A 55,878-nucleotide genomic window follows, 5' to 3' on the forward strand; every position below is an offset into this window, starting at 1 on the left:
CGGCATTTTCCGGCGTGCTCCTGATCGCGCTCGGTGGGTCCGGAGGCAGCAACAATGACCGGCTCGGGATCATCCTGGGGCTGATCACCGCAGTGCTCTACGCGATCGGCGTGCTCATGCAGAAAGTGGCGCTGCGGACAGTCGATGCCGTCACCGCGACCTGGGTGGGATGCGTCGCCGGGCTCCTGGCCACCCTGCCCTTCGCCCCGCAGGCCGTTTCCGAACTGTCGGAGGCCTCGACCGGGGCAATCGCGGGAGTGATCTTCCTCGGCGTGGGACCCACCGCCATCGCATTCCTCACCTGGGCGTATGCCCTCTCACGGACCGATGCCGGAAAGATGGCGGCCACCACGCTGGCGGTGCCCGCGATCGCGATCGTCCTGTCCTGGATCTTCCTGGGTGAGGTCCCGACGCTGCTCGGACTGGTCGGTGGCGCGATGGCGTTGGCCGGAGTGGCGATCAGCCGTCGCCGCGGCCGAGTCCGTCCACAATCGCCAGAACCAGCGGTGACCTCCTAATCTCAGGGGTATGGATCGAGATCGGATGGTCGACGTCGCCATCGCCGTCGTGGAGCGTTTCGGCTCCCGGGCGCTGAGCCTGACGTCTGTGGCGCGGCACGCCGGTGTCGGCCGAGCGACCGCCTACCGGATGTTCGGGGGCCGCGACGAGCTGGTTCAGGCGATCGTCGAACGTGAGGTCGAAAGCCTCGGTGACCTGATCTCGGGATGGATCGCCTCGGAGACCGACCCGGCCGCCAAGGTCTCCACGATGATCGTCAATGTCCTGGCGTACATCCGGGAACACGAAGCGCTGCAGTACGTTCTGCGCAACGAGCCGGAAGAGATCATCGCCACGATCGTCGCCCGTGGGCCCGATCGCGATGCGGCCACCACCATCGTCGACATCATCGTGGCGAACAGTGTCGGAAATTTCACCGCCGAGCCGGAGCTGGAGGCCGCACTCATCCCCGACGCGCGACGCGCAACGGAGTTCATGGTTCGGGTCGTGTACTCCTACATGCTGATTCCGGGCAGTGCGATGTCAGACGAAGACGTCGCGGAGATGGTTGTTCGCTCGACGGTCCGAGTGGCCGAGTAGCGTTCGGCCGTCGGGTCTAGGGTGGGCCCATGGGCGCTTCAACGTCGAACAGCATCTACCTGGCATCGCCGGAAGGCGACACGGGCAAGTCGACCGTAGCGCTCGGGGTCTTGCACCTGCTGGCGGCCTCGGGTGGTCGGGTGGGGGTGTTCCGTCCGATTTCCAGGACAAACACCGGTCAACGCGACTACATCCTGGAACTTCTGATCGAGCACGATTCCAGCGACCTGAGCTACGAGGACTGCATCGGAGTGACCTATGAACAGGTCCATGCCGATCCCGATGGGGCCCTGAGCGAGATCGTGACCAGATTCCATGCGGTGGAGGAGCGGTGCGATTCGGTTCTGGTCGTCGGATCCGACTACACCGATATCGCCAGCCCGTCGGAATTGAGCTTCAACGCACGTATCGCGGCCAACCTCCAGACACCGATGCTGTTGGCGCTCAAGGCGGCCGGCCGCACCGAGGACGAGGTGGTGTCGCTGGCGGAGTTGTGCCTGGCGGAGCTGGCCGTCAATCATGCCCAGGCCGTCGCGCTGATCGCGAACCGCTGCGCGCCCGATCGGTTGGCCGAGGTGAAGGCCGCTTTGGAGCGGGCCACCGGACTGCCCTCCTGGTCGCTGCCGGAGGATCCGCTGCTGGTCGCCCCCACCGTGGCGGAGCTGATGAACGAGCTCGACGGCGAAATGTACAGCGGCGATCCGGAACTACTGGGCCGGGAGGCCGTGAAGGTGATGGTCGGCGGGATGACCGTGGAGCACATCCTCGAGCGTCTCACCGACGGGATGGCCGTGATCACCCCGGCCGACCGCTCGGACGTGCTGCTCGCGTTGGTCGCAGCCAATGCCGCCGAGGGTTTCCCGAAGCTGTCCGGCATCATCCTGAACGGTGGCCTCAAGCCCCACCCCAAGATCGCCGCTCTGGTCGAGGGCCTCAACTCCGCGTTGCCCATCGTCTGCTGTGAACAGGGGACATACGAAACAGCGCGGGCCGCGGTACATGCCCGGGCCCGGATGAATGTCGATTCGGCGCGAAAGATCGACATCGCCCTCAATCTGATGGAAGCGCACGTCGATGCGGTCACGATGCTCGAGAAGCTCCAGCTGCCGATCCCCGAGGTCGTCACTCCGCAGATGTTCGAATACCAGCTGATCCAGCGCGCCCGGTCCATTCGCAAACGGATCGTCCTGCCCGAAGGTGGTGATGATCGGATCCTGCGGGCCGCCGGACGCCTGTTACGCAGGCAGGTGGCCGACCTGACCATCCTCGGTGACGAACGGGCTGTGCGTGACCGGGCGGCGGAGCTCGGGGTGGACCTGTCCGAGGCGGTGGTGGTCGATCCGGCGACATCCGATCTGCTCGACGAGTTCAGTGCGGTCTACACCGAGCTGCGCAAACACAAGGGGATGGACCTGCAACGGGCCCGCACCATCGTCCAGGATGTGTCATATTTCGGCACCCTGATGGTGCACCTCGGATACGCCGACGGCATGGTGTCCGGTGCGGCACACACCACCGCCCACACGATCCGGCCGGCGTTCGAGATCATCAAAACGGTGTCGGGTGTCTCGACGGTGTCGAGTGTGTTCTTCATGTGCCTCGCCGATCATGTTCTGGCATACGGTGATTGCGCGGTGGTTCCGGATCCGACCGCAGAACAGCTGGCTGACATCGCCATCTCGTCGGCGGCAACGGCAGCGCAGTTCGGAATCGATCCCCGGGTGGCGCTGTTGTCGTACTCCACGGGTGAGTCCGGCAGCGGCGCCGATGTGGAAAAGGTGCGCGAGGCTGCTCGACTGGCGCGGCAGCGAGCGCCAGAACTGTTGTTGGAGGGGCCGATCCAATACGATGCCGCGGTCGATCCGGCGGTCGCGAGTGCGAAGATGCCGCAATCAGATGTCGCGGGGCGGGCCACCGTGTTGGTATTCCCCGATCTCAATACGGGCAACAACACATACAAGGCCGTGCAGCGCAGCGCCGATGCCGTGGCTGTCGGTCCGGTACTGCAGGGGTTGAACAAGCCGATCAACGATTTGTCGCGAGGTGCACTGGTGTCGGACATCGTCAATACGGTCGCGATCACCGCGATCCAGGCGCAGGGGATCGCCGGTGAGTGAGATCGAGACCGTCCTGGTACTGAATGCGGGTTCCTCTTCGCTGAAATATCAGCTGGTGCAGCCTGGTTCGGGTCATGTGGTCGCACAGGGTGTGGTGGAGCGCATCGGCGAGTCGGAGGGCCGGGTGATGCTCGTCCGCGGCGATGTCGTCAACGAATACGTCGGTGAGATCGTCGACCACCAGGACGGGTTGTCGAAGGCGTTCGCCTTGTTCAAGGCCGCCGGGCACGACCTGGAATCAGAGGGCATCACCGCGGTGGGGCATCGGGTGGTTCATGGTGGTCCCGACCTCTTTCGGCCGACGGTCGTCGACGACGATCTGATCGAGGCCATCAAGGACCTGGAAGACATGGCCCCGCTACACAATCCGGTGAATCTGCTGGGGATCGAAGCGATCCGGAAGCTCTTGCCCGACGTGCCGTCGGTGGTGGTGTTCGACACGGCGTTCTTCCACGGACTCCCCGAGCACGTCGCCACATATGCGATCAATCGTGAGCTGGCGCTCGAGCACGACATTCGTCGCTACGGATTCCACGGCACATCGCACGAATACGTGTCGTCGCGCGCCGCAGAGTTCTTGGGCGTCGATGTGGAAAGCCTCAATCAGATTGTCCTGCATCTGGGTAACGGCGCATCGGCCTCTGCCATCGCGGGTGGCCGGCCGGTCGAGACGTCGATGGGATTGACCCCGCTCGAGGGTCTGGTGATGGGGACGCGAAGCGGTGACATCGACCCCGGGGTCGTGATGTACCTCAAGCGGGCGGCGGGTCTGGATGTCGGCGAGATCGACGCGGTGCTCAACCGTCGGTCGGGTCTCAAAGGGTTGTGCGGCGAGAACGACTTCCGTGCGATCACCCGGTCGATCGAGGAGGGTGACGCCGATGCGATACTGGCCTTCAACATCTACATCCACCGACTACGTAAATACATCGGCGCCTACATGGTGACGTTGGGTCGCACCGACACGATCGTGTTCACCGCGGGCGTGGGGGAGAACTCTGTCAAGGTTCGTGCGGATGCCATGGCCGGACTCGAAAACTTTGGCATCGTCCTCGATACCGAACGCAATGCTGCCAGAAGTCGTGAGCCGAGGATCATTTCAGCCGACGATTCCGCGGTGACCGTCCTGGTGGTCCCGACCAACGAAGAACTCGCGATCGCCCGGCAATCAGTGGAGGCACTCTCATGATCGTTGAAGGTACGCAGGTCTCGCCGGAGTCACCGTACGAGGTGACGCAGGCGGAGATCGACGAGGTGGTGGCGGTGATCGGTGGACCGCCCAGCCGCGGTGAAGCGCCGCCGAGTTTTGTCAACGTGGTCTTGGAGCCCGCGATCAAGTCGTTCCTGGATAACGGCGACGTGCCTCTCTCGGGCGTGGTCCACACTGCCGAAACAACGATCTACACAAGGCCTTTGAAGGCGGGAGATGTCGTGAACACCACTGTGACGGTGACCAGCGTGCGGGCGAGGGCGTCGGTCACACAATTCGAGATCATGTCGCTGGTGACCGATCTGGACGGGCAGGAGATCGTCCGGGTCAACTCGGCATTGATCTGCGAGACCGAGGCCGCCGAATGAGCGATCTCACGGTCGGGACCGAACTGTTCAACGTGTCCGAGACAATCGACCAGCAGAGAATCCGCGCCTACGCGAAGGCCGCGAAGGATGACAATCCGATTCACGTCGACGAAAAGGTCGCTGTTGCAGTAGGTCTGGCCGGACCGGTCGCGCACGGCATGTTGACGGTCGGGATCGGGGTCGGGCACGTGATGCGATGGCTCGACGGCCAACCGCGGAAATTCCTGCGATACGAGACCAGGTTCGTCAAACCCGTTGTCGTATTCGACGACGCCCCCGCGGAGCTGGCGGTGTCAGGTGTGGTGGGCGCGGTCTCGGACGAAGAGGTCCGCATCGACATCCAGATGAGACTCAAAGAGAGCGGCCAGTTGGTGCTGCGGCCGTTCCGAGTGTTTGTGGGCTGACCCCCACCGCAAACGAGCCGGAAATCCGAGGACGAGCCACATCTTTGTGGCTCGTCCTCGGATTTCCGGCTCGTTTGCGAAGGTCCGGACCCGCGGAGCCGGTTTCAGAACAATGTATGTGGCCGAACGAAGTTGGCGAGGTCGACCAGACGGAAACGTTGGGTGCGGTTGACAGTACTGCGGGCGAGTCTGCGGAGTGACTGTTCGCAACCGACACGGAGACCGTGGTCGTTGAACGGGTAGCCGAGGATGTCACCCCGCGCCGAGGCGTCGGTGGGGGATTGGTCGGGACGGCGGTGGATCCAGCCGAGTGCGATGCCCAGCACCAGGATCACCAGTCGTTGCTTCCGGGGCTCGGCGTCAGACATTATTTCCAGTCGTCTTGCGGCCTCGCGCAATTCGTCCTCGGAGACCGCAGCGGGGTCGCGGCCGTGGACGAGGGTGAGTACCGAGGTGCAGTTGGCGGCGTTGTAGTGGCGGCTGGTGGGGGGCACCTCGTCCAGTGCCTTGACCGCGCCCGATATGTCGCCCTTGGCGAAACGCATCCGCGCGAGACCGAACGCGGCGGTGATGATCGACCTGTCGGTCTGCCACAATGTCCGATAATGTTGCAGCGCAACATCGTGGTTGCCCATGAGTTCCGCGGTGGCGGCCACTGCGAGCTTGGGGGCCGTCTCACCGGGCATCGCGGAGAGGACGTCGTTGAAGCGCTCGTGTGCGGTGGGGACATCACCGATCAACAGGGTTCCGAGTCCGATGAACCAATCTGTGCGCCAAGACTTTCCGTGGTGTTCGGTGGCGTCGTTCAGGAGGTTGAGGGCGGTTTGCGCTTCACCTAGTTCGAGGTAGGCGCGCGCCTCGATCAGGTCGATCTCACGGGACGGGTGATCATCGGACGGGTCGGTGCCGATGACCGACGACAGACCACCCTCACGGGCGCTGCGGATCGAGTCGAGAGTCTGGGTCGGCTCGGACAGCACCGTCGAGTTGAGCAGACCGGCCGCCGGATCCGACTGGTCGACCAGTGGAACCGGAAGGGCCGCAACGATGTCGATCGTGTCGAGGCTTCGCCTGGTGCGCACCGGTTCGAGGATGCCGTCCACCGGGGCGAGCATCATCTCGGTACCGAAGGTCGTTCGCTGGGGACTGAACACCGTCGACAACCCGGGCCGGGGTATGCCGGTGCGGGCCGCCACGGTCTCCCGCAACACGTTGAGGAGCTGGCCCGCCATCTCGTCCGCGGAGGCGAAACGCTGGGCCGGATCGGGATTCGTGGCGCGCTGCAGCAGCCGGTAGAACGACGGATTCTCCTGGAACAACGGCACATCCGCCGGGTCCGGGAGTCCGTCGAGGTAGCGCCCCTTCTCCATCGGCATGTCGACGGTCAGCACCGCCAGCGTGCGCCCGAGACTATAGATGTCACTCGCGATCTGCGGTCCGGTCTGCACGATTTCGGGTGCCTGGAATCCGGGGGTCCCGTAGAGGTGGCCGTAACCGTTGATGCGCGAGACGGCGCCGAGGTCGATGAGTTTGACGTCTTCGCTGCCGATCATGATGTTCTCGGGCTTGATGTCGTTGTAGACCAGCCCGACCGAATGCAGATACGTGACAGCGGGCAGGACCTCGAGCAAGTAGGCGATCGCCTGTTCCGGCGGCAGTTGCTTTCGGTGCGAGCCGGATTCGTCCTCGTCGGACGTGAGGTCCTTGAGGGTGCTACCACCGATGTACTCCATCACGATGTAGCCGAAGGTGTTCTCGCCGACATCGGGATGCTCGACGAAGTTGTAGATCTTGACGATTCCGGGGTGTGAGACAGACGCCAGGAACTGACGCTCGGCCAGGGCAACGGCCTGCGCCTGAGCATCTTTCGAGTTCAGTAGCCCCTTGAGGACGACCGGTCGGTCGGAAACGTTGTGGTCGATCGCCAGATAGATCCAGCCCAGACCGCCATAGGCGATGGCGCCGACGATCTCGTACTGATCCGCGACCATCGTGCCCTTGCTCAAACCCGGGACGAACGAGTATCGGGCCCCGCAGTTGCCGCAGGTGCCGGTGAGCGGACCACTGCCTTCACCCGACGACCTGCCGACCGGCCGGCCGCATCTCCAGCACAACCGTTTCGCCTCGGGGATGACGGCGTCGTCCATCACGGCATCGAACGGCTCGATGTCGTGGATCCGTGGCACATCCACCAGACCGCCACCCATCCGGCGGCGACTACGTGAACTCCGGCTGGTGGGTACCAGGAGATTTGGCTGGCTCGCGGTGCCGACCGGCGCACGCAGCGTCGGCTCGGTGAAGGCCATATCGGCCGCCACCGCCTGCGTCTGGACGTCCGCGTCGTCGCCGGAGGGTTCCGTACCCACCTCGAGATCCCTGAGGGTGGCAGCTTGGGTGCCGACCTCAGGGGTCTTGTCGGAGGAAGGATGATCAGTCAACGGATCTGCGTCCTAATCCCGGTACTCGGCTTGTGGCGGATAGTATTTCGGACCCAGGATCGAGAGCCATTTGTTGTAGATCTCGAACCACGTCCCGTTGTTGCGGATCTGTTCGAGGACCCCGTTGGTGAATCGCACCATGTCCTCGTCGTCCTTGTTGATGCCGATCCCGTAGGGCTCCTCGCCCAGACTCTGGCCCACGACGTGGATGTACGGATCCTGCGCTGCCATCCCGGCGAGGATCGCGTCATCGGTCGAAACAGCGTCCACCTGACCTTGCTGCAGCATCACCAGGCAATCCGCCCACGTCGACACGGTGTCGACGATGGCGTCGGGAACGCGCTGCTGGATGCGGGCGATGGATGTGGTCCCGCGGGCGGCGCACACCCGTTTGCCGGCGAGGTCGGCCACACCGTTGATGCCCGAGCTCCGCATTGTCAGTATGCGCTGAGACGCTTCGTAGTACACCGTGGAGAAGGCGATCTCTTCGAGCCGGTCGCAGGTGATGCTCATGGTCTTGACCACGATGTCCACCGAACCGTCCTTGAGCGCGCTGATCCGGTCGTCGGAGTTGAGGATCCGGAACTCGATGCGTTCGGGATCGCCGAAGATGCCGCGGGCGATCTCCTTGGCGATGTCGACGTCGAATCCCTCGATGCTCCCGCTGACCGGATCGCGGAACGAGATCAGGTTCGAGCCGATGTCGAGACCGACCTTGAGCCACCCGCGTTTGTAGATGGCCTCCATGCTGCTGCCCGCCGGCATCTGTCCGGGCGTGGGAACCGGTCCGGGGGACAGGCTTGCGGTGGAGTCGCAGGATTCGGTGGCCGGTGGCGCTTCGACCGGAACATCGGTGCTGACACCGGCCGGGGTGGGCCAGGCCGCGGTGGCCGAGGGCGGATCATTCGGCGGCGCGGCGGCGTGTACACAACCCGCGAGCAGACTTGCGGTCACGGCGATGACGGCCGCCGCCGGGCGGAGGGTACGGCGCGTGGTCATCGATACTCCCGGATCCGTGGTGCGATGCCGATCGCCGACGCCAACGCCGCCCCGATACCCAGCAGCAGGATCCCGAGTCCGGCGTATCCGATCACAACGCGGGCGGTGTTGATGTCGTCGCGGAAGGTCTCCCGGGTGCGGGTGATGCCGTCGACGAGGGCGTCGTCGAGGGCGCTGTATGCGGCGGCCGAGCCGTCGGGATTGTCGCCGACCGCGATGGCGGTGGCGCCGTTGAAGTCGCCGGCATTGGTGCGTTCGAGCATCGCCGCGTGCGCGTCGCGCCACAGTGCCATCGCATCGAGCGCGTCGGTGACGGAGTCCTCCGCCACGTCCTTGCTCTCGTCGTCGAGGTAGTCGCCCAGCACCACATCGATCTCGTTGGTGGCCTCGGTCCAGCTCGCCTCGAAATCTTGCTGATCGCCGCGGCGGACGAGCGAGAGGGTTTCGTCCGATCGGGCCTGCTGGGTCAGGATCCGGGCAGAGGTGAGTTCCCCGAGGGGCGCCGCCCCGAGTTTTTCGGCATCGCTGGTCGCCTTGACCGAGAGCAACCCGCCGACCAGCAACCACACCAACCCGATCACCAGACACCCGATGGCCACGAGCAGTCCGACGTTGAAACGACGGCGGCTGCGGCGGGCGATGTAGAGGTGGGTGGCGATCACCGCGGCCAGGACCAGCGCGAGAGCGAAATAGACACCCCACGGTGGGCTGGTGAAGTTGGTCCGCGCATTGCCGATGGCCTCGAAACGTTCGGTGTAGAGGCGTTCCGCCGCGGGCAGGATCGTCTCCTGCATCATGTTCGACGCCTCACCCAGGTAGGCCGACCCGACCGGGTTGCCCAGACGATTGTTGATCCGCGCCGACTCGATGAGCCCCGTGTATACCGGCAACTGGGTCGACAGGGTGGTCAGGTCCTGCCGGACCTGCGCGTTGTCCATGGCAGTACCGCTGACGGACTCGATCATGGCGTTGGCGGCGGTGGCCACAGCGTTGTTGTAGCTGTCGCGAAGCGCGGCCGGTTCCAGTCCACCGGAGATGAACGCGGTGTTGGCCGCTGCGTCGGCGATCGACAGCGAGCTGTAGAGCACCTGCGATGCCTCGGCCAGCGGCTCGGTCACATCGATCATCTCTTCGAGCGTGCTGGTGCGCTGGTCGAGGGTTTCGGAGGCATACCAGCCGACGGTGACGCACGAAATGATCAGGACCGCCATGATGATCATCAGCTTGCCGGGGCTCGTCTTGGCGATCTCCCGCATGTTCGTGATCGGGTGTGGCGACCGTTCCCGGGTCAGATTCATCAGCTCGCGCCGGGTCAGCGGTGCCGGGCGGTCGGAGTAGGGCTTATCCGCACGCATGAACCGGGTACGCAAAGATGTTGCGTTGCCGCCGGTCACACGGTCCCTTCTTCCTGGAGTTCGCCGGGTCGTCTCAGGTCGTGTCCTGATCGGAGATTTTCTCGACTGACTGCGACATTACTTCGATTGATCACCGACTTGTGGCAGTGCGGCCCCGTGTCACCCGGTCAGTGCAAGTAGCGTGACTGTCAACGAACGCGGGCTGGCGAGGAGGTGTCGGGTGCGAGGCGACGGCGACGGATGGGTTTTCGACGCGGATGGATCGCGCTACTGGGGCCGTCACGGTGCTGCGGGGCTGTTGCTCTTCACACTTGGTGAAGCGAACCAGACGCTGATTCTGTTACAACACCGCGCCGTATGGAGCCATCAGGGCGGAACGTGGGCACTGCCGGGCGGAGCCCGCGATTCCCACGAGAGCGCAGTGGACACCGCGGTGCGTGAGGCCGATGAAGAGGCGGGGATCGCCGATGCGGCCCTGACCGTGCACACCGAATCGGTGACCCATCGAGCCCCCAGCGGTTGGACCTACACCACCGTGATCGCCGAGGTCGCGGCCCCGCTGGTCACCACGGCGAACGGCGAATCGGTGGAGTTGCGCTGGGTCAGCGCCGATCAGGTGGACGACCTGCCGCTGCACCCCGCGTTCGGGGCGAGCTGGCCAGACCTGAGGAACCGGCTCGGTTTGATCGTCGCCGCGGCCGACACCGGCACCGTCAGTTGAGCCGGTTCGCTGCCGCGATCAATGCCGCCAGCGCTGAACCCTCGCCGGTTGTACCCGAACCCATCGACCAGGTCCGACGGCCGTTGCGTTCGCAGTGAAGGAAGGTGGTGACGCCACCCGCCTGGGCGTACTGGTGCAGGTCGGAGATCTCGACTCCGGCACCGAGCTGATACAGCATGTCGCTGAGTGCGCCGATCGGTCCGGATGCGGTCGCGGCCAGCGCCGAGATCCGGTCACCGTCGGCGATGGTCGCCTGACAGAACAGCAGGTCGCCGGCGCCCCGGTCGGCAGACCACTTCCCCAGGCGCAGGGGACCCGAGGTGGGGGCATAGGTGCTGGTGAAGGTGGACCAGTTCATACCCGCTGCTTCGGCATGCAAGGCGCTGGGCAGCGGGCGTCCGAACCGCGCCGTGAAGTGGTCGCGATGGTGTTGTGAATCGTTGGTGCTCAGAGTGTTCATGAGGGCGGTCTTCCGGGAAAGAGGATGACCAGCGGATAGCTCAACGGCCCGCAGCGGGGGGCCGGTCGGATCAGACCCCGCTACGGCGGTGAACTACGAGAAGCTGTTTCATCATGATCTGCCCACCATAGCGCTCAGTTTTCGGCCGATGCAAGCAGATTGTCCTTCAAACGACGGGCAGCGGCTTCCGGGTCGGGCGCGGCCGTGATCGCCCGGACGACCACGATGCGCTGCGCGCCGGCGGCGATCACCTCGGGCAGTCGTTGCTCGTCGATTCCACCGATGGCGAACCAGGGACGGGACGGGGCGTGAGCGGCGGTGTCACGGACGAGATCGAGTCCGGGCGCACTGCGTCCCGGTTTGGTCGGCGTCGGCCAGCAGGGGCCGGTGCAGAAATAGTCGACGCCGGATTCTGTTGCGGCGCTGCGGGCCTCGCCGGACGAGTGGGTACTGCGGCCGATGATGACGTCGTCGCCGACGATTCGCCGGGCCGCCGAGACCGGGAGGTCGTCCTGGCCCAGGTGCAGGATGTCGGCACCGGCCAGCGCGGCGATGTCGGCGCGATCGTTGACCGAGAGCAGGGCGCCGTGGCGGGCGGTGATCTCGGCCAGTTCAGCGAGCAGGTCCAGCTCCTGGGCTGCCTCGAGCGGCCCGAACTCGCGCTCGCCGGGCGAACCCTTGTCCCGGAGTTGGATGATGTCGACACCGCCGGTGAGCGCACGGTCGGCAAACCGGGCGAGGTCGCCATGCTCGCGTCGGGCGTCGGTGCAGAGGTAGAGCCGGGCGGCACTCAAACGATTGCGGGCCGCACTCGAACGATTGTGGTCAGGGGCCGAACGGTCGTGGGCAGTCACAGTTCCCGAATGTACCGGCGTACTCTGTTCAGCAGTACACACACGGGTGCTCGAGGGAACCGCTCGGGCTGAGACCGCAGGACACGAACCGTCCGCGAGACCGTTACACCTGATCCGGATAATGCCGGCGAAGGAAGGACGTGGGATGAAGACCCTCGGAATTGTCGGTGGCGGAGTCATCGGGCTCTCGTGCGCTCTTCGCGCCGCCGAAAGCGGCTGGCAAGTAACCGTTTATGACCCCGGGCGGGGTGATGCGGCATCGGCGGTCGCCGCCGGGATGCTCGGTATCGCCGGCGAGAGCCGGGTCGGAGAAGATGCCCATCTCGCCTTTGCCGAACGAGCCATGGCCCGATGGCCGGCTTTCCTGGACAGACTCGGAGATCCCCGCGTGGTTGCTGCGCGCTCCAGCGTGATGGCCGGGGTGGACAGTGCCGACGTCGGCGAGCTCACGATGGCCGCCGATTGGCTCGGGCAGCGCGGTCATCCCGTGCAACCGTTGACCGGTAACGAGATTCGCGGACTCGAACCGGCGGTGTCGACGCGGGTGCGCAGTGGTTTTCTGGCGCGCAGTGAGATGGCGGTCGACAACCGTCGGTTGTTGTCGGTACTCACCGCCGCCGCGTCCGGCCTCGGCGTCCGGTTCGTCTCCGACGAGGTGAGCGACCTGAGCCGCCCACCGGAAGATCAGCTGTTGCTGACCGCGGGTGTGGGATCGACGAAGTTGTGGCCGGGTTTGCCGGTGTATCCCTCGAAGGGGGAGGTGCTCCGGCTCGGCTGGGCGCAGGGGGCGCTCTCGCCGCCCGAACATGTTGTCCGCGGGCTGATCAACGGCCGTGCCGTCTACGTTGTGCCCCGATCGGACGGGGTCGTGGTGGGCGCGACCCAGTACGACGGTGATGCGGATCTGCAACCGGTGGTCGGGGGTGTGGCCGACCTGCTGGCAGATGCCATCGAGCTGATGCCGTCGTTACGCGAATACCGGCTGCTCTCTGCCGATGCCGGTCTGCGTCCGTTGACGCCGGACGGGCTGCCGATCATCGGCAGACTCGACGAACGCACGTGTGCGGCAACCGGGCACGGCCGCAACGGCATCCTGATGAGCGCGATCACCGCCGATCTGGTGGCAGACCTGCTCGCAGGCAACAGTATTGACGAACCGGCCATCGATCCAGGGAGATTCTCATGACAACCGACGTGGTCGTCAACGGGGTTGCCACCGCGTTGCCGGAAGGGATGACCGTGGTCGAACTGCTCGACCACCTCGATCTGCCGCGCACCGGCGTGGCCATCGCGATCGACGGGGTGGTGCGTCCGAAGTCCACCTGGCACATCGCACTCGGATCGTGCAGCAGCGTCGAGATCCTGACGGCGGTGCAAGGTGGATGATCCGCTGATCATCGGTGATCGCACCCTGCATTCGCGCCTGATCACCGGTACCGGAGGCGCGGCGAATCTGGCTGTGCTCGAAGAGGCCCTGATCGCATCGGGGACCGAACTCACGACCGTGGCGATGCGGCGGGTCGACTCCGCGGGCCGGACCGGTGTGCTGGACCTGTTGCGTCGCTTGGGCATCGAAGTACTGCCCAACACCGCGGGCTGCCGCTCTGCCGCCGAAGCGGTGCTGACCGCCCAGCTGGCCCGCGAGGCCCTCGGGACGAACTGGGTGAAGGTCGAGGTCGTCGGCGACGACCGCACCTTGCTGCCCGACGGGCCGGAACTGGTCGCGGCGACCACCGCGCTGGTCGACGACGGGTTCGTGGTGTTGCCGTACAGCAACGACGATCCGATCCTGGCCCGGCGGCTCGAAGACGCGGGCGCCGCGGCCGTCATGCCGTTGGGATCGCCGATCGGTACCGGTCTGGGGATCATCAACCGGCACAACATCGAGATGATTGTGGCGGCGGCGCAGGTGCCGGTGATCCTCGACGCGGGTATCGGTACCGCCAGTGATGCCACGCTGGCAATGGAGCTCGGATGTGCGGGAGTGCTGCTGGCCTCGGCGGTCACCCGCGCGGCGGATCCGCCGCGGATGGCTGCGGCGATGCGCTCGGCCGTGATCGCCGGGCGCCTGGCCCACGGTGCGGGGCGGATCCCGAAGAGGTTCTGGGCGCAGGCGTCGTCGCCGCAGGTCGATCGCTGACCGCACCTGATCCGATGACGGTTTTGTCAGACTGAAGGATGATGCGGATGCCGACGGCTCGATGGCAGACTGTGAGCCATGATCAGTGTTCAGGGATTGACGAAGGTCTACGGCCAGAATCAGGTGGTCAGTGACCTCACGTTCGATGTGAAGCCCGGTCTGGTGACCGGATTCCTCGGTCCGAACGGTGCAGGCAAGTCGACGACGATGCGGATGATTCTCGGTCTGGACCGCCCGACCGCGGGAACGGCAACCATCAACGGGAAGCTGTACCGCGACCTGAAGAATCCGTTGACGCAGGTGGGGGCGCTTCTCGACGCAAAGTGGGTGCACCCGAACCGGTCGGCGCGCAACCACCTGCGGTGGATGGCGGCATCCAACGGGATTCCGCTGCACCGCGTCGACCAGGTCCTCGCCGACGTCGGCCTGACGGAGGTGGCGGGCAAGAAGGCAGGCGGCTTCTCGCTGGGTATGTCGCAGCGCCTCGGCCTTGCCGCCGCACTGCTCGGGGATCCCGGAGTCCTGCTCTTCGACGAACCGGTGAACGGACTCGATCCGGAGGGCATCGTCTGGATTCGAAAGTTCATGCGGGCCTTGGCCGAACAGGGCCGCACCGTTCTGGTCTCCAGTCACTTGCTCACCGAGATGGCGATGACGGCGGAGCATCTGATCGTCATCGGACGAGGACAGCTGATTGCGGATTCCTCGGTGAAGGACTTCACCGGCGGCGCTCAGATCACCGTGCGGGTCCGCAGTCCGCGGCTCGGCGAACTGCAATCGGCGTTGGCCGCCGCCGGGCTACGGTCCATCCCGATGGACGACGGTTCCGGCCCGGCACTGAGTCTGGAGAACGTGACCACCGAGCAGGTGGGTGACATCGCCGCTGCCAACGGCATCGGACTGCACGAGCTGTCCGGGAAGACCGCGTCGCTGGAAGAGGTCTTCATGTCGATGACATCTGGTGCGGTCGATTTCCACGGCAACGAATCCATGGCGGGCGCTCCCCACCAACCGCCCCCGGGCTGGGCAACGGCGCCGCCGCCACAGCAGGGTGTGGATCAGAAGGGCTGGAACCAGCAGGGAGGTGGCAACTGATGTTGGCACATGCGATTGAGGCCGAACGGATCAAACTGCTCACCACCAAGTCTGCGTACTGGTGCACCGGGATAGTGGTGGTGCTCGGTGTCGGGCTCGCGTTGCTGCTCGGTTGGGCGACCAACACCGACAGCGGCGACGGCAGCAGTATGTCCGTGAGCGATTTTCTGGTGGGCACCACCGCGTTCGGGGTGACGGTGCTGATGATCATGGCGGTGCTCGCGGTGACCAGTGAGTTCCGATTCGGGACCATCCGGACGTCGTTCCAAGCAGTTCCGCAGCGGTCCAATGTGCTGCTGGCCAAGGCTGCTGTCTACGGCGGACTGTCGGCGTTGCTGACCTTTGTGCTCACCGTGATCTCACTGCCACTGGCGAAAGCCGTCTCCGGCAGCGACATCGAACTCTTCGGATCGACTGCGGTCCGGATGTATTGGGGTGTACCGGTGTACACGCTCCTGTCGGTGTTGATCGGCCTGGGGCTGGGTGCGCTGATCCGGCAGACGGCAGGTGCCATCGTGATCCTGCTGGTCTGGAGTCTTGTGCTCGAAGGTGTGTTGTCGGTGATCCCGAAAGTGGGCGACGCAGTGGGACCGTTCCTTCCGTTCCTCAACGGCAGCCACTTCATCGACGACAGTGACCTGGGGATCGACTGGCACTGGAACGCGTACGGCTCGTTGATCTACTACCTCGTGTTCGCCGTCGTGATCTTCGGCGCCGGGGTGTTGGTCACCGACCGCCGCGACGCCTGAGTCTCACCCCTCCAGGCGCCACAGCGGATTCACCGGTCCGTGGCCTGCCCCCAGCGGGTAGGCCGCGGACAGTGAACGGGTGACCCAGGCTTTGGCGAAGCGGATCGCGGCCGGCACCGAATAGCCGTGGGCCAGCGCGCATGTGATGGCTGCGGCCAGCGTGTCACCGGCACCGTGGTCGTGGGTGGTGTCAACGCGTTTGGCGGTCAGTTCGATGAACTCCGACCCGTCGAAGAGCAGATCCGGGCTGTTCGGATCAGACCGTAGGTGGCCACCCTTGACCAGCGCCCACTGGGCGCCGAGTGCGTGTAGTTCGCGGGCGGCCGCCTCCTGGCCGGCTCGGTCGGTGACGTCGATCCCGGTGATCAGCCGGACCTCGTCGAGGTTGGGCGTGATCACCGTGGCGATGGGAATGAGCTTGCCGCGCAACGAGTGCATCGCCTCGTCGGCCAATAACTGATCACCGTGCATGGACGCACAGACCGGGTCGACAACGAGAGGGATGGACCGGCCACGGCCGATGTCGAGATCGCCCGCGACATCGACGATCGCGTTGATGATGTCGCCGGAGGCGAGCATGCCGGTCTTGGCCGCGCTGATCCCGATATCGGATACCACCGAACGGATCTGGCTCGCCACCACATCGGGGGGTATCGGGTGAAACCCGCTGACCCCAACACTGTTCTGAACCGTCACCGCGGCCACTGCCGCGGTGGCATGTAGGCCCAGCAACGCCATCGTGCGCAGGTCGGCGTTGATACCCGCGCCACCGCCGGAATCCGTGCCGGCGATGGTCATCACCCGAACCGGGCTCTGTCCCGGTTCGGCGAGGGGGAGCAGTGGAGTCCGATTCATGATCCGGAAACCGAATCCGCCTCGACCAGTGGCAGATACACGGCGCTTCCCTTGTCGCGGAACTCCTGGGACTTCGCCGCCATGTCGGCTGCCAATTTGCGGTCTATGTCGTCCTGGGTCACCAAATTGTGTTTCTCGGCGTATTCACGGACATCGGCGGAGATGCGCATCGAGCAGAACTTCGGGCCGCACATCGAGCAGAAATGGGCGGTCTTGGCAGGCTCCGCCGGCATCGTCTCGTCGTGATACTCCACTGCGGTGTCGGGATCGAGTGAGAGATTGAACTGATCGTTCCAGCGGAACTCGAAGCGCGCCTTCGACAGTGCGTTGTCCCGTTCCTGCGCGCGGGGATGTTCCTTCGCGAGGTCGGCGGCGTGGGCGGCGATCTTGTAGGTGATCACCCCGACCTTCACGTCGTCCCGGTTGGGCAGGCCCAAATGTTCTTTGGGCGTCACATAGCAGAGCATCGCGGTACCGGCCTGGGCGATCATCGCAGCGCCGATGGCGGAGGTGATGTGGTCGTATGCCGGTGCGATATCGGTGGCCAGTGGGCCGAGGGTGTAGAAGGGCGCTTCTTCGCAGAGTTCCTCTTCGAGCCGGACGTTCTCGACGATCTTGTGCATGGGAACGTGGCCGGGTCCTTCGATCATCACTTGCACGCCAAAAGATTTGGCGATCTTGGTCAGCTCGCCGAGCGTGCGCAGCTCGGCGAACTGGGCGGCGTCGTTCGCGTCGGCGATCGAGCCCGGACGCAGTCCGTCACCGAGTGAGAACGTGATGTCGTAGTGTGCGAAGATCCGGCAGAGGTCGTCGAAATGTGTGTAGAGGAACGATTCCTCGTGGTGGGCCAGACACCAGGCCGCCATGATCGAACCACCCCGCGAGACGATGCCGGTGACGCGGTTGGCGGCCAGCGGCACGTATCGCAACAACACGCCCGCGTGCACCGTCATGTAGTCCACGCCCTGCTCGGCCTGCTCGATCACGGTGTCGCGGTAGATCTCCCAGGTCAGCTTCGTGGGATCGCCATTCACCTTCTCCATGGCCTGGTAGATGGGTACGGTGCCCACCGGTACCGGCGAATTGCGCATGATCCATTCGCGGGTGGCGTGAATGTCCTTGCCGGTGGACAGATCCATGATGGTGTCGGCGCCCCACCGGGTTGCCCACACCATCTTCTCGACCTCCTCGGCGATGGACGAGGTGACGGCTGAGTTCCCGATGTTGGCGTTGACCTTCACGGTGAACGCCTTGCCGATGATCATCGGTTCCGATTCCGGATGTCGGTGATTGGCGGGTATGACGGCACGGCCGGCGGCCACCTCGTCGCGGACGAGTTCGGCGGGCAGTTGTTCCCGTGCGGCCACGTACCGCATCTCGTCGGTGATCAAACCTGCTCTTGCCCAAGCCAACTGAGTACTCGCTCCGTTGATGGCGGCCGGTCGTTGCCAGGTGTCGCGGGTCTTGGGGAGTCCGGCTTCGAGGTCGAGTCGCGGGTCGTTCTCGGTATAGGGACCGGACGTGTCATACAAGTCGTGATGCTCGCCGTTGGACAGGTGCACCCGCCTGCCGGGCACGCGCAGATGGTCGATCTGTTGGTAGGTCTTCGAGCTGCCACGAATGGGTCCGGTCGTGACGGAATGGACGGCGTTCGCCATGGTGTTCTCCCTACGCCGGCATTATCCGGTCAGGTTCATCCGGTCGACGGCCGCCTGCCGTCATCTCAGCCCTCGGATCGATGAGAGCCCCCGTGCTTGTGTAGTTGTCCTCGGTGTAGCTTACGTCACCGTTCGGGGTTTGGGTGTCAGGGATCCCCCCGGAGGCCCGGTTTCCGGGCATTGTCAGGTACTTGATCGGTCATACTCGGCAGATGGTCTATGGCGTCCTGGCAGCCGTGTTCGCCGCTCTCGCGTACGGCACCTCTTCTGTTCTGCAGGCCTACGGCGCACGCCAATCCAAACAGGACGCAGTGACCAGGGGTGTGGCCGGATTCGAGACCTCCACCGGCGCTCCGACCCTGCGTGCCACCGCCGCGGCGGTGCTGACCGGTGCCTTCCTCGTCGGAACGGTCCTCGATGTACTCGGTTTCGCGGGCAATGCCGTGGCCTCACGTCTGGCACCGCTGTTCTTGTCCCAGACCATCGTCAGTTCGTATCTGGTCGTCACCGCGGTGCTCGGGATCTTCATCCTCGGCATCAAACTGCTGCCCCGGGATTGGATTGCAATCGGCGCGGTGGTCGGTGCGCTCATCGCGATCGGATTGTCGGCGGACGAGGACGGCACCGGTCACGACGGGCGCTGGTTCCACTGGGGTGTTCTCGTTGCCGCAATCGCCCTTGCCGGTGTATCCCTCGGTCTCGTCCGCCGGCTGGGTTCACGGGCCTCGGTCGCCGCCGGCCTCGGTGCCGGTGCGATGTTCGGGGTGGTCGCGGTGGCGGTGCGAATCCTCGACGGGATCTCGGATTTCGACGTCATCGAGATCATCTCCGACCCGGCGGCCTACGCGATCTTGTTGGCCGGGGTCGGGGGCTATTACCTCAATACCGTTGCCCTGCAGATCGGCTCGGTGAACGCCGCGACGGCGGCCGTGGTGGTCGGAGAGACAGTCCTGCCTGCAGTCGTCGGCATCATCTGGCTCGGCGACGACGCGGTGCCGGGACGGACCTGGCTCGCGGTCACCGGGTTTGTCGTCGCGGTGGTCGGTGCGATGGTGATCGCGTGGTCCGGTGCCGCCCAGGCCGCCAGTGCCGCCGAGGCGGGCAAAGACGTGGATACGACCCGGGCGGACTGACCGCACTCACTTTGCGGTGGGGTCGTTGCCGAGATGCCTTCTCGGGGGTGCCTTGTTCGGGGCACGCTGACCGATAGCCCGCCAAGTCCGAATTCTGCGCACGTAAACTACCTGTTCATGACAGCTTCCAATAACGCCGCCGCCTCGGTTTCGCGTGATCTCGCGAGGATCGCCAGGGCGCTGCGGGCGGGAGCGAACAAGAGTTCACTGCCATTGAGTTCACTGTCGGCGCTGTGGGTGCTGCTCGACACCGGGGTGCCGATCCGGCTCTCGGAGCTGGCCGAACGTGAGAATCTCACCGTCCCGACGATGTCGCGGATCGTCACCGGTCTCGAACGGGACGGCCTGGTGGTGCGGACCGCGGATCCGGCCGACGGCCGGGCCAGCCTGCTGGCGCCGAGTGAGACCGGTATCGAACTGGGCAACGGCAATCGTTCTCGGCGGATCCAGGCGCTCGAGAAAGCCCTGGCCGGACTCGATGAGACCGAACGGGACGTCCTGGCGCGGTCGCTGCGCAAGATCGCCGAGGAGTTGGCCGAACGCCCCGAGAAGTGAGGGTCAGTCGCCGATCTCGATGATCACCGGAGCATGATCGCTGGCGCCTTTGCCTTTTCGTTCCTCGCGGTCGATCTCGGCGTGCGTGACCCGCGCCGCCAATGCCGGTGAACACAGACTGAAGTCGATGCGCATGCCCTGCCGCTTGGGGAACCGGAGCTGGGTGTAATCCCAGTAGGTGTACACACCGGGTCCGGGTGCATGCGGCCGCACCACGTCGGTGTATCCGGTCTTGATCATCGCCTCGAATGCGCTGCGCTCGGGTTCGGAGGTGTGCGTCTTGTCCACGAACAGTGCCGGATCCCACACGTCGTCGTCGGTGGGGGCGATGTTCCAGTCACCGGTCAGGGCGATCTGCGCCTGCGGGTCATCGGCCAGCCACTTGTCGGCACTGTCACGTAATGCGGCCAGCCATTCGAGTTTGTAGGTGTAATGCGGATCGGTGAGGGTGCGGCCGTTGGGCACATACAGACTCCAGACCCGCACGCCGCCGCAGGTGGCGCCGAGTGCCCTGGCCTCCAGCACCGGGTCCACCTCGGGGTCCTTGCTGAATCCGGGCTGGTTGTCGAACTTGCGCGCGACGTCCTCGATGCCGACCCGCGACGCGATCGCCACGCCGTTCCACTGGCTGAAGCCAGAGGTGGCGACCTCATACCCGGCCGCTTCGAAACCCATCGCCGGGAACTGCTCGTCTTTGCACTTGGTCTCCTGCATGGCCAGGACATCGATGTTCGAACGCTCGAGCCAGTTGACCACCCGCTCGCTGCGGGCGCGGATGGAGTTGACGTTCCAGGTGGCGATACGAAGCATGCCGCAAGTTTTTCACACCGGTATGACAGCGCAGGTCGCGCCCGGTGGTTGTGGTTCCGTCAGCGTAGGGTGGGCGGATCGGGACCTATCAGGTTCTCAATCAAGGGATCGCCACATGGCAGACAAATCGCCGCGTCAAGGCATGTCACAGAAATCCGGCAAGTCCCTCAAGGAAAAGCGCGCCATCAAAAAAGGCAAGGCCGATGCCGCGCCCGGCGAGACCATTTTCACCGGCAGCAAGAAACGCTGAGGTGCCCAGACTTTCGGTTGGGATACTTGCTCATTCGGGTAAAGAGAACGAACGTCGCCTACCGATCCATCCGCGGCATTTCGCGGATATCGACGCCGAATTGCGCCCGTTGATACACCTCGAGCACGGCTACGGGGAGCATTTCGGAGTCGCCGACGCAGATCTTCTGCCACTGGTCGGCAGGATCGCTTCTCGCGCGGAATTGATCGCCGACTGCGATGTCATCCTGCTACCCAAGGTCCAGGCCGCAGATCTGTTGGAAATGCGTGTGGGGCAGACGGTCTGGGGCTGGCCACATTGTGTGCAGGATGCCGAGCTCACCCAGGTCGCGATTGAGCGGCGGTTGACGCTCATTGCATTCGAGGCGATGAACCACTGGACCGAAGACGGCCGCTTCGCACTTCATGTATTCCACAAGAACAACGAATTGGCCGGTTACTGCTCGGTGCTGCACGCGCTGGAACTGGCAGGCAAGACCGGTGATTACGGCCGTCGGCTGACGGCCACCGTGATCGGCTTCGGGGCCACCGCACGCGGTGCGGTGACGGCGCTGAATGCGCACGGGGTCGGCGAAGTGTATGTCCTGACCAACCGTGATGTCGCGGCGGTCGGTTCACCGATTCATGGAACTCAGATCGTGCAACTCGAGTACGGCGAGTGCGGAGATCCGGCGCGTATGTCGGCGCAGACGCCGGACGGTCGGGTGTCGGTGGCGGAATTCCTCGGCGGCAACGACATCGTCGTCAACTGTGTCCTGCAGAACACGGACATGCCGCTGACGTTTCTCGACGAAGCCGACCTGGCGGGGTTCGAAGCGGGCAGCATCATCATCGATGTGTCGTGCGACGAAGGCATGGGCTTCAGTTGGGCCCGCCCGACCACGTTCACCGAGCCGTCGTTCACCGTAGGGAACAACGTCCTTTATTACGCCGTCGATCACAGTCCCTCGTATCTCTGGGACTCGGCGACCTGGGAGATCAGTTCGGCGTTGCTCCCACATCTGAGCGTGATCATGGACGGGCCGTCGGCCTGGGATCGGGCGCCGGTCATCTCGCGGGCGATCGAGATCCGCAAAGGGGCGATCCTGAACCCGTCGATCCTCTCGTTCCAGGATCGCGCGGACGCGTACCCGCATGCATTGGCCGTGGACCAACAGGCCGTCAGCTGACCAACGCACGAAACACAGTCGCAAGCTGACGCTAACCTCGGCGCTGCAAAGGCTCGATACCGTTCGGCATGACCCATGCAACCGAGATCTCGGAGTCCTCCGAATATCTTCAGAAGCGTCAACTGCGTAAGGGCACAGCCGGGTGGGTTCTCCTCGCCGGGCTCGGTGTCAGTTATGTGATCTCCGGTGATTACGCCGGATGGAATGCCGGTCTGCTCGAAGGCGGATTCGGTGGTCTTCTCATCGCGTCGGTGATCATCGCCGCGATGTATTTCGCCATGGTGCTGGGGATGGCAGAGATGTCCTCCGCGCTGCCGGCAGCCGGTGGTGGTTACACCTTCGCCCGGCGGGCGCTCGGCCCGTGGGGCGGGTTCGCCACCGGCACCGCGATCCTGATCGAGTACGCGATCGCGCCCGCGGCCATCGCCACTTTCATCGGTGGATATGTCGAGTCGCTGGACCTGTTCGGCATCTCCGATGGTTGGTGGGTCTACCTCGCCGTATACGTGGTCTTCATCGGTATCCATCTCGTCGGCGCAGGTGAGGCCCTCAAAGCGATGTTCGTCATCACCGCGATTGCTCTGGTCGGGCTGGTCATCTTCGGTATCGCCGCCATCGGCAGTTTCGACGCGGGACTGCTCACCGATATCGCCGCTGATCCGGATGCAGCCGGATCGTCGGACTTCCTGCCATTCGGCTACCTGGGCATCTGGTCCGCGATCCCGTTTGCGATCTGGTTCTTCCTGGCCATCGAAGGCGTACCGCTGGCCGCGGAAGAAGCCGAGAATCCCGAGAAGAACGTGCCGCGCGGCATCATCGCCGCCATGGGCGTCCTGCTCCTGACCGGTGCCCTGGTGCTGTTCATGGCCACCGGTGCGCTCGGCGCGCAGGGTGTCGGTGAGTCGGCGAACCCACTGGTCGATGCGATCGACGGCAGTGCCGCGACTGTCGTCAACTACATCGGGCTGGCCGGTCTGGTCGCGAGCTTCTTCTCGATCATGTACGCCTACTCCCGGCAACTGTTCGCCCTCTCACGGGCCGGCTATCTGCCGACCGCTCTGTCGGTCACCAACAGCCGGAAGGCGCCGACCTGGGCGCTGATCATCCCTGGCATCATCGGTTTCGCGCTCACCTTCACCGGCGAGGGCGCAATTCTGTTGAACATGGCCGTCTTCGGAGCTGCGCTCAGCTACGTGCTGATGATGGTCAGTCACATCGTGCTCCGGGTCCGCGAGCCCGATATGCCACGTCCGTACAAGACCCCGGGTGGGATCTACACCACCGGTTTCGCGCTGGTGATCGCGGTCGCCTCGGTGATCGCCACCTTCCTGGTCGACACCACGGCCGCGCTCTGGTGTCTGGGCGCGTTTGTTGTCTTCATGGCCTACTTTGGTCTCTACAGCCGCAAACACCTGGTGGCGAACTCGCCCGACGAAGAGTTCGCATTGCTGGCCGAGGCAGAAGACGAAATGGAATAACGCGTGACGCTCTATCGACATACCCTTGGCGGCACCACCTACGCGTTCGACGGGCTGGTGGAGCTGCTCGCGAAGGCGACGCCGGCGCGCAGCGGGGACGAATTGGCAGGGTGCGCCGCCGAATCGGGGACCGAACGGGCGGCCGCGCAGTGGGCCCTGGCCGATGTGCCGTTGGCGGTGTTCTTGTCCGAGGACGTGGTTCCGTACGAGACCGATGAAGTCACGAGACTGATCATGGATACCCATGATGCGCAATCTTTTTCGGTGATCGGATCGTTCACGGTGGGGGAGTTCCGGGACTGGTTGCTCGAGGTAGCCGCCGGGCCTGCCGAGGCCGCTGCTGCGTCGTTCACGTCGGTGTCTCGAGGGGTGACGCCGGAGATGGCGGCGGCGGTCAGCAAGCTGATGCGCAATCAGGACCTGATCGCAGTGTCCCGTGCGGTCTCGGTGGTCTCGGCATTCCGGACCACGATCGGTTTGCCTGGAACGCTCGCCACCCGACTGCAACCGAACCATCCCACCGACGATCCGACGGGGGTCGCCGCGGCCACCCTCGACGGATTGTTGCTCGGCTGTGGGGATGCGGTGATCGGGATCAATCCGGCCACCGACTCGCCGCACGCCACCTCAGAACTGCTGCATCTGCTCGACGACATCCGGCAGCGGTATGAGATTCCGGTGCAATCATGTGTGCTCTCACACGTCACCACCACGATCGGCCTGATCGAGGCCGGGGCGCCGGTGGACCTGGTCTTCCAGTCGATTGCCGGAACCGAGGGCGCCAACAAGGGTTTCGGTGTCGACCTCGCGGTGCTCCGGGAGGGGAACGCGGCAGGTAAGTCGTTACAGCGCGGGACGGTCGGCGAGAACGTCATGTATTTGGAGACCGGACAAGGATCGGCGTTGTCGGCGGGTGCGCATATCGGGACCGGCGGCAAACCGGTTGATCAGCAGACGTTGGAGACGCGTGCGTATGCCGTTGCGCGCGAACTTGATCCGTTGTTGATCAACACCGTGGTCGGATTCATCGGCCCGGAATACCTGTATGACGGCAAGCAGATCCTCCGGGCCGGCCTCGAGGACCACTTCTGCGGCAAGCTGCTGGGCCTGCCGATGGGGGTGGACGTCTGTTACACCAACCATGCCGAAGCCGATCAGGACGACATGGACAACCTGCTGACACTGCTCGGCGTCGCGGGCGTCCCGTTTGTCATCACCGTGCCGGGTGCCGATGATGTGATGCTCGGGTACCAGAGCCTGTCCTTCCATGATGCGTTGTATGCCCGCCGCACACTGGGTTTGGCGCCGGCGCCCGAGTTCGCCGCCTGGCTCGACCGGGTCGGCATGCTCGGCCCGGACGGTCGCGTGCTGGATCTGGCGCCGGAGGCCTCGCCGCTGCGTACCCTCGCCGGGCCGGTGGTCCGATGAGTGAGCTGTGGGAGGCGCTGCGGTTGCGGACGGCTGCACGAATCGGGCTGGGGCGCGCCGGGGATTCGTTACCCACCACCCGAGTACTCGAGTTCGCCTCCGCCCACGCCGCGGCCCGGGACGCGGTCCACCAACCCCTCGACGTCGATGCATTGGTCGCCGACGTCGCAGCGGTGGGTCTGGGGGACCCGCTGGTGGTGACGAGCCAGGCCGTCGACCGCAGCGAGTACCTGAGACGGCCCGATCTCGGGCGGACGCCGGTGGACCTGGGTTCGGTGGACGACATCGGCGCCGACATCGGTTTCGTGTTGGCCGACGGATTGTCGCCGATCGCGCTCGCGGAACACGGTGCAGGATTGTTGTCTGCATTGAAAGATGTGCTGGCACAGCGCTATTCGCTCGCCCCGCCGGTGATCGCGACCCAGGCGCGCGTGGCGTTGGGTGATCACATCGGGGCGGCCCAGAAGGTGGGCACGCTGATCGTCATCATCGGTGAACGGCCGGGGTTGTCGGTCGCCGACAGTGTCGGTATCTACCTGACCCACCTACCGACACCGGGCCGGGCCGACTCGATGCGCAACTGCATCAGCAATATCCACCCGCCGGGCGGCCTGGGCTATACCGAGGCCGCCCGGGTGTGCGCCGCATTGGTCGAAGGTGCCCGAACGCTCGGTCGCAGTGGCTTCGAACTCAAGGACAACAGCCGCGCGCTGACCGCTGACTGAATCAGGCGTACCGTCCGGGATATTCGAAGGATCGTCAGCTTGGGGGTTTCCGATGCACGGGTCGATTCCGGATGTGCCCATCGCTGCGGCCGATGTTGCGACGCTCGGCATCAGCGGCGGTGGTCAGCCGTATGTTGTGACGCTGGCCGGAGTGCTCGGCGCCGGCGGTTTCATCGACCCCGACGGGCGGCCCGACATCGATCGTCTCCGTCGTTCACTTGCGCCGCGGATCGAGGCCGAGGTCGGCCTGCACCAGCGTCCCGAGCATCGCGACCACCGGTGGTGGTGGACCCACCAACCGGCAGATCTGACGGTGCACATCACCGTCGAGGAGCCGATGCCCGGTGAAGGTCTCGAAGATGTGTGCGGGCGCCTGGTGATGAGGCCCCTGGATCCCGGCCGCCCGCCCTGGCACATCGCGCTCGTCCCGTCCGCCCGACCTGCCGGCTGCGGAATGGTGGTGCGGCTTCATCACGCGCTGGTCGACGGAGCTCGCGCGAGCGCATTGATGGAGCGCCTGTTCGGGGAAGGGGAGTCGCCGGGAACGGATGCACACCCGGTGAGAGCCGTTGAGTATGAAGATGTTCCGAGACCGCCGTTCGCCGCCCGGCTGGGCTTCCGGATGCGCTCGATGATGCAGTCGCGCATCAGGTCCCGGACGCTGCTCGGCCCGGTCGGCGGGAACCGGGCGGTGTCGTGCGCCAGTGTCGATCTCGCGGGGCTCGAAACGGCTGCCCGGCGCGGTGGTGCAACGGTGAACGACGCCTATCTCGTGGCGGTCGGCCAGGGTCTTCGGATGGTGCTCGACCTTGCGGGAGAACCGATTCCGGAGACCCTGGCGATCTCGGTGCCGGTGAGAATCGATGCGCACGATCCCGCGCACAATGCCGTCGGTGTGATGATCGTCGATGTCCCACTCGCCGAACCGGTTTCCGCGCTCGCGGAGGTCGCCGAACGCACCGCGGCGTCGAAGGCCTTGGCGCGGGCGTCGGGGATCGTCATTCGTTCGGCCCTGCTTGCGAAGGGCTTCAACGTCGTTGCGCGGCATCAGCACATGATCGCGGCCGTTGCGTCGAATGTCAGGGGTCCCGGTCGGCGGCTGGTTCTCGACGGTGCACCACTTGTCGAATTGTGGCCGCTCGGTCCCCTTGCCGGCAACGTCCGGATCGGCTTCACGGCAGCGTCCTACGACGGACGGTTGTGGATCGGTATCGAAACCGACTCCGACCACATACCGGGCGTGACGGCGATCGCGGCAGCGGTGGAAAACGCGTTGGCGATGATTGTCGGCGCCGGTGAGTGACCGCCCGGTTGAAAGACGTTTTGGTGCCGCACCATTCGCTGTCCTGAAGTCCCGTCGAGTGGGCAATGTTTTTTCGAACATCGGCACGAATTCGGTTGCGGTGTATAAGGCATTCACGGGCCCCACGCCGGAAATTGGGTCCGTCCGCATCGCCATTGCCGAAATGCCGGGATTGTCCTAATTCCTTTGAGTGTTTGGCCTTTTTGGTGAATTAGCAGTTCACTCGCGTTACATTTGTTGGGCTTTTGGCGACATAGGTATCAGGTGGCAAAACCAGCCTGAGGGAGAACCGTCGATGAAATTCTTTCAAGCCAGACGTTCGGGCGCTCGAATCAGACAACGTTCACTTGCTGCGGCGCTCAGCGCGACGATGTTGATCGTTCTCGGCCTGACCATCGGATCGGGCGCCGCACATGCGGCACCTGCGCGGCAGACGATGTGGATCAACGCCTGTGGCATGCCGGGTTCGATCAAGGTCAACTACTGGGCGCGACCGGGGAATTACAAGACGGTGGTTCTCCTCGACGGACTGCGGGCGACCAACGATGTCAGCGGGTGGGAACACAACACCCGGGTCCAGGACATGGCCGACTCGGGTGTCAACGTGGTTCAGCCCGTCGGCGGCCTGGCCAGCTGGTACGCCGATTGGGATGCCCCGAGCAACTTCAACAACCAGCAGTTCCGGTACGAGTGGAACTGCGTGATCACCCGGAGCCTGGTCCAGGCCATGGACGGTCGGGGGCTTCGCGGGCCCAGCGGCAGATACGCGATTGCCGGGATCTCGATGGGAGGTGGTCCCGCCCTCGTGATCGCCGCGAACAACCGGCAGAACTTCTCGCATGCGTTCTCCATGTCCGGCGTCCTGGCGTTGTCCATCCCGGGCACCCGTTCGGCGGTGCGGCTGATGCTCATCGATGCCGGTATCGAGGCCGGGGTCGGCCCGTTCAACGCCGACAGCATGTTCGGACCGCCGTGGAGCCCGCGATGGGCGGACAACGATCCACTCATCCAGGTGACGAAGATGCAAGGGCTCAGGGTTCGGGTGGCGGCGTCGACCGGCCTGTGGGGGCAGTACAACACCGATCCCATCAACTCGCTCAAGGGCTCACCGCTCGAGACGCTGGCCCTGGCCCAAACCCGGGCATTCGAGGTGCAGGCGGCGATCAATCGTCTCCCCATCACCACCGACTACCCGATCACCGGCACCCACGACTGGGGATACTGGTCGGAGATGTTGTGGCGGGCGAAGAACAGCGGCTGGTTCCTCTAGCGCGGGCTCGCCAACCCAAAATTCGCGCCACTTACCTGCGTTCGCACCAGTTGTAACCGGCGCGAACGCAGGCAAGTGGCGCGAATTTTCGATGGGGGCTGGGTCAGAGTTCTGGACCTTCGGCGCGAAGGTTGTCGACCTCGTCCATCGCGGACCGGAGCTTGCCCAGCCATTCGTCGGTGTGGGCCCCGACGAGTTTGACCGACCAGGCCAGTGCGTCGGCACGCGATCGGGCGACCCCGGCGTCGACGAGGGTGTCGAGGACCTGCCGTTCCGGCTGACGAAGTCGGGTCATCACGGGTACGGCGATATGGGTGAACAGGATCCGCTCATCGCCGACCTTGACGCCCCATGAGACCTTGCGTGCGTAGCGGGCCTGGGCCTCGTCCGCGATGGACATCCGCTCGGCGCGGGTGTCCTCCCGGAAGCGCGACGCGCGACCTTGTGCCGCGGCGGTCGCGGAGTTGCCGGTATCGCTGTCGTCGCCGGTGTCCGGGGCCGTGAGGGTGCCGATGACGGTGATCTCGTCCCGGTCGACGGTCACCTCGACGGGTCCGTCGAACCACTCGTCGGGCAGTCGCCCGGTGAACCAGGCACCGGCGTCACCGGCGTCCGGGAGTTGCGCCTGCTGCCAGCCGCCACGGCGTCCGCCAGGTCCTCTGGAGCCTGGATGTGTGCCTTTCATGATGCCTCCTTGGTAGGTGATTACATGATTACACCGTTACAGGGATTCGTCATCAGAATCCGCTGTCAGCAGATATCCGGTTTCGGTGCAGGGTTCGCGATCTACCCTGACGCCATGGCTCTGAACTGGGAAGACTCGATGGCGGGCGTGCTCACGCTGCCGTCCGGCAGACGCGTGCGGGGGCGGGGATTACGGGACCCGATGCCCGCCGGTCCGCCGCCCGAGTTCGGGCTCTACCTGCTCGGCCACCCGCCGCCGGCCGTGGCCTGGCCCAGTCGGTGGCTGCGATGGCGGGATTTCTGGCTACCGGCCGACCGGGCGTCGGCCGCCGAGGCGTTTCGAGAGGTGTGGCAGCGCGCCGAGTCCGAACGGGTGGAGGTGGCCTGTCTCGGCGGACGCGGGCGGACCGGGACGGCGTTGGCCGTGCTGGCGGTGATCGACGGGGTGCCCGCCGAACGGGCCGTCGACTATGTGCGGGCCCACTACCGCCGGGGATCGGTGGAAATGCCCTGGCAGCGAAGGTACGTCGCCCGCTTCAGGTAGCGCGTTCGCTGTCGCGGTGGTTGACCCGATCCTGCTCGATCTCGAGTTGTTCCAGGCCTACTCGGGAGCGCGGCCGGTCGCCGGCGACCGCAATTCGAGTTGCTGCACGAGATCGTCGAGTACCCGTTGGGTCCGGTCGTGCCCGACGGTGATTCCCAGTTCGTTCTCCATGACCAGGGTGCGGGTCACGCAGGTGACCGCCACCGACACCGCGACCGGTGGGAGATCGCGCGGATCGATACCGCGGGCGCCCATCAGCATCGCGAACGCGGCTGTCTCGATCTCGCGGAAACGTAGTCCGTACGCCGCGATCTCGGAGCGGATCGCCTTGCGGTGATTCGACAGCGCCATGAATTCCATCTGGAGCGCCGTGCCCTTCGGGTCGCTGTGCAGTCGGAGGATGGCGCGCATGGGCTGCTCTTCGAGCAGTGCCCGCTTGAGGCGTTTCAGGTTGGCCTCGGCGCCGTCCCGGAAGACGGCCAGATACAGATCGTCCATGGTCGGGAAGTAGTAGTGCACCAGGGGAGGCCTGATCCCGGCACGCGCGGCGACCCGTCGTGAGGTGGCCGCCGCGTAGCCTTCCTCGAGCATGATCTGAGCGGTCGCCCGCACCAGGGCGTCCCGGGTTTCGGACTCTCCGGCGCCGTCCACCCGGCGGCGTCGTACCCCCTCGGTCACGCCAAAAGACCTGGTGTTTTGCCGGACTGCGAAGGTCGGCAAAACCTTGACCGACTTCTCCGAAAACTGCTATACATACCGCAATCCTACAAAGCTGAGCGAGTGCACAAAAGTATGTCGATCATGCGCAGTGTGGCGGGCCGGCACCGAAAGGGGTTCGTGTGGTCGAGGTCGAGGAGTGGCGCCGGTGAGCACTACTGAAATTTCAACCGCCCGATACGTCGGGGCGCGGGTGCCGCGGGTCGAGGACGCCCGGCTCGTGGCCGGCGCCGGGTGCTACGTCGACGACATCACCCGGGCGGGCATGCTGCACATCGCGTTTGTGCGGAGCACGGTCGCCCGGGGCCGGATCCTGGGGATAGACACCTCCGAGGCGCTGGCCATCGATGGCGTCAAGGCCATTTACCTTGCCGCCGACATCAATCCCGGTGTCCACGAACTGCGCTACTCCCTCGATGGCATGGTCGGCGGATCGGCGCAGTGGCCCGCGCTGGCCGAAGACGAGGTGCGATTCGTCGGTGACCCGATCGCCCTGGTGATCGCCACGAGTCGTTACATCGCCGAAGACGCCATCGACATGGTGATCGTCGATTACGACGTGCTGCCACCGGTCGTCGACTATCGGACCGCACAGGATTCCGAGGAACTGGTCCATGAGGCATTCGCGCGGAATCTGGCGATCGAACTCCCCGGACGTCCGGCGGCGGAGATGGATCCGATCTTCGACGCGGCCGCCCATGTCGTCCGCCAAACCGTGTACCAGCAGGCCCATTCGCCGATGCCGATGGAAACGCGGGGCATTGTTGCCGAATGGTCTTCTCCCAGTGGTGAGATGACGATCTGGATCTCCAGCCAGTCGCCGCACGAAGCGCGCGGGTTCGCTGCGCGGGTGCTCGGTGTCCCCGAGCACCGGATTCGGGTCGTGTGCAAGGACACCGGAGGTGGATTCGGCCAGAAGGTGGTCCCGCAGCGCGAAGAGATCTGCGTGATGATCGCCGCGAAGAAGATCGGTGTTCCGGTCAAGTGGATCGAGGATCGACAGGAACACCTGATGTCGGCGGGTATGGCGCGCCAGGATCACGGTGATGCCCGGATGGCCTTCGACTCCGACGGGAAAATCATTGCCGCCGAACTCGATCACGTGCAGAACATCGGGGCCTACCCGATTCCGTCGCCCCTGACCGGTGCGGGTGCGGTGGGCATGTTGTTCCCCGGTCCGTACCGGGTTCCGCAGGCCACGTTCAGTCTGAAGTTGGTGTACACCAACACTGTTGGTCGAGTGGCGTACCGCGGACCGTGGCAGTACGAGTCGATGGCCCGAGAGGTGCTGCTCGACACCGCCGCCCGGCAGATGGGCATCGACCCGATCGAACTGCGACGCCGTAATCTGCTCCGCGCGGACGAGATGCCGGTGAGCAACCCGCTGGGAATGCCCTATTCGGATGCGACACCGCTCGAGACGTTCGAGAAGGCGATCGAGGCGCTCGACTATCCGGCATTCCGGCGCGAGCAGGAGGCCGCCCGGGCAGAGGGGCGTTATCTGGGTGTGGGTACCTGCACCTACATCGAACCGACCTCGGCCTCGACACCGTTCATGGCAACCGAGGGCGCCACGATCCGGGTCAATCCGTCAGGGACGGTGGATGTCTACGTCAACGGCGGATCCGCGGGCAACAGCGTCGAGACAACCGTCGTGCAATTGACCGCGGACGCACTCGGTGTGGCGATCGAAGACGTTCACACCATCCAGGGTGACACCGCGCTCACCCCGTTCGGCGCCGGGACCCAGGGCAGCCGTACGGGTTCCATGACGGCCGGTGCGGTGGCCGTGACGGCCACCGGTCTGCGGGAGAAGATCCTGGCGATCGCCGCCCACAAGTTGGGTGCCGATGTCGCGGACATCGACTTCATCCGCGGCCGCGCATCGGTCCGCGGTGTTCCCGGGCCGGAGCTCACGCTCGCGGAGATCGCGGACATCGCCTATTACCAACCGGATTCACTGCCGCCGGACGTGACGCCGGGGCTCGAGTCCAGTGGCCGCTACAAGGCGCAGGCCCCGATGATCTGGGCCAATGCCACCCATGTGTGTACGTGCGAAGTCGACATCGAGACCGGAGAGGTGACCCTGCTGAGGTTCATCGTCGGGGAGGACATCGGCCCGATGATCAACCCGAACGTGGTGGAGGGCCAGATCCGGGGCGGAGCGGTGCAGGGTATCGGCGGTGCGCTCTACGAACACATGGCCTACGACGAATCCGGGAACCCGGTGACCACAACATTCATGGACTACCTGATGCCGACAACAACCGAGGTGCCCAGCAACATCGAGATAGTGCACGTCGAGACGATGGGTCCCGGGCCCGGCGGGTTCAAGGGCGTGGGCGAAGGTGGTGCGATCGGGTCGGCGCCGGCCGTGGTCAATGCCGTTGCCGATGCGCTCGCGCCGTTCGGTATCGAGGTCGGTGAACTACCGCTGAGCCCGGCAAGGATTGTCGCGATGGTGGATGCCGCGCGCGCGGGATCGGTGGCCCGATGAAGCCCGCAGCGTTCGACTATCACCGCCCGGCGACCGCATTCGAGGCCGTCAGCCTGCTCGCCGAACTCGGCGACGATGCCAAATTCATTGCCGGCGGCCAGAGTTTGATGCCGATGCTGGTCCTGCGTCTGGCCGCCTTCGAGCATTTGATCGACATCAGCCGGCTGTCCGGACTCGACGGTATCGAGGTGCGCGGTGCATCGGTCTGGATCGGTGCCGGCACTCGGCAGAGTGCCATCGGTCGGTCGGTTACGGTGGCGGAGTCGGTGCCGTTGCTGGCGCGGGCGACACCGTTGATCGGTCACTTCCAGATCCGGAATCGCGGGACCATCGGCGGCTCGATCGCCCACGCCGATGCCGCCGCCGAGTATCCGGCGGTGGCCATCACACTCGACGCGCAGATCGAGCTGCTCTCCCCGCGGGGTGCGCGGACGGTGCCGGCCGCGGACTTCTTCACCGGTATGTGGAGTACCGACATGGCCGAAGACGAATTGCTGACCGGTATCAGTTTCCCGATATGGGATGGCCGATGCGGTTTCGCTGTCGATGAGTTCGCCCGGCGCCAAGGCGATTTCGCGATCGCCGGAGCGACCGTGGCGCTGCGGCTCGACAACGATTCGCGAATTGACAAATGCGCGATCGGACTATTCGGTCTGGGTCCCGCGGTCAGCCGCGCCACCGCCGCGGAGCAGGCGCTGGTCGGGCTTTCCGTCGATGAGATCGACACCAGGGAAATCGGGGAGCTCGCCGTGGCGGGACTCACCTCGGTTCCTGCAGACCTGCACGGCTCCACCGAGTACCGCACCCGGGTCGGGGCAACACGAGTCAACCGTGCGCTCGATCGCGCGCTCTTGGAGGCGAAGAATGACTGACGTAGAGATCAAGGTCTGGGTGAACGGCGCCCTCTATCACGCATCGATAGCACCCCGGCTCACGCTGGCCGACTTCTTGCGGGTCGACTGTGGTTTGACCGGAACACATCTCGGCTGTGAACACGGTGTGTGCGGCGCCTGTACGGTGCTCGTCGACGGGGAGGCGGTTCGTGCCTGTCTGCTCTTCGCGGTCCAGGTGGACGGTGCCGAGATCACGACCATCGAGGGCATGGCGTCTTCGGACGGTCAGCTCTCGACGGTGCAGTGCGCATTCCGGGACCATCACGGTCTCCAATGCGGTTTCTGTACACCGGGTTTCGTGGTCTCGGCGACGGCATTTCTTCGCCAGACACCGGATCCGAGCGATACCGAGATCAGGGAGGCCCTCTCCGGTAACATCTGCCGGTGCACCGGATATCAGGGAATCGTGGAAGCGGTTCGGGCGGCAGCTGATTCGATCAACGGAAGTGATGGGCCCGCATGAAGCTCGAGAACCAGTTCAGCATCGGCGTGCCGGTCGAGGAGGCCTGGAAGGTGCTTCTCGACATCGAACGTGTGGCCCCCTGTGTTCCCGGCGCGACGCTCACCTCGAACGAGGGTGATCAGTTCAAGGGCAAGGTCAAGGTCAAGCTGGGGCCGATCTCGTTGAGCTACGCCGGGGTCATCAAGTTCCGCTCGCGCGACGAGGCGGCCAAAATCGCCGTCCTCGAAGGCAGTGGCCGCGAGGCCCGCGGCAACGGCACCGCCAGTGCGGTCGTGACCTGCCGTCTCGTCGAAGCCGGTGAGCGCACCGACGTCTTTGTCGAGACCGACCTCGACATCACCGGAAAACCCGCACAGTTCGGGCGGGGCGCGATGGCCGAGGTGGCCGGCAAGCTGATCGGACAATTCTCCGAGAACCTCGCGGCCGAAATCGAGGGCGAACCGGATGTGGTGCCCTCAGCAGAGGCACCGGTTGCCGCGACCCCGGATACCCGAACACCGGATACCCGAACACCGGATACCCGGACCGCCGATACCCAGACTGCTGATTCCCGGACCCGGCCCGCGACGCCGGCGGCCGACAAGCCCTTGGCACCGCGCAAGTCCGCCGAGCCGATCGACCTGATCGAGGCCTCGGGCGTCGGCGGTGTGGTGACGCGGACCGCCGTGTCGGTGGCGATATCCCTGGTCGTGACCGCGTTGATCGTCCTCTACCGTCGACGGCGCTAGTTGTACTCGACGTAGCCGTAGGAGTGGTGCAGACCAAAGCCCAGGCGGCGGTACCACTGCCGGGCGTGCCGGTTTGTGGTCTCGACCTGGAGGTAGGTCGACGTCGCGCCCACGGCGGCGCCCCAGGCTTCGACGGCGGCCATGACCGCCCGCCCGTGGCCGCGCCCGCGGTGTTCGGGGTGGCTGTGCAGATCCGAGACACCCAGCCACACTTCGTCTTTGAGTCCGGTCGTCACCGCGCCTCGCCCGATGGCGACAACATCGCCGGTGGAATCGCGTACCTCGGCGAAGCCCAGATGTGCGTCCCGCGATGCGGAGACAACCGCACGTGCCGTTGGCAGGTCGGAGATCGGCCGCCCGCCGGCGTAGGTTGCCATCCACCCGTCGGTGGGTTGATCGGTGATCGTCACGGCGTGGTCGGCCCGAGTTGTGGCCGTCGTGCCGATCGGTGCGGTCAGGACGTCGACCGGACTTGTGTAATCGTCTTCGGGCACATGGGTTCCCGGGACGAGCCGGGACACCACGGAGAGCAGCACGGGAAGATCCCGCGCGGCATACCACTCGCGCAGTAGTTCCAGGGTTTGCGAATCGAGACGCGCACCCATCTCCAGCGGTACCGCGGAGTTCGCGCGACGGGTGAATCCGCCGCCGGAGCGCGCGAACCAGCCGCCGATCATCTCCGACTCGAGCCCGGGCCAGGCCCGGGCTGCGGCGACCTCCACCGACCGGATCTCCGAGTTCCGCACGGGCTTGTCGGAGAGCACCTTCACCGCGACGACCAGTTCGGCCGGGATGTGCAACAACTCACCACCGCGACGGACCCGTAGTCCCGGGGCCGCGGATTCCAGGATGCCGGTGACATCGCTCAGGGTCGCGGCTTCGTCGGCGCGCCAGTCGGCGGGCGCTCCGGGTCCTTTCCGGAAGCGCACCACCACGCGGTCACCCGCAGACGGGGTCACCTAGTCGTCGTCGTCTTCGTCGTCGTGACCGAACGGATCGGACTCCGAACCCGGCAGCCAGGACAGCCCGGGGACACCCCAGTCGGAACGCTTGATCGCCTTCTTGGCCGCGCGCGCATTCCGGCCGATCAAGACGTCGGTATAGAGGAAGCCGTCGAGATGCCCGACTTCGTGCTGCAACATCCGGGCGAAGAAGCCCTTGCCCTCGATTTCGACGGCTTCACCGTTGCGGTCGACGCCGGTCACCTTGGCCCAGTCGGCGCGCCCGGTCGGGAACTGCAGTCCGGGGACGGACAGACAGCCCTCGTCGTTGTCGTCCGGATCGGGCATGGTCTCGGGGATCTCAGATGTCTCGAGTACGGGGTTGATCACCTCGCCGCGTCGGCGCGGGCCTCCTCGGCCATCGCCGTCGGGGCAGTCGTAGACAAAGAAACGCCGGCCCACACCGACCTGATTCGCGGCGAGCCCGACACCGTTGGCGGCGTCCATGGTTTCGTACATGTCGTCGAGCAATGCCACCACGTCAGCCGGTGGTTTGCCATCAGCGTCGAGAGTGACGATCTCAGTGGGATTGTGCAGCACCGGATCACCGACGATGCAGATCGGAAGAATTGCCATGAGGGTCAGATTACTCGGCATGCCATCGCGCGAAATCCACTGGCGGCGTGGTTAGATGTACCACGAACCACACTGATGTAATTCGCGCCATAACTATCGTCAAGTGGGTTTGTGTGGCGACGGGGTGGAGTAGGACCGATTCTCAAGGGAGCGAGATGGACGGCGCAACCGCGCGAGACGAGAAGAATTCCGGGCTTGCGGACAACATCAGCCAGCACCATGCAGAGTTGGGGCCCGGCGAGGTTGGAGCCGATGGATTGACTCGGCGTGAGCATGAGGTTTTGGCTTTCGAGCGCCAATGGTGGAAGTACGCCGGCGCCAAAGAAGAGGCCATCAAAGAATTGTTCGGCTTGTCCGCAACCCGCTATTACCAGGTGCTCAACGCACTCGTCGACCGCCCTGAGGCGTTGGCGGCCGATCCGATGTTGGTCAAGCGCCTGCGTCGTCTGCGGGCCAGTCGTCAGAAGGCCCGTGCGGCCCGCCGCCTTGGTTTCGACCTCACCTGATGGTTCGGCTTTGCCGTTCCTGATGACTTGCCGGACCCGCCGTGTGCGGACCGGTGGGGAAGTTTCGTAAGGTTGTCCCAATGACCAAGCCCGACCGATCCGACCCGGCGGATTCTCCGACGCGCCGGGACAACCCGCACCTGCCGCTACGCGCCGGGGCAATGCTGCTGCTCTCCATTGCCGTCGTGTTCATCGGACTCGGTTGGCATTCTGCTGTCTCGGGCGACTCCGATCCCGAAGCCGGCCTCCAAGCTGCGCAGAGTCGCCAGTCCACCTCGGTTGCGCCGTCATCGGCCGCACCGCAGGCCCCGGTGACCATTACCTCATCTGCCCCGGCGACGAGTTCTGCCCCGGCGACGACGTCCGCCTCGGTCGAGCCCGGTCGTCCCGAGGTGTGTGTCTTCAATGCCGGCACCGTCAGCGGTCTGGGTCAGACCTTCACGAAGAAGGTCGACGACCTGGGCTGGGAGACCGCGGAGCCGACCAATCTGCAGTCGGCGAGCATCACCGAGAACACCATTTTCTACACGTCCAGGCAGCGCGCCGCCGCGGAGCAACTCGCCGAGGATCTCGGTGGCAATGTCTCGGTGGATCCACGGCCGTCGGCGTTCAGTCAGTGCCCGGGCGGGCTGCCGCTGATCGTCGTGACCCGGTGATGGTCCCGACCGGAACACCGATATGATTTTTCTGACCTACTACCGACGGTAGAACCGGCGGTTTCGTACGCCCAACCCCAAAGGGAGCTCAATCATGGCGCAGCGCTCGCTCAAGAACCTCAGCACTATGCGGCGGGCCGCCGCGCTGGTGGCACCGGCAGCGATGGCTGTGCTCGTTGTGGCCGGTTGCAGCCCGGGCGAGAACCCCACCAGCGAAAAGGGGACGACGCCGAGCGTCGTGACCGGCGACCCGGCGCCGGTCGACGTCGGCGCGATCGGCGATCCGAGTGAAGGCGGCGAGGCCACCGCCGAGTTGCGTACGCCCGATGGTCAGTCGGCAGGCACCGCCAGCTTCGACACCAACGAGGAGGGCTCGGTGGTCGTCACCGTCAAGGCCGAGAACCTCGCACCCGGATTCCACGGCATGCACGTCCACGCGGTGGGCAAGTGTGAGCCCGGCTCGACACCTCCGACCGGTGGCGCCAGCGGAGACTTCCTCTCCGCCGGCGGACACCTGCAGGTCGACGGCAACACCTCGCACCCGGCCAGCGGTGACCTCGTGTCGATCTTCATCAACGACGAGGGCACCGGTGAAACCGTCACGGTCACCGACACCTTCGACATCGAGCAGATCCTGCAGACCGCGATCGTGATCCACGAGAAGCCGGACAACTTCGGCAACATCCCCACCAAGTACGCACCGGCACCCGACGAGGAAACGCTGATGACCGGTGACGCCGGCAAGCGCATCGCCTGCGGCGTCATCGAAGAGGCCTGAGATAAACAACTCCCGATCGATCGACTTCAACGCTTCGCCGAGGCCAACACTCGGCGTGGAATGGGAGTTCGCCCTCGTCGACAAGAAGACGAGGGATCTGTCGAACTCCGCGGCGCAACTGTTCGAAGAGGTCAGCCGACTCGACAACCCGAGTTCCGGCGACCGGATCCACAAAGAGTTGCTCCGCAACACCGTTGAACTCGTCACCGGGATCTGCGACAACACCGGGGAGGCGATGGCCGACCTCTCCGAGTCGATGGCGGTGGTCCGACGGATCGCCGACGGTATCGGCGTCGACCTGTTCGGCGCCGGTACTCATCCCTTCGCGGAGTGGTCGACCCAGCAGTTGACCCCGTCACCGCGATACGCCGAGATGATCGAGCGCACCCAGTGGTGGGGCCGACAGATGCTCATCTGGGGTGTTCACGTGCATGTCGGGATCAATCACCGGGACAAGGTCTTACCGATCGTGTCGTCGTTGTTGAACCAGTATCCGCACCTGCTCGCGTTGTCGGCGTCGTCGCCGATGTGGGTCGGCCAGGACACCGGATATGCGAGCAATCGCGCGATGATGTTCCAGCAGTTGCCCACCGCGGGCCTGCCGTTCCAGTTCCAGAAGTGGGCCGAGTTCGAGCACTTTGTCGGTGATCAGATGACCACCGGAATCATCGAGAATCTCAACGAGATCCGCTGGGACATCCGGCCGTCCCCGACGTTGGGGACGGTGGAGATCCGGGTGTGCGACGGTGTGTCCACCGTCGCCGAACTCTCCGGACTGGTCGCCCTCATCCACTGCCTGGTCGTGGATCTCGACCACCGGCTCGACGCCGGCGAGACACTTCCGGTGATGGCACCGTGGCTGGTGCAGGAAAACAAGTGGCGGGCCGCACGTTACGGGCTCGACGCCATCATCATCACCGACGCACAGTGCAACGAGCGGCTTGTCACGGACGATCTCGATGACATGCTGACCCGGCTGGCGCCGATTGCCGTCGAACTCGATTGCGTGGATGAATTGGCGTCGGTGGCAGACATACCGCGCCGGGGTGGTTCCTACCAGCGGCAGCGGAAGGTCTACGAGGAGACCGGCGACATGGTCGCGGTCGTGGATGCGGTGGTCGGCGAACTCAGTCGCTGAAGGTGCGCTTGCGCCACCACCGATCGACCTGTCCCAGTTCGGTTTCCGGGTCGGCGCCGGTGAGCCACTCCGATTCGATCCGGAACCAGTTGGCGCTCGCACCGAGCTGTCCGAGCATGGCGCAGGTGTAGAACTCGACCCGCCGAGCCATCAGGTGCTCTTCGGGGAATCGTTGTCTACGTGCGGGTTCGGCGTACTCCTGCGCGGGATGGACTGCCGCCACCATGGCGGCGTTGGCTATCTCGGGCGTGATGGTCATGGTCACGTCGTCCATGTGCCACCAGGTGGAGTCCTGGACGTAGGCCAGGACATCGGCGTCGGTGATGTTGTCCTCGTCGATGAGGATGTCGCCACGCCGCAGGATCTGGGCGACCTGTTCGGAGTCACCGGAGCGTGCGGCGATCAGTGCCGCTCGCTCGAGTTGTAGTGCGCGCTTGGACATCGTCTTGCTGGATCCGAAGTCGAGGAAGGCGACCCGGCCGTCGTCGGCGAGCATGATGTTGCCCGGATGCGGGTCGCCGCAGAACGTCGCGTCGGTGTGGATGCTCCCGCAGTAGAAGCGGTAGATCACTTCCCCGACCTGGTCTCGGGTGTCGACATCGAGTTTCGTCACCTCATCGAAGGTGATCCCGCTGACGAACTCTGTGGTCAGGACCTTTGAGCTGCACAGGTTTTCGATGACGTCCGGGATCTGGATGAACGGATGTCCCCGATATCGCACCGCCAGCCTGCGCTGGTTGTCGGCCTCTGCCTCATAGTCGAGTTCGGCGATGATGTTGCCGGTGATCTCACGAATGAACGACTGCGGATCGGCGGTGGGCAGAAGGCCCTTGTACAGGCGCAGCGCAACGGCGAGGTTCTTCAGGTCGGCACGCACCACCCGGTCGATCCCGGGATACTGCACCTTGATCGCGACGGCGCGTCCGTCGGCGAGCCGGGCCCGGTACACCTGCCCGATGGATGCGGCGGCGATCGGGACGGGATCGATCTCGGCGACGGCAGACATCCGGTCACCGAGTTCGTCGCGGACGACGCCGAGCATCGTCTCGTTCGACACCCGGGGAGCGTTGTCGCGGAGTATCGCGAGCTTCTGATTGAACGCCGGTCGAGCGGCGCTCGGCACCATGTTCAGGTCCAGCAGTGAGAGGAACTGCCCGACCTTCATCGCCGCGCCCTTCATCGACCCGAGCACAGTGATCAGCTCGTCGGCGGCGGCGAGTGCATCACGTTCGGCGCGCCGACGGCGTTCGTCGGGTGAACCGCCCAGGGTGGCCGCGCGCGAACGGACTCGTCGGATCGCGGTGTGTGCTGCCACTTTTCCGAGCTCCCCACCGCGACGCAGTGCAGAGGTGGACGGTGCGGGCGTCGACGGCTCGGTGTCCATCAGTTCGGCAGGTCCATCAGGTCGGCAGCGACATCAGTCTGTGCGATGCGATTCGATCTCGTCCTCGCGGATGAGGTCATCGCGCATACGTTGTTCCTGGTACGCGAGTTTGCCTACCCGGTGCGCGATGACGGGTGCGGTGATCAGGGCAAAGATGCTGGACAGCACCAGCATCCCGAAATCCACGGTGTTCCACAGGCGGATCATGGCGGCGGCCAGGACCAGCAGCAGTCCGAGTGTCTGAGGTTTGGTGGCGGCGTGCATGCGGGTCAGTGTGTCGGGGAAGCGCAGGATCCCGATGGAGGCGGTGAACGCCATCAGCGATCCGGACAGGACCAAGATGGAGACGATGATGTCGGAGATCATGTCCTCACACCTCGTTGTCCCGGACCCGGAAGCGGGCGACCGCAACGGATCCGACAAAGCTGAGCAGGGACAGCGCCACGATCCCGGAGACCACCGTCGAGTCCATGGAGTAGGCCGCCCACACCACCAGCGAACACATCGCCACCGCCACCGCGGTGTCGAGCGCAACGAGCCGGTCGAGGGTGTCGGGGCCGATCAGCATGCGCGTCGTGGTGAGCACCGACGCGGCGAGCAGAAGGGAGGCAGCGATTATCCAGACAACGTTCACTTCATGACTCCGCTCGGGTCGTCGTCGTCGATTCCGTGGTACGGGCTGGCATGCCATTCACTATCGCGCTCGAAGGCCTTGATGAACAACCGTTCGACGGTTTCGACCTGCCGGTGGAAAGCCTTCACCTTCTCCGGTGAGCTGGCGTCGATGATGTGGACATACAGCAGCCGCCGGCTGTGGTCGATCTCGACCACCATGGTTCCGGGCACGAGATTCAGATAGTCCACGGCAAGCGTCAGCACCAGGTCCGACTTGATGGCAAGCCGGACCCGCAAGACCGCGCTCAGCGGTGGTTTGGCCGGCCGGACCGCCAGCCAGCCGACCTCCAGACTCGACTTGAAGAGGTCGAACATCAGGCGGAAGACCAACTCGAGCAACGTCAGCGGGTGGACGCGGCCCTCAACCGGGACCCGCGGCAGCGGTAGCAGGACCAGGACCACGATCGCGACGCCGATACCGGCGACGACGTTGGCCAGGTCGTATGTCCCCCACAGCAGAACCCAGACGAAGGTGAGCCAGGCGATCGTCCACACCCGGACCGCGACCTCGCGGCGGTCCGAGCCGAACCAGCGCTTGATCTGTATGTGGTTCCGGGTCTGGATCGCGAGCTTCGAGATATGCCAGGCGAGGAATATGACGGTGAACCGCCAGGCGTTCACCAGCCGCGCACGCACCGGCCCGCGCGGGTTCGGCGGTTGAGGTCGTGACGATACGGTCTGATCGGTCATCGGCCACTTCCCAGCACGGCGTCGAGGTAGATGCTCGAGTCGGTGAGGTCGGCCGCGGCCTGATCGGTGAACTCGAAGATCGGCCCGGCCCACAGGGTCAGGATGATGCCCGCGACGACCATCGCGATGGTGGGCACCACCATGCCGATGGGCATCCGGCCGACGTCGACACGGTCGTCGAAGGCGACGTCGTCGGCGTCGGATCCGTCGAGCAGCGGGGACGGGCCGGCGTCGGCCATGTCACCTTCGGGGGCGTCGGCGCGCGGCCGCCAGAAGGCCTTTGTCCAGACCCGGGCAACCACGTACAGCGTGAGGAGGCTGGTCACCACCGAACCGCCGACCAGGCACCAGGCGAGCACGCTGCCGTCCTCGACACCGGCCTCGATGAGCGCGACCTTGCCGATGAACCCGGAGAACGGCGGGATACCACCGAGGTTCAGTGCCGGGATCAAGAACAGACCTGCCAACAGGGGACTGGCCGCCAGACCACCGAGACGGCGCAATGAGGCGGAGCCGGCCTGTCTTTCGATGAGCCCGACCACGAGGAACAGTGTTGTCTGCACCAGAATGTGGTGGGCCACGTAGTAAATGGCGCCGGACAGTCCGAATTCTGTGGACAGCGCGAGGCCGAAGATCATGTAACCGATGTGGCTGACCAGTGTGAACGACAACAGTCGTTTGATGTCGGACTGGGCTATCGCACCGAAGATGCCCACCAGCATCGTCAGCAATCCGGCCACCATCAGGACCGTGTCCATGGAGCCACCCGGGAACAGCAACGTATGGGCCCGGATGATCGCGTACACACCGACTTTGGTCAGCAGGCCGGCGAACACCGCGGTGACCGGCGCCGGGGCCGTCGGATACGAGTCGGGCAACCAGGTCGACAGCGGGAAGACGGCCGCCTTGATACCGAAGGCGACCAGCAACACCGCGTACAGCGCGCCCTTGGTGCCGTCGGGTACGTCCTGTAGACGGATCGCCATCTCGGCCAGGTTCAGGGTTCCGGTGGCGGCATAGGCGAAGGCGATACCCGCCAGGAACACCAGCGACGAGACCATCGAGACCATCACGTACGACACACCGGCCCGGACCCGGTCCGCGCTGGCGCCGAGGGTCAGCAAGACGTAGCTGGCCGCCAGTAGTACCTCGAACGAGACGTACAGGTTGAACAGGTCGCCGGCGAGGAAGGCGTTGCAGACTCCGGTGCACAGTAGTAGGTAGGTCGGCAGGAAGATCGAGACCGGCTGGTCGACCGTGCCGTCGCGGATACCCTGACCGACCGCGTAGAGCATGACGCAGAGCAGGACCGCGGTCGAGACCACGAGCATCAGCGCCGAGAGTTGGTCGGCGACAAGGGTGATGCCCAGTGGACCCAGGTCACCGCCTTTGGCGTCCCAGCCGCCGATGTGCAGGGCGTATGTACCGTCCCGGTTGGTCAGATACAGCAGCAGGCAGGCGGCGACAAAGGAAATGGATATCGCCGTCACGGTCACCACACGCTGAAAACGGGGGTAGCGCCCCATGATCAGCGTGAGCACCGTGCCGATCATCGGAACCAGTACCGGCGCCACGATCAGGGTGGGGAACCAGGCATTGGACAGCGTCATGTGTCTGAGCCCCCTCTGGTGTCCGGCACGGTTTCTTCGAGGTCCGCCAATTCATCGGCGAGATCGTCGGGGTCGGGCAGGATGTCGGTTTCGTATATCTCGGCGCGACGGGCCCTGATCTCCTCTTCTGTCAACGGGTTGCCGGCGTCGTCGAACATGTCGCCACGTCTGGTGTCGAGGCCGGTGACCGGGTCGTCGCTGCGGTCGCGGTCGGGTGCGTCCGAGCTGCGCTGGTGCTGGACCTTCAGATCCTCGGGATCATCGTCGACCTCGTCGTCGGTGTTGATCATGAAGCTGCGGTAGGCCAGCGACAGGATGAACGCCGCCATACCCATCGTGATGACGATGGCGGTCAGGATCATGCCCTGCGCCAGCGGGTCGGCGTCGGCGGTGCGGTCTCCCGAGTTGCGCCCGATGATCGGGGGATTGCCCATCCCGCCGGAGATGGTGATGATCAGCAGGTTGATCGAGTTGCCGACCAGCAACAACCCGAGCAGCATCTTGATGAGGCTGCGTTCGAGCAGCAGATACACACCGCAGGCCGCCATCAGGCCGACCACGATGAGCAGTCCGAGGTTGACACTCATGCATCGACCTCCTGTTTCTCGCGACGGACGCGCGGAGCGTCTTCGTCGAGGCGGGCGCCGAGGCTGCGCAGGACATCGAGCACCAGACCGACGACGATGAAGTAGACGCCGAGGTCGAAGAACAACGCCGTCACCAGCTTCACGTCCCCGAAGATCGGGAGTGTGAACTCGATCGTCGCCGAGGACAGTGCCGGTGCGCCGAGGAAGACCGAGGCCACCGCGGTGGCCACCGACAGTCCCAGTCCGATACCGAGGATTCGGCCCGCATCGATCGGGATGGCTTCACCGAGCTCGTAGCGACCGCCGGCGAGGTAACGGAGTACCAAGGCGAGTCCCATCGTGAGACCACCGGCGAAACCGCCGCCGGGTGCGTTGTGTCCGGCGTAGAAGAAGTAGAGCGACAACACGATCATCGTCGGGAAGATCAGGCGGGTGGTGGCCTCGAGCACCATCGACCGGTGCCGCGGGTCGCGGAAGTTGCTGCCGCGCAGCCATGTCGTCCGCTCACCGAACAGCTGGGCGCTGTCGTATGCGGCAGGTCGCGGCGCATTCGTGCGGGTGGCGTCGGCGACGCTGGGCGCGGAGCCGAACCGGCGGTGCCGGAACACCATCGAGGCGACACCGGTCGCGGCCACCAGCAGCACGGAGATCTCACCGAGTGTGTCCCAGGCGCGGATGTCGACCAACAAGACGTTGACCGTGTTCGAACCGTTGCCGTACTTGTATGCGGCGTAGGGCAACTCTGACGACATCGGAATCGTGTTGCGGGCTGCCGCGGCGAAGAGGCCCACCGCGACCAGGAGTGCACCGAATGCCAGGCCGAGGATGGCGCGCAGCGGCTTGAAGCCCGTTCGGTGGCGTTTCTCGGCTTCGGCGGGCAGTTTACGCAAGACCAGGACGAAGATGACCAGCGTCAATGTCTCGACCAGGAACTGCGTCAGAGCCAGATCGGGTGCACCGTGGAGGGCGAACAACACGCCGCAGCTGTAACCGGTGACTCCGACGACCAACACCGCGGCGAGGCGGTTGCGCAAGACCGTGGCGGCGATCGCGGAGGCGACCATGATGCCTCCGATGACCAGCTGAACGGGCGATTCGAACCCCTTCAGTTCCACCCGGTTGCGCGAACCGGCGAACAGCACGATGGTCGGCAGCAGCACCAGGGTGGCGACGATGATGCCCTGTGTCCGCGGCAGCGACCCGCGCTGGGTGTTGCGGGTCAGGTTGACCGAGAGCGTGTCGGCGCCGCGCAGGACAGCGTCGTAGATCCGGTCGGCGTTGCCCAGTGCCGGCTTCACGAACCCGAGCCGGCCCAGCTCACGGACCAGCACGAACAGTGCCGTGCCCGCGACCACCGCGATCGCGGTCAGTGCCAGCGGCAGGTTGAATCCGTGCCAGAGCGACAGATGGACGATCTTCTTGCCGTAGTCGGGGACGGTCTCGGCGTAGGGCTCGAAACCTTCGCCGATCAGACCGGCGAACGGACCCGATACGACGCCGGCCAAGGCCAGGATCCCGGCCGGGATGAGGAATGCGGCGGTCGGCTTGTGCAGTCGGGCGACGGCTGGACTCGGCGACGACTTGCGTTTACGACCGAAGGCACCCCACAGGAACCGCAGTGAGTACGCAACGGTGAGGATGGAGCCGATCACCAGCAAGATCACCTCGACCGGGCCCTGCCAGGAGTTCAACGAGCCGGTGTGCCAGATCTCGGCGAAGGCGGTCTCTTTGCCGACGAACCCGAGAGTGATCGGCAGACCGGCCATGCTGGCTGCGGCCAGTGTCGCGATCGCGGCGAGCCACGGCGACTTGGAACCCAGCCACGCGAGTTTGCGCAGGTCGCGGGTACCGGTCGAGTGGTCGATGATGCCGACGACCATGAACAGCGCGGCCTTGAACATGGCGTGCGCGACGAGCATCGTGAGCCCGGCCATCGCCACGTTCGCATCGCCGATACCCACCAGCACCATCAGGAAACCGAGCTGGGAGACGGTGCCGAAGGCGAGTACCAGCTTGAGGTCGTATTCGCGCAGGGAACGGAACCCGCCGAGCAGCATCGTCAGCGTGCCCAGACCCAGGACCAGGATCTGCCAGGACACGAGGTCGGCGAATCCGGGTGCCAGTCGGGCAACCAGGAAGATGCCTGCCTTCACCATCGCGGCTGCGTGGAGGTACGCGCTGACCGGGGTCGGTGCGGCCATCGCGCCGGGCAGCCAGAAATGGAACGGGAAGATGGCGGACTTGCTCAATGCGCCGATCAGGATCAGCACGATCGCGATGGTGACCGATGTCCCGCCGGGCGGGTCGGCGACGATCTCCGAGAGTGAATACGTGCCGGCGATCTCACCGAGCATGACGATGCCGACCAGCATGGCCAGGCCGCCGGCCGTGGTGACCAGCAAGGCCTGGGTGGCGGCCCGGCGACTGGTGGCGCGTACGGCGTAGAAACCGACGAGCAGGAACGACAGGACCGTGGTCAGTTCCCAGAAGATGTATAGGACCAGCATGTTGTCACTGCAGACCAGGCCGAACATGGCGCCCGCGAAGGCGACCATCTCGCCACCGAAGCCGGCCACCCGGCGTCGGGTCTCACTGAAGTACTCAGCGCAGTAGCAGAGCACCAATGCTCCGACCCCGAGAACCAGGACCGACATGATCGCGGCCAGGGTGTCGAACCGGAGGTCGATGTTCATCTGCAGCGCGGGCACCCAGGTGATCGATTCGGTGCGGATGCCCTGGGATTCGTCGGGCCAGTTCGCGAAGACCCAGATGAGCCCGCCGAAAGGCGCCAGGGCCAACAGATAGAAGCCCCGCCGGCCCAGCCAGGTGATGATCGCAGGCGCCAGCACAGCCGTGATGGCCAAGGCGGCCAGGACTGCAATCAAGGGGCACTCCGTCGATCAGTGTGGGCGGTGTGTCGTGGCACGAGGCCGGTCGGGAACAAACGGCGCAATACCTGCTGTCCGCGCTACCTGCTGTGTGCTGTTCGGCCTCGTTTCTGCGGTCCAGTCTACCGTTACTGCTGCTAGGTGCCGTATTCGGGCTTCGGTTCGTCTCTGAGGCGAACTAATTGACCAGGTCACCGCAAGGCTCTCCGCCGGTCGGTAAGACAGTTTTCGACCCCACGCCCTAGTCTGTCTCCATGATTCGGGTGCGGGTGGTTGTGATGCTGGTTCTGGCGGGTCTGACGCTGCTGATCGGGGCGTGCGGCAGCGACGACAAGGAGGCGGATTCGACGTCGGCCGCGTCGCTGGCGCTGCCCGGCGATTTCCCTTCGCAGGTGCCGGTGATCGAGGGTGCGGTGCTTGCCGTGGGAGGCACCGCCAAGGACGGCTGGAACCTGACCGTCGCCGGTCGGGCCGATGCCGGTGACCCGTTCGACAACGCCTCGACCCAACTTCTCGACGCCGGTTTCGCCGAACAGTTCCAGCGCCAGGAAGGCGCCGAGTCCGTGAAGGGTTTTGTCGCCGAAACCGACGGCGAGCGCTACACCGTGGTGATCGGCACCACCGAGGCATCTGTCAGCGGTCCGACCGCCATCACCTATCAGGTGTCGAAGTCGTAGCTCGGTTGCCCGTCTGAGGCCAGGCGGCCAGCGCCGCGAGCGTCTCCTCGGACGGAGGCGACACCATTTGCGCCATCAGGCTGTCCAGCAGCTGACTCACGTGCACCGCGTACGGCGGCACGGGTAGCCCGAGCATGCGGGTGCGATGCCGGTCCGCGCAGACGTGCAGGCTGGTTGCCGAGGCCTGACGTATCCGTATCTCTCGCAGCCGCCTCGGTATGTCGCCGATCAGTGAGTTGACTCTTGCGGTGTACGCATCCTCGACTGTCCGGTTGGACGAGGGGAGTCTGTCCAGTGGGTGGACCTTGTGCCCGAGTTGTTCAAGGAACTGCAGGTAGTAGCAGTCCTCGTCCTCGGCGAGTTCGATCAGCGGTAGATGGTGCGCCTCGATCACCCCGCGCAGATCGTCAGCGGGCGTTCGGGCCTGGAGCAGTGCTCGCCTGCGGTCCAGATCGTCGAGGCGGTTGACCAGGATGGCCTCGACCAGGCCTTCTTTGGATCCGAAGTGATATTGCACTGCCGATTTGTTCGCCATGCCCGCTTCGGTCCCGATCTGGCGCAGCGGTACCCCGTCGATTCCGTGGACCGCAAAAAGGCGCTCGGCGGTGAGCACCAGTTGCTGTTTGGCGGACCGACCGACCGGGGGCATCGACATCTGACCATGAAACCATGATGGACAAAATTAGGGCTAGGGACTTAAAGTTCAGGCACTAGACCTGAAAGTGAGTCCCCAAAATGGAAAATCTGGCTCCTTCCGCCTATCGCGACGTGATGATGTCGGACCCCCCGATCGGCTCGACCCCGTTTGTTGACGCGCAGCAGCGGTTTGTCTTCGGCGAGGTGTGGGCGCGGCCCGGACTGAGCCGCCGCAACCGCCGCTGGGTCACATTGACCTGTGTCGGCGCCGCCGACGCGCAGCAGCCGATCGAGGATCAGGTCATCGCCGCGCTGAGCAGCGGCGACATCACCATCGACGAGATGCTGGAGTTCGTCCTGCATTTCGCGGTCTACAACGGCTGGCCCAAGGCCTCGCACCTCGAGGGCGTCGTGCGACGGCAGTGGGCGATGATGGAGCAGGCGCGGGGCCGCTCGGGCGCGGTTGCCCCACAGGAGAACTCGCAACTGGGACCGTCCGACTGGGACGAGCGGATCGAGCGCGGCGTGCAGGAGTTCTGTGACGTCAACCTGATCGAGGCTCCCGGGCCCGACACGCCGTACATGCACGCCGGGATCCTGAACTTCGTGTTCGGGCACGTCTGGCAACGTCCCGGCCTCAGTCGGCGTGATCGGCGATTCATCACCGTTGCCTCTGTGGCCGTCTGTGATTCTGCGCTGCCGCTCACGTCGCATACCGGGTCGGCTCTCGAATCCGGCGACATCAGCAAGGCCGAGATGGACGAGGTCGTGCTCCAACTGTCGGCGTACTCGGGTTTCGCCAAAGGTGAAGCTCTCCATGCAGTTGCGGAACAAGCCTGGGCAAGGATCGCCCGGTCACAGGAAAAGGAAGCGTGAAAATGTCAGGACTTGAAGGTCGCGTTGCGTTCATCACCGGTGCAGGCCGTGGGCAGGGCCGCGCTCACGCCGTGCGGTTGGCGCGCGAAGGTGTCGACATCATCGCTGTGGACATCTGCGAGAACGTCGATTCGATGACGTATCCCAATGCAAGCGAGGCGGATTTGGCCGAAACCGTGCGGCTTGTGGAGCAGCAGGATCGCCGGATCGTCGCCCGCAAGGCGGATGTGCGGAATTATGAGGAGCTTTCGGAAGCATTTGGTGAGGGGCTGGCCGAGTTCGGGCGGTTGGACATCGTGATCGCCAACGCCGGGATCATCCGGATGGGTCCGGAATCGGAGGACTTCCTCACCGATTGGAAAGACGTCATCGACACGAACCTGTCCGGGGTGTTCCATACCGTCCGTGCCTCACTGCCGGCGCTACGCGAAGGTGGCCGTGGCGGTTCGATCGTCATCACCAGCTCCACTGCCGGATTGAAGGCGTCGGCATCACTCAATGCCAGCGGCATGGCCTACGCATCGGCCAAGCGCGGACTTGTCGGGCTCATGCAGGGGATGGCCAGTTATCTTGCACCCGAATGGATTCGGGTCAACACCATTCATCCGACAGGTGTGGCCAGTGGTATGACGATGAACGAGGCCATGGCGAAGCTGTTCGAGGAAGCGTCGGCAGGCGGTTCCAACTCCATCTCCGGGATGCAGAACGCGCTCCCGATTGAGATGCTCGAACCCGAAGATGTGGCAAACGCCGTTGCCTTCCTGGTCTCCGACGAGGCCAAGTTCATCACCGGAACCGAATGGGCTCTGGACGCGGGCTTCATGATTCGCTGACGTTCTTCGCGTCACGGCGGCTGTCGGATGTGATGTATCGGGTCATCGGTGACGGTTCTGCATCAGGACATCGGTGACAGTTTATGTATCAGGACTTCGGTGACGGTTTCCTTGGGTTGGGTCGTGGGCCACGGGGTCGTCCATTGCCGACGTATGTGGTGCCTGGGCGGGAGCGCGGAGAGGGCTGATCAAACAGGGGCGCAACAGGTTTGGGTTCGGGGCGCGGCGGATCAACTTTGGGCGTGGCGCACCACGCGGTCAGTGGTGTGACCCGCCCAGGCAGCCCCTGATGGGGGCGCGCGGTGTTGTAGATGTGGTCGAACGCATCGACCTGGGCTTGAAGCTCAGCTACCGTCTCGGCCAGCGGCTGCTTGTCCAGGTATCGGAACAACGTCTGGTGGAAACGTTCATTCTTTCCTTGAGTGGTCGGCTTGTAGGGCTTACCGGTGATTGCTTCGACCCCGAATGCGTGGACATGGTCGACAAGTCGGCCGCTATAGCCCTGGCGGGAAGGGTTGAAAGCAGCGCCATTGTCGGTCAAGAGTCGTTGCGGAACCCCGTGTGTTGCAATTGCCTTGTCGAAGACTGCAATTGCGGCTTCGGAGGTCTCACCACCAGCCACGTGGGAGGCAACGGCGAAACGCGAATGGTCGTCAATGAGCTGGAGGATGACGCACTTACGCCCACCGGTCAGCACGTATTCGGTGCCATCGAGTTGCCAGCATGCGTTCGGAGCGGGATAGACAAACCGTCGCCACGCTGAGCGGGGCTTCTTCTTCGGCTCGCGACGGGCCACGCCGGCCTCTCGGAAGATTCGTGCCAGCGACGCCGTGGACGGCACCTCCTCCAGCCCCATCGAGCGCATCTTGTCGTACACGCTAATCGGTCCATGATCGAGCCCGGAAGCCTCCAGAGCCGATCGCACCGCCAACGCCTGCGCTTTGACCGCGTCGCTCAACATCGATGGACTCGATTTCGGGCGCCGGGTCCGCGGCTCCAGCACTGCCGATGGACCCTCCACCTTCGCGCGTTTACGCAACTCGTAGAAGGACTTTCGAGATACTCCGTGCTCGGTGCAGAACGTTGAGACCGCCCCGCGCGGTGCATCGTCAGGCCACTGTGAGATCGCCAGCCGGACTACAGGATCGATGGGTTCATTGACAGCCACCCCCTCAGTCTTGGTGCAGAACTGTCACCACCAAGATCACCCACAATGTCACCGATGTCTTGATGCAGAACTGTCACCGATGTCCTGGGAGATAACACATGAGGCGTGTCGTACCCCTGCTTTAGACTCAAATGTATGTTCGAGGGGGAGTTCGAAGATGCAGGTGGGGACGATGAAATCGGTCCTGTCGAGTCGCTGGGTGTCAACGAGTTGTTGCGTAACACCGAGCTCGCGATGGCTCAGCAGTCGCGGATGGAGTGGGAGCGTTATGCCGCTGCGGCGATGCTGCACCGACATCTCGTTGAGCCCACTGCCGGGTCTGAGGCGGAGATGCGGGCGCTTGATCCGTTCGCGCAGTGTGCGGCGAGATTGTCTGCCGCACAGGGTCTGACGCAGCGGACTGCGGAGTTGCAGATCAATCGTGGGGTGGCGTTGCGCGATCGCCTGCCTGCGGTCAATGAATTGTTGAAGGCCGGACTAATCGCCGCGCACCATATTCCTGACATCATCGCCCGGACTGAGTTGATCGAGGGTTCGGCCCATATGGCTGATATCGATCGTGGGATCGCCGAGGCGCTGGGTCGGCGGGGTTCGTGGTCGAAGAATCGGATGCGAGACATGGTCGATGCCATCATCTTCCGCCGGGATCCTGATCTGGTTCGGAAGAACCGGGAGGATGCGAAGAACAATCGTGGGGTGTGGGCCAATAACACCGACCACGGCATGGCGGTTTTGGATGCGCATTCCACCGCTGAGGAATTGACGCTGATCGTGGCCAGGTTGGAAAAACTGGCGATGGCCACCTGCGAGGCTGATCCGCGGCGCAAGGCTGATCGGATGGCTGATGCGTTGTTCGCCACGGTGATGGGCCGGGAGTTCCGCTGTGAATGCCCGAATGATCCGAAACATCCCTGCACCGCTGAGATCATCACCGTTCCTGCCGGACAGGTGGTTTCGGGTGTGGATGTGAAGATCGTGCTGCATGTGATCGCTGATCAGGCCACCGTCGATGGTCGCGCCGAGAATCCAGGCTTCATCGACGGACACGGCGTGATTTCCGGCGATCATGTTCGTGATATCGCTGCTCGCCCGGAAACGGTGCAGCGGCCGATGGGCAACAAGACTGAACCTGCGCCCGTGCAGCCCGAGCCCGAGCCTCAGCCCGAACCAGTGCAATCGGAACCCGAGCCGCCCGAGCAGGAGACGCCAAAACCGAAGCGGCCGAACGTGTACATGCGCCGACCGCAGAACCCGCCAGTCGAAGACCTCCCCGATGACGGCGACGACAATGCGATCGTTGCGGCGCCGTTCCCGCAAGTGGTTCCACTGCCGGCCACCCAGCCTGGTGACCGGTACCGGCCGTCGGTTGTCTTGGACACCTACCTTCGGATCCGCGACATCTACTGCATGTGGCCTGGTTGCGAGCACAAGGCCTGGGGCGCCGACCTCGACCACACCTGCGAGTACAACCACAACGACCCCGAGAACGGTGGCTGCACCCATCCCTCAGAGATGAAGACACTGTGCCGGTTTCATCACCTACTCAAGACATACTCCGACTGGCTTGACGACCAGTACCCCGACCCCGCGACCGGACGTACCCGCCTGGTCTTCACCACCCCCGAAGGACGCCACCATCACGGCCCGGGCTGGACCGGTGATGACCTGTTCCCCACGCTGCGACTGATCATCTTCGATGACCAACGCGGCTCACCAAACCGGCCACCGCCGGGACCACCGTCAAGAACGCAAACCCGAACCGCTGCCAAACACGCACGCCGCCAACAAGAACGACTACTCAACCGCCGACAACGCGAACTCGAAGAGCAGCTCGCCCAGAGGCTCCGCGAAGAGAAAGGGAGGAGTGGCCCGCCGCCGACGTTTTAATGCTCAGGCTTTGATCAATGCTCCTCGATGCTGATCGCCTGGCGGGGACAGGCGGCGATGGCTGCGCGGATCGACTTCTCGGATCCCTCCGGCGGATGTTCGTCCCAGATGGCCATGTCGTCGTCACCGATGTCGAAGATGTCCGGCGCGATCTGGGTGCACAGTGCGTGGCCCTCGCAGCGTTCCTTGTCGATGGTCAGTTTCGGTTGTTGGGCGTTCATGTGATCACGCTGCCGGTGGGGTGAAGAGCAGATGGAGTTCTGAGAGGCCACGCAGCAGGAAGGTCTTTTCATAGCTGTACCGGCGATTTCCGGCCGGCCCGTGTTTGTCTTCGTTGATGGCGATGTTGCCGGTGTTCGCGAGATAGCGGTCGACGGTGGCAGTGGCTTCCGCACGTGCCAGGGGCGCTCCGGGGCAGGTATGCGCCCCGCGGCCGAAAGCGATGTGTTCCCTGTTGTTCTCACGGTCGAGATCGAATACGTCCGGATTCTCGAACTTCCGGTCGTCGCGATTGCAGGCGCCGGGATGGACCATCAGGGTCGTCCCGGGTGGCACGTCGACGCCGCCGAGGTTGACGGCCATCTTGGTGAACCGGAAGTCGCTCTTGGTGGGACTCTCCAGGCGCAGGACCTCTTCGATGAACGGGGCGATGACCTTCTTGTCGGCCCGCAACTTCGCTTGCAGCTCTTGATCTTCGGCGAGGATACGAAGGGCGGATCCGATCAGGCGGGCGGTGGTGTCCTGGCCGGCGCCGAAGAGGAAGGACGCCAATCGCACGACCACGTCGGGCTCCGGGACAGAGCCGTCGGGATAGGTCGCGGTCGCGAGTTGGGTGAGTACGTCTTCCTGTGGGTTCTGGCGACGATCGATCACGTACTCCATGAATCGCTCTTCGCAATACTGCAGCAGGTTGGTCTCGACAGTCTCCGATCCGCCCAGCGCGCCAACCACTTTCGCCTTGAAGTTACTCAATCGGAGGTTCACGCGGTCTTCGTCCGGCATGCCGAGCAGGTCGGCGATCACGAGAGTGGTGAAGGGTCGGGAATAGTCCGCGATGACCTCGCCGGCACCGGTCGTGACGTCCTCGAGCAGGCACTGATCGGCGATGGCGGACATCGCTTCGGCATTCTCCCTCAGTCGACGCGGGGTCATGATGCGACGGAGCAGTCCGCGTTCGCGTTCATGCGGCTCGCCGTCCATGGTGATCAGGTACTCGTAGAAGAACCAGTGCTCTCGGTTCTGCTCGACGTAGTCGCTGATGTCGTCACCGTCGGGCTGGCCCTCCAGTGGAGGAAACGGTCCGGCGACCGAATTGCAGGCAGAGAACACCTCTGGATCCCGGTAGACCTCGATGGCTTCCTCGTACCCGGTGACGGCCATGACCCGGGGCATCGCAATGGGATGTACCGGGCACCGCGACCGGAGCTCGTCGAAGTAGGGATACGGGTCGTCCGCCAGTGCGGGTTCGCTGAAGAAGTCTGCCTTGGTGATGTCAACCATCGTCAGGCCTTTCGGTGATGGGGCGGTGAGACTCGCCGAAGTCAAAAACTGATCGATCGATCAGAATGTTACAGTGAGTCATGGGTAGCCCGGGAGTGAATTTGAGGTCGAAATCGTGTTCGGATCCGCAATGCTGATGTCCGCGTGCTTTTTTGTCGCCGGACAGTACTGATGGCAACCCCGCGCACGAAGCGTGATCCGGATGCGGCCAATGCCCGGACTCGTTTGATGGAAGCGACGATCGAGGTCATTCTCGAAGAGGGTTACGCCGCAGCCACATCCAGGAAAGTTGCCGCCCGGGCCGGGGTGAAGCAGGCGCTGGTGTACTACTACTTCCCGACGATGGACGACCTGTTCCTCGCGGTGGTCCGCGGAGGGTCGGAGGTCACGTTCGAGCGGCAACGCCGCGCGCTGGAGGAGAACGATCCGCTCAGGGCCTTGTGGCTGATCAGTGGTGATGCGCGCGCCACCAAGCTGAACACCGAGTTCATGGCATTGGCCAATCATCGGAAGGTGGTCAGCGCCGAATTGAAGAGGTCGTCCGAGCGCATTCGCGACATCGAGACCGCGGCGGTGACCATGGTTCTGCGCGCTCATGGTGTCGACCTGGAGAAGTATCCGCCGGTGGTGATGTCCATGATCCTG

57 protein-coding genes, 1 pseudogene and 1 riboswitch (2 of these 59 only partly in view) are annotated in these 55,878 nt (G+C 64.6%); of the genes and pseudogenes, 35 read left to right on the forward strand and 23 right to left on the reverse strand.

Annotated elements, in window-relative coordinates; genetic code table 11:
- The 6 genes in view from AC51GT_RS20565 to AC51GT_RS20590 are tightly spaced (at most 29 nt apart) and all read left to right on the forward strand, a layout consistent with a single transcriptional unit that may run on beyond the window.
- Positions 1-518, forward strand: partial view of a DMT family transporter gene (locus AC51GT_RS20565; RefSeq protein ID WP_496329996.1) — the 3' portion only. 430 nt of this gene lie to the left of the window's left edge; 518 of the gene's 948 nt are visible here — the last part of the coding sequence; its start codon lies off the left edge, out of view; it ends in the stop codon at positions 516-518.
- A gap of 10 nt (positions 519-528) precedes the next feature.
- A complete protein-coding gene (locus AC51GT_RS20570) occupies positions 529-1,098 on the forward strand; it encodes a TetR/AcrR family transcriptional regulator (protein WP_496329997.1) in 570 nt (189 codons plus the stop codon).
- Between the two features lie 29 nt (positions 1,099-1,127).
- Entirely contained in the window at positions 1,128-3,215 is a 2,088-nt protein-coding gene (pta, locus tag AC51GT_RS20575; RefSeq protein WP_496329998.1) for a phosphate acetyltransferase, read from the forward strand.
- Positions 3,208-4,404 carry an acetate kinase gene (locus tag AC51GT_RS20580; protein WP_496329999.1) on the forward strand — a complete coding sequence of 399 codons (1,197 nt, stop codon included), beginning with the start codon at positions 3,208-3,210 and terminating at the stop codon, positions 4,402-4,404. The genes pta and AC51GT_RS20580 overlap by 8 nt, the downstream gene beginning before the upstream one ends.
- A complete protein-coding gene (locus tag AC51GT_RS20585; RefSeq protein ID WP_496326820.1) occupies positions 4,401-4,793 on the forward strand; it encodes an FAS1-like dehydratase domain-containing protein in 393 nt (130 codons plus the stop codon). The genes AC51GT_RS20580 and AC51GT_RS20585 overlap by 4 nt, the downstream gene beginning before the upstream one ends.
- Positions 4,790-5,197, forward strand: a complete 408-nt coding sequence (locus tag AC51GT_RS20590; RefSeq protein WP_496330000.1) for a MaoC/PaaZ C-terminal domain-containing protein — start codon at positions 4,790-4,792, stop codon at positions 5,195-5,197. The genes AC51GT_RS20585 and AC51GT_RS20590 overlap by 4 nt, the downstream gene beginning before the upstream one ends.
- A 104-nt stretch (positions 5,198-5,301) precedes the next feature.
- On the opposite strand, the gene AC51GT_RS20595 is transcribed toward AC51GT_RS20590, so the two are convergent.
- From AC51GT_RS20595 to AC51GT_RS20605, 3 genes are read right to left on the reverse strand one after another with little or no spacing between them, the layout of a single operon-like run.
- Positions 5,302-7,635, reverse strand: coding sequence for a serine/threonine-protein kinase (locus tag AC51GT_RS20595; RefSeq protein ID WP_496326822.1), 2,334 nt, complete (start codon positions 7,633-7,635; stop codon positions 5,302-5,304).
- Positions 7,636-7,647: 12 nt separating this feature from the next.
- Positions 7,648-8,634, reverse strand: coding sequence for a glutamate ABC transporter substrate-binding protein (locus AC51GT_RS20600; RefSeq protein WP_496326823.1), 987 nt, complete (start codon positions 8,632-8,634; stop codon positions 7,648-7,650).
- Positions 8,631-9,989 (reverse strand): GlnX family signal transduction membrane protein, encoded by a 1,359-nt coding sequence (locus tag AC51GT_RS20605; RefSeq protein ID WP_496326952.1) that lies wholly within the window; start codon positions 9,987-9,989, stop codon positions 8,631-8,633. Before AC51GT_RS20605 ends, AC51GT_RS20600 begins: the two co-directional genes overlap by 4 nt.
- A 220-nt stretch (positions 9,990-10,209) precedes the next feature.
- Between AC51GT_RS20605 and AC51GT_RS20610 the strand changes: the two genes are divergently transcribed.
- Entirely contained in the window at positions 10,210-10,710 is a 501-nt protein-coding gene (locus AC51GT_RS20610) for an NUDIX hydrolase (protein ID WP_496330001.1), read from the forward strand.
- Here AC51GT_RS20610 and AC51GT_RS20615 read toward each other — a convergent pair.
- A complete protein-coding gene (locus AC51GT_RS20615) occupies positions 10,703-11,170 on the reverse strand; it encodes a hypothetical protein (RefSeq protein WP_496330002.1) in 468 nt (155 codons plus the stop codon). The two genes, AC51GT_RS20610 and AC51GT_RS20615, sit on opposite strands and share 8 nt — an antisense overlap.
- 134 nt (positions 11,171-11,304) lie before the next feature.
- A complete protein-coding gene (thiE, locus tag AC51GT_RS20620) occupies positions 11,305-12,024 on the reverse strand; it encodes a thiamine phosphate synthase (RefSeq protein ID WP_496330003.1) in 720 nt (239 codons plus the stop codon).
- Between the two features lie 32 nt (positions 12,025-12,056).
- A riboswitch (TPP riboswitch) is annotated at positions 12,057-12,179 on the forward strand.
- Here thiE and thiO point away from each other — a divergent pair.
- The 5 genes from thiO (at position 12,170) to AC51GT_RS20645 (ending at position 16,008) form a co-directional block, all read left to right on the forward strand.
- A complete protein-coding gene (thiO, locus tag AC51GT_RS20625) occupies positions 12,170-13,210 on the forward strand; it encodes a glycine oxidase ThiO (RefSeq protein WP_496330004.1) in 1,041 nt (346 codons plus the stop codon). (Overlaps the previous riboswitch by 10 nt.)
- On the forward strand, positions 13,207-13,410 hold the full coding sequence (gene thiS, locus AC51GT_RS20630; RefSeq protein ID WP_496330005.1) for a sulfur carrier protein ThiS: 204 nt from the start codon (positions 13,207-13,209) through the stop codon (positions 13,408-13,410). The genes thiO and thiS overlap by 4 nt, the downstream gene beginning before the upstream one ends.
- Entirely contained in the window at positions 13,403-14,164 is a 762-nt protein-coding gene (locus tag AC51GT_RS20635; protein ID WP_496326829.1) for a thiazole synthase, read from the forward strand. Before thiS ends, AC51GT_RS20635 begins: the two co-directional genes overlap by 8 nt.
- 78 nt (positions 14,165-14,242) lie before the next feature.
- Entirely contained in the window at positions 14,243-15,259 is a 1,017-nt protein-coding gene (locus tag AC51GT_RS20640) for an ABC transporter ATP-binding protein (RefSeq protein WP_496326830.1), read from the forward strand.
- Positions 15,259-16,008: an ABC transporter permease gene (locus tag AC51GT_RS20645; protein ID WP_496326831.1), complete on the forward strand. Its 750-nt coding sequence runs from the start codon at positions 15,259-15,261 to the stop codon at positions 16,006-16,008. Before AC51GT_RS20640 ends, AC51GT_RS20645 begins: the two co-directional genes overlap by 1 nt.
- 3 nt (positions 16,009-16,011) lie before the next feature.
- Here the strand turns inward: AC51GT_RS20645 and thiD are convergent, their stop codons facing one another.
- Positions 16,012-16,863 (reverse strand): bifunctional hydroxymethylpyrimidine kinase/phosphomethylpyrimidine kinase, encoded by an 852-nt coding sequence (gene thiD / locus AC51GT_RS20650; protein ID WP_496326832.1) that lies wholly within the window; start codon positions 16,861-16,863, stop codon positions 16,012-16,014.
- Positions 16,860-18,521 (reverse strand): phosphomethylpyrimidine synthase ThiC, encoded by a 1,662-nt coding sequence (thiC, locus tag AC51GT_RS20655; protein WP_496330006.1) that lies wholly within the window; start codon positions 18,519-18,521, stop codon positions 16,860-16,862. Before thiC ends, thiD begins: the two co-directional genes overlap by 4 nt.
- 212 nt (positions 18,522-18,733) lie before the next feature.
- Here thiC and AC51GT_RS20660 point away from each other — a divergent pair, with 212 nt between their 5' ends.
- Together AC51GT_RS20660 and AC51GT_RS20665 are read left to right on the forward strand one after the other, a co-directional pair.
- Positions 18,734-19,654, forward strand: a complete 921-nt coding sequence (locus AC51GT_RS20660; protein ID WP_496330007.1) for a DMT family protein — start codon at positions 18,734-18,736, stop codon at positions 19,652-19,654.
- Between the two features lie 117 nt (positions 19,655-19,771).
- Entirely contained in the window at positions 19,772-20,209 is a 438-nt protein-coding gene (locus tag AC51GT_RS20665; protein ID WP_496326835.1) for a MarR family winged helix-turn-helix transcriptional regulator, read from the forward strand.
- 3 nt (positions 20,210-20,212) lie between these two features.
- Here AC51GT_RS20665 and AC51GT_RS20670 read toward each other — a convergent pair whose 3' ends face one another.
- Entirely contained in the window at positions 20,213-21,019 is an 807-nt protein-coding gene (locus tag AC51GT_RS20670; protein WP_496330008.1) for an exodeoxyribonuclease III, read from the reverse strand.
- Between the two features lie 115 nt (positions 21,020-21,134).
- Here AC51GT_RS20670 and AC51GT_RS20675 point away from each other — a divergent pair, with 115 nt between their 5' ends.
- The 7 genes from AC51GT_RS20675 (at position 21,135) to AC51GT_RS20705 (ending at position 28,641) form a co-directional block, all read left to right on the forward strand.
- Positions 21,135-21,269 (forward strand): hypothetical protein, encoded by a 135-nt coding sequence (locus AC51GT_RS20675; RefSeq protein WP_496330009.1) that lies wholly within the window; start codon positions 21,135-21,137, stop codon positions 21,267-21,269.
- On the forward strand, positions 21,223-22,437 hold the full coding sequence (locus AC51GT_RS20680) for a N(5)-(carboxyethyl)ornithine synthase (protein ID WP_496330010.1): 1,215 nt from the start codon (positions 21,223-21,225) through the stop codon (positions 22,435-22,437). Before AC51GT_RS20675 ends, AC51GT_RS20680 begins: the two co-directional genes overlap by 47 nt.
- Before the next feature lie 68 nt (positions 22,438-22,505).
- Positions 22,506-23,915: an ethanolamine permease gene (eat, locus tag AC51GT_RS20685; RefSeq protein WP_496326839.1), complete on the forward strand. Its 1,410-nt coding sequence runs from the start codon at positions 22,506-22,508 to the stop codon at positions 23,913-23,915.
- A gap of 3 nt (positions 23,916-23,918) precedes the next feature.
- Positions 23,919-25,343 carry an ethanolamine ammonia-lyase subunit EutB gene (locus AC51GT_RS20690; RefSeq protein WP_496330011.1) on the forward strand — a complete coding sequence of 475 codons (1,425 nt, stop codon included), beginning with the start codon at positions 23,919-23,921 and terminating at the stop codon, positions 25,341-25,343.
- The gene (gene eutC, locus AC51GT_RS20695; RefSeq protein WP_496330012.1) at positions 25,340-26,068 is read left to right on the forward strand and encodes an ethanolamine ammonia-lyase subunit EutC; all 729 of its coding nucleotides are present in this window, start codon (positions 25,340-25,342) and stop codon (positions 26,066-26,068) included. The genes AC51GT_RS20690 and eutC overlap by 4 nt, the downstream gene beginning before the upstream one ends.
- Positions 26,069-26,141: 73 nt before the next feature.
- The gene (locus AC51GT_RS20700) at positions 26,142-27,371 is read left to right on the forward strand and encodes a wax ester/triacylglycerol synthase domain-containing protein (protein WP_496330013.1); all 1,230 of its coding nucleotides are present in this window, start codon (positions 26,142-26,144) and stop codon (positions 27,369-27,371) included.
- Positions 27,372-27,666: 295 nt separating this feature from the next.
- On the forward strand, positions 27,667-28,641 hold the full coding sequence (locus AC51GT_RS20705; protein ID WP_496326843.1) for an alpha/beta hydrolase: 975 nt from the start codon (positions 27,667-27,669) through the stop codon (positions 28,639-28,641).
- Positions 28,642-28,744: 103 nt separating this feature from the next.
- On the opposite strand, the gene abmR is transcribed toward AC51GT_RS20705, so the two are convergent.
- Positions 28,745-29,326: an ATP-binding transcription factor AbmR gene (abmR, locus tag AC51GT_RS20710; protein WP_496326844.1), complete on the reverse strand. Its 582-nt coding sequence runs from the start codon at positions 29,324-29,326 to the stop codon at positions 28,745-28,747.
- A gap of 114 nt (positions 29,327-29,440) precedes the next feature.
- Between abmR and AC51GT_RS20715 the strand changes: the two genes are divergently transcribed.
- Positions 29,441-29,869 (forward strand): protein-tyrosine phosphatase family protein, encoded by a 429-nt coding sequence (locus AC51GT_RS20715; protein WP_496330014.1) that lies wholly within the window; start codon positions 29,441-29,443, stop codon positions 29,867-29,869.
- A gap of 57 nt (positions 29,870-29,926) precedes the next feature.
- On the opposite strand, the gene AC51GT_RS20720 is transcribed toward AC51GT_RS20715, so the two are convergent.
- Positions 29,927-30,547, reverse strand: a complete 621-nt coding sequence (locus tag AC51GT_RS20720) for a TetR/AcrR family transcriptional regulator (protein WP_496330015.1) — start codon at positions 30,545-30,547, stop codon at positions 29,927-29,929.
- A gap of 187 nt (positions 30,548-30,734) precedes the next feature.
- Between AC51GT_RS20720 and AC51GT_RS20725 the strand changes: the two genes are divergently transcribed.
- The 4 genes from AC51GT_RS20725 to AC51GT_RS20740 are packed head-to-tail and all read left to right on the forward strand — an operon-like array spanning position 30,735 to position 35,167.
- The gene (locus AC51GT_RS20725; protein WP_496330016.1) at positions 30,735-33,083 is read left to right on the forward strand and encodes a xanthine dehydrogenase family protein molybdopterin-binding subunit; all 2,349 of its coding nucleotides are present in this window, start codon (positions 30,735-30,737) and stop codon (positions 33,081-33,083) included.
- Complete coding sequence (locus tag AC51GT_RS20730) at positions 33,080-33,955, forward strand: FAD binding domain-containing protein (protein WP_496326848.1); 876 nt, start codon at positions 33,080-33,082, stop codon at positions 33,953-33,955. Before AC51GT_RS20725 ends, AC51GT_RS20730 begins: the two co-directional genes overlap by 4 nt.
- Positions 33,948-34,439, forward strand: coding sequence for a (2Fe-2S)-binding protein (locus tag AC51GT_RS20735; protein WP_496326849.1), 492 nt, complete (start codon positions 33,948-33,950; stop codon positions 34,437-34,439). The genes AC51GT_RS20730 and AC51GT_RS20735 overlap by 8 nt, the downstream gene beginning before the upstream one ends.
- A complete protein-coding gene (locus tag AC51GT_RS20740; protein ID WP_496330017.1) occupies positions 34,436-35,167 on the forward strand; it encodes an SRPBCC family protein in 732 nt (243 codons plus the stop codon). Before AC51GT_RS20735 ends, AC51GT_RS20740 begins: the two co-directional genes overlap by 4 nt.
- Here the strand turns inward: AC51GT_RS20740 and AC51GT_RS20745 are convergent.
- Both AC51GT_RS20745 and AC51GT_RS20750 read right to left on the reverse strand, forming a co-directional pair.
- The gene (locus AC51GT_RS20745) at positions 35,164-36,126 is read right to left on the reverse strand and encodes an N-acetylglutamate synthase, CG3035 family (protein ID WP_496330018.1); all 963 of its coding nucleotides are present in this window, start codon (positions 36,124-36,126) and stop codon (positions 35,164-35,166) included. The genes AC51GT_RS20740 and AC51GT_RS20745 overlap by 4 nt on opposite strands.
- Positions 36,127-36,744 (reverse strand): peptide deformylase, encoded by a 618-nt coding sequence (locus AC51GT_RS20750; protein ID WP_496326852.1) that lies wholly within the window; start codon positions 36,742-36,744, stop codon positions 36,127-36,129.
- A 155-nt stretch (positions 36,745-36,899) separates the two neighbouring features.
- Between AC51GT_RS20750 and napA the strand changes: the two genes are divergently transcribed.
- The 4 genes from napA to AC51GT_RS20770 all read left to right on the forward strand — a co-directional run bounded on the left by napA (position 36,900) and on the right by AC51GT_RS20770 (position 39,822).
- Positions 36,900-37,250, forward strand: a complete 351-nt coding sequence (napA, locus tag AC51GT_RS20755; protein ID WP_496326853.1) for a nucleoid-associated protein NapA — start codon at positions 36,900-36,902, stop codon at positions 37,248-37,250.
- Positions 37,251-37,330: 80 nt separating this feature from the next.
- Entirely contained in the window at positions 37,331-37,906 is a 576-nt protein-coding gene (locus AC51GT_RS20760) for a LytR C-terminal domain-containing protein (protein WP_496326854.1), read from the forward strand.
- Between the two features lie 94 nt (positions 37,907-38,000).
- The gene (gene sodC, locus AC51GT_RS20765) at positions 38,001-38,684 is read left to right on the forward strand and encodes a superoxide dismutase[Cu-Zn] (RefSeq protein WP_496326855.1); all 684 of its coding nucleotides are present in this window, start codon (positions 38,001-38,003) and stop codon (positions 38,682-38,684) included.
- A gap of 1 nt (position 38,685) precedes the next feature.
- Positions 38,686-39,822 (forward strand): glutamate--cysteine ligase, encoded by a 1,137-nt coding sequence (locus AC51GT_RS20770; protein WP_496326953.1) that lies wholly within the window; start codon positions 38,686-38,688, stop codon positions 39,820-39,822.
- On the opposite strand, the gene AC51GT_RS20775 is transcribed toward AC51GT_RS20770, so the two are convergent.
- Genes AC51GT_RS20775 through AC51GT_RS20805 form a run of 7 tightly spaced genes read right to left on the reverse strand, consistent with a single transcriptional unit; the run spans position 39,812 to position 47,653 of the window.
- Positions 39,812-41,206 carry an ABC1 kinase family protein gene (locus tag AC51GT_RS20775; protein WP_496330019.1) on the reverse strand — a complete coding sequence of 465 codons (1,395 nt, stop codon included), beginning with the start codon at positions 41,204-41,206 and terminating at the stop codon, positions 39,812-39,814. The two genes, AC51GT_RS20770 and AC51GT_RS20775, sit on opposite strands and share 11 nt — an antisense overlap.
- Positions 41,207-41,239: 33 nt before the next feature.
- A complete protein-coding gene (gene mnhG, locus AC51GT_RS20780) occupies positions 41,240-41,572 on the reverse strand; it encodes a monovalent cation/H(+) antiporter subunit G (RefSeq protein WP_496326857.1) in 333 nt (110 codons plus the stop codon).
- Between the two features lie 4 nt (positions 41,573-41,576).
- Complete coding sequence (locus tag AC51GT_RS20785; RefSeq protein ID WP_496326858.1) at positions 41,577-41,840, reverse strand: monovalent cation/H+ antiporter complex subunit F; 264 nt, start codon at positions 41,838-41,840, stop codon at positions 41,577-41,579.
- Positions 41,837-42,571, reverse strand: a complete 735-nt coding sequence (locus AC51GT_RS20790) for a Na+/H+ antiporter subunit E (RefSeq protein ID WP_496330020.1) — start codon at positions 42,569-42,571, stop codon at positions 41,837-41,839. Before AC51GT_RS20790 ends, AC51GT_RS20785 begins: the two co-directional genes overlap by 4 nt.
- Complete coding sequence (locus AC51GT_RS20795; protein ID WP_496326860.1) at positions 42,568-44,181, reverse strand: Na+/H+ antiporter subunit D; 1,614 nt, start codon at positions 44,179-44,181, stop codon at positions 42,568-42,570. Before AC51GT_RS20795 ends, AC51GT_RS20790 begins: the two co-directional genes overlap by 4 nt.
- Complete coding sequence (locus AC51GT_RS20800) at positions 44,178-44,768, reverse strand: Na(+)/H(+) antiporter subunit C (protein ID WP_496326861.1); 591 nt, start codon at positions 44,766-44,768, stop codon at positions 44,178-44,180. The genes AC51GT_RS20795 and AC51GT_RS20800 overlap by 4 nt, the downstream gene beginning before the upstream one ends.
- A complete protein-coding gene (locus tag AC51GT_RS20805) occupies positions 44,765-47,653 on the reverse strand; it encodes a Na+/H+ antiporter subunit A (RefSeq protein ID WP_496330021.1) in 2,889 nt (962 codons plus the stop codon). The genes AC51GT_RS20800 and AC51GT_RS20805 overlap by 4 nt, the downstream gene beginning before the upstream one ends.
- A 257-nt stretch (positions 47,654-47,910) precedes the next feature.
- On the opposite strand from AC51GT_RS20805, the gene AC51GT_RS20810 reads away from it, so the two are divergent.
- Entirely contained in the window at positions 47,911-48,333 is a 423-nt protein-coding gene (locus tag AC51GT_RS20810; RefSeq protein WP_496326863.1) for a hypothetical protein, read from the forward strand.
- On the opposite strand, the gene AC51GT_RS20815 is transcribed toward AC51GT_RS20810, so the two are convergent.
- Positions 48,308-48,988 carry a TetR/AcrR family transcriptional regulator gene (locus AC51GT_RS20815; protein WP_496330022.1) on the reverse strand — a complete coding sequence of 227 codons (681 nt, stop codon included), beginning with the start codon at positions 48,986-48,988 and terminating at the stop codon, positions 48,308-48,310. The two genes, AC51GT_RS20810 and AC51GT_RS20815, sit on opposite strands and share 26 nt — an antisense overlap.
- Before the next feature lie 80 nt (positions 48,989-49,068).
- Between AC51GT_RS20815 and AC51GT_RS20820 the strand changes: the two genes are divergently transcribed.
- Positions 49,069-49,845, forward strand: coding sequence for a carboxymuconolactone decarboxylase family protein (locus AC51GT_RS20820; protein WP_496330023.1), 777 nt, complete (start codon positions 49,069-49,071; stop codon positions 49,843-49,845).
- Positions 49,846-49,847: 2 nt separating this feature from the next.
- A complete protein-coding gene (locus AC51GT_RS20825) occupies positions 49,848-50,678 on the forward strand; it encodes a mycofactocin-coupled SDR family oxidoreductase (RefSeq protein WP_496326866.1) in 831 nt (276 codons plus the stop codon).
- Between the two features lie 226 nt (positions 50,679-50,904).
- Here the strand turns inward: AC51GT_RS20825 and AC51GT_RS20830 are convergent.
- Positions 50,905-51,846: pseudogene (locus AC51GT_RS20830) on the reverse strand (integrase core domain-containing protein); the annotation flags it as partial.
- Positions 51,847-51,981: 135 nt separating this feature from the next.
- On the opposite strand from AC51GT_RS20830, the gene AC51GT_RS20835 reads away from it, so the two are divergent.
- Positions 51,982-53,733 (forward strand): HNH endonuclease signature motif containing protein, encoded by a 1,752-nt coding sequence (locus AC51GT_RS20835; RefSeq protein ID WP_496330024.1) that lies wholly within the window; start codon positions 51,982-51,984, stop codon positions 53,731-53,733.
- Between the two features lie 14 nt (positions 53,734-53,747).
- On the opposite strand, the gene AC51GT_RS20840 is transcribed toward AC51GT_RS20835, so the two are convergent.
- Together AC51GT_RS20840 and AC51GT_RS20845 are read right to left on the reverse strand one after the other, a co-directional pair.
- A complete protein-coding gene (locus AC51GT_RS20840) occupies positions 53,748-53,954 on the reverse strand; it encodes a ferredoxin (RefSeq protein ID WP_496330025.1) in 207 nt (68 codons plus the stop codon).
- Positions 53,955-53,958: 4 nt separating this feature from the next.
- On the reverse strand, positions 53,959-55,233 hold the full coding sequence (locus tag AC51GT_RS20845) for a cytochrome P450 (RefSeq protein WP_496326869.1): 1,275 nt from the start codon (positions 55,231-55,233) through the stop codon (positions 53,959-53,961).
- 171 nt (positions 55,234-55,404) lie between these two features.
- Here AC51GT_RS20845 and AC51GT_RS20850 point away from each other — a divergent pair, with 171 nt between their 5' ends.
- Positions 55,405-55,878, forward strand: the 5' portion of a protein-coding gene (locus AC51GT_RS20850) for a TetR/AcrR family transcriptional regulator (RefSeq protein ID WP_496330026.1). Its footprint extends 132 nt past the window's final position; 474 of the gene's 606 nt are visible here — the first part of the coding sequence; it begins with the start codon at positions 55,405-55,407; the stop codon falls past the right edge of the window.

Source organism: Williamsia sp. z34 (genome assembly GCF_059553395.1).

Bases quoted from the DNA above. Each gene is read 5' to 3' on its own strand.
- AC51GT_RS20570 (WP_496329997.1), top strand. From the start codon at position 529: ATGGATCGAGATCGGATGGTCGACGTCGCCATCGCCGTCGTGGAGCGT.
- pta (WP_496329998.1), top strand. From the start codon at position 1,128: ATGGGCGCTTCAACGTCGAACAGCATCTACCTGGCATCGCCGGAAGGC.
- AC51GT_RS20585 (WP_496326820.1), top strand. From the start codon at position 4,401: ATGATCGTTGAAGGTACGCAGGTCTCGCCGGAGTCACCGTACGAGGTG.
- AC51GT_RS20590 (WP_496330000.1), top strand. From the start codon at position 4,790: ATGAGCGATCTCACGGTCGGGACCGAACTGTTCAACGTGTCCGAGACA.
- AC51GT_RS20600 (WP_496326823.1), bottom strand. From the start codon at position 8,634: ATGACCACGCGCCGTACCCTCCGCCCGGCGGCGGCCGTCATCGCCGTG.
- AC51GT_RS20605 (WP_496326952.1), bottom strand. From the start codon at position 9,989: ATGCGTGCGGATAAGCCCTACTCCGACCGCCCGGCACCGCTGACCCGG.
- AC51GT_RS20615 (WP_496330002.1), bottom strand. From the start codon at position 11,170: ATGAACACTCTGAGCACCAACGATTCACAACACCATCGCGACCACTTC.
- thiO (WP_496330004.1), top strand. From the start codon at position 12,170: ATGAAGACCCTCGGAATTGTCGGTGGCGGAGTCATCGGGCTCTCGTGC.
- thiS (WP_496330005.1), top strand. From the start codon at position 13,207: ATGACAACCGACGTGGTCGTCAACGGGGTTGCCACCGCGTTGCCGGAA.
- AC51GT_RS20640 (WP_496326830.1), top strand. From the start codon at position 14,243: ATGATCAGTGTTCAGGGATTGACGAAGGTCTACGGCCAGAATCAGGTG.
- AC51GT_RS20645 (WP_496326831.1), top strand. From the start codon at position 15,259: ATGTTGGCACATGCGATTGAGGCCGAACGGATCAAACTGCTCACCACC.
- thiD (WP_496326832.1), bottom strand. From the start codon at position 16,863: ATGAATCGGACTCCACTGCTCCCCCTCGCCGAACCGGGACAGAGCCCG.
- thiC (WP_496330006.1), bottom strand. From the start codon at position 18,521: ATGGCGAACGCCGTCCATTCCGTCACGACCGGACCCATTCGTGGCAGC.
- AC51GT_RS20660 (WP_496330007.1), top strand. From the start codon at position 18,734: ATGGTCTATGGCGTCCTGGCAGCCGTGTTCGCCGCTCTCGCGTACGGC.
- AC51GT_RS20665 (WP_496326835.1), top strand. From the start codon at position 19,772: ATGACAGCTTCCAATAACGCCGCCGCCTCGGTTTCGCGTGATCTCGCG.
- AC51GT_RS20670 (WP_496330008.1), bottom strand. From the start codon at position 21,019: ATGCTTCGTATCGCCACCTGGAACGTCAACTCCATCCGCGCCCGCAGC.
- AC51GT_RS20675 (WP_496330009.1), top strand. From the start codon at position 21,135: ATGGCAGACAAATCGCCGCGTCAAGGCATGTCACAGAAATCCGGCAAG.
- AC51GT_RS20680 (WP_496330010.1), top strand. From the start codon at position 21,223: ATGCCGCGCCCGGCGAGACCATTTTCACCGGCAGCAAGAAACGCTGAG.
- eat (WP_496326839.1), top strand. From the start codon at position 22,506: ATGACCCATGCAACCGAGATCTCGGAGTCCTCCGAATATCTTCAGAAG.
- eutC (WP_496330012.1), top strand. From the start codon at position 25,340: ATGAGTGAGCTGTGGGAGGCGCTGCGGTTGCGGACGGCTGCACGAATC.
- AC51GT_RS20705 (WP_496326843.1), top strand. From the start codon at position 27,667: ATGAAATTCTTTCAAGCCAGACGTTCGGGCGCTCGAATCAGACAACGT.
- abmR (WP_496326844.1), bottom strand. From the start codon at position 29,326: ATGAAAGGCACACATCCAGGCTCCAGAGGACCTGGCGGACGCCGTGGC.
- AC51GT_RS20715 (WP_496330014.1), top strand. From the start codon at position 29,441: ATGGCTCTGAACTGGGAAGACTCGATGGCGGGCGTGCTCACGCTGCCG.
- AC51GT_RS20730 (WP_496326848.1), top strand. From the start codon at position 33,080: ATGAAGCCCGCAGCGTTCGACTATCACCGCCCGGCGACCGCATTCGAG.
- AC51GT_RS20735 (WP_496326849.1), top strand. From the start codon at position 33,948: ATGACTGACGTAGAGATCAAGGTCTGGGTGAACGGCGCCCTCTATCAC.
- AC51GT_RS20740 (WP_496330017.1), top strand. From the start codon at position 34,436: ATGAAGCTCGAGAACCAGTTCAGCATCGGCGTGCCGGTCGAGGAGGCC.
- AC51GT_RS20750 (WP_496326852.1), bottom strand. From the start codon at position 36,744: ATGGCAATTCTTCCGATCTGCATCGTCGGTGATCCGGTGCTGCACAAT.
- napA (WP_496326853.1), top strand. From the start codon at position 36,900: ATGGACGGCGCAACCGCGCGAGACGAGAAGAATTCCGGGCTTGCGGAC.
- AC51GT_RS20760 (WP_496326854.1), top strand. From the start codon at position 37,331: ATGACCAAGCCCGACCGATCCGACCCGGCGGATTCTCCGACGCGCCGG.
- sodC (WP_496326855.1), top strand. From the start codon at position 38,001: ATGGCGCAGCGCTCGCTCAAGAACCTCAGCACTATGCGGCGGGCCGCC.
- AC51GT_RS20775 (WP_496330019.1), bottom strand. From the start codon at position 41,206: ATGGACACCGAGCCGTCGACGCCCGCACCGTCCACCTCTGCACTGCGT.
- mnhG (WP_496326857.1), bottom strand. From the start codon at position 41,572: ATGATCTCCGACATCATCGTCTCCATCTTGGTCCTGTCCGGATCGCTG.
- AC51GT_RS20790 (WP_496330020.1), bottom strand. From the start codon at position 42,571: ATGACCGATCAGACCGTATCGTCACGACCTCAACCGCCGAACCCGCGC.
- AC51GT_RS20795 (WP_496326860.1), bottom strand. From the start codon at position 44,181: ATGACGCTGTCCAATGCCTGGTTCCCCACCCTGATCGTGGCGCCGGTA.
- AC51GT_RS20800 (WP_496326861.1), bottom strand. From the start codon at position 44,768: ATGAGTGTCAACCTCGGACTGCTCATCGTGGTCGGCCTGATGGCGGCC.
- AC51GT_RS20810 (WP_496326863.1), top strand. From the start codon at position 47,911: ATGATTCGGGTGCGGGTGGTTGTGATGCTGGTTCTGGCGGGTCTGACG.
- AC51GT_RS20815 (WP_496330022.1), bottom strand. From the start codon at position 48,988: ATGTCGATGCCCCCGGTCGGTCGGTCCGCCAAACAGCAACTGGTGCTC.
- AC51GT_RS20820 (WP_496330023.1), top strand. From the start codon at position 49,069: ATGGAAAATCTGGCTCCTTCCGCCTATCGCGACGTGATGATGTCGGAC.
- AC51GT_RS20825 (WP_496326866.1), top strand. From the start codon at position 49,848: ATGTCAGGACTTGAAGGTCGCGTTGCGTTCATCACCGGTGCAGGCCGT.
- AC51GT_RS20835 (WP_496330024.1), top strand. From the start codon at position 51,982: ATGTTCGAGGGGGAGTTCGAAGATGCAGGTGGGGACGATGAAATCGGT.
- AC51GT_RS20840 (WP_496330025.1), bottom strand. From the start codon at position 53,954: ATGAACGCCCAACAACCGAAACTGACCATCGACAAGGAACGCTGCGAG.
- AC51GT_RS20845 (WP_496326869.1), bottom strand. From the start codon at position 55,233: ATGGTTGACATCACCAAGGCAGACTTCTTCAGCGAACCCGCACTGGCG.